Genomic DNA, 57,671 nt, shown 5'->3' on the forward strand with positions numbered 1-57,671 from the left:
TCCGCTTCGTGGAGGAGACCGGTGTCGACAGCCTCGCCATCGCCATCGGCACATCCCACGGTCTCTACCCGAGCGACAAGAACCCTGAGCTGCGGCACGATCTGCTCGAGGAGATCAAGGCGGCGGTCGGAATCCCGCTCGTGCTGCACGGCGGATCCTCGAACCCGGACTCGGAGCTGAGCCGCGCGGTCGAACTCGGCATCAACAAGATCAACATCTCCAGCGACATCAAGGTCTCGTATCACAACCGGATGCGTGAGATCCTCGGCACAGACGAGCGTCTGCGAGAGCCGAACGCGATCCAGCCGGAGCCGATCGCGGCGCTCAAGGCGACCGCGGAGGAGAAGATCCGGCTGTTCGGAGCGGACGGCAAGGCGTCGTTGTACTGAACCCGCCCCGGACACAGGAGAACCTCGAAGGATGATCGGCGACGTGGACAGACGGCTTGTGCTCGGACTCGGCGGCACAGTCGACTACGAGCTGACGTGGGATTCCGCAGTGCTCGAGAGACTTGCTCTCGAGCATCGCCTGCGACGGCATGAGCTGACGACCACGGCGCCGATCACCGACGAGCGCTCTCTCCTGGTGGCGATCCTCGCGTTCGTCGCGTCGGGAGTCGGAGCGGAGCGCCTCGTCTCGTCATCCGAGGCCGTCACCGGGTTCGCCTCGCATTTCGACTTCACCGTCACCCTCGGCGGCACCGGCGTCCGGGCCGGGCTCGTGCTGGATCGGCTCGGCATCCCGAGCACCCAGCACCTGGTGAGCATCGACGACAACGTGCGGCGGCTCCTTCCCGCCTCCATGTCGTACGTGTCGTCCGCCACGCACGACACCTTGGATCCGCATCTGATCGTGCAGTACCCCGCCGGAGCCCGCATCCGTCTGGTCGATGGCGAGGTGATCTCGCCATCGCCGAACCGGCTCATCTTCGCGAATGATCCGCCCAATCGAGAGATGAAGCTGTCGGACGATCTGCCTGACGCCCTCGCCTCGGCCCCCGTCTTCCTCGTCTCCGGATTCAACACGATGACGGATCGGGAGCTCCTCGACACGCGGTTGACGGAACTGCTCGATGCGATGCGCTCGCTGCCGGACGATGCCCTCGTCTACTACGAGGACGCAGGCTTCTACGACCGCACGTTCGCGGCGACCGTGCGCGAGCGTCTGCTCGCGCGCATCGATGTGTACGGCATGAACGAGGACGAGCTGCAGGAGTACCTGGGCAGGACGATCAGCCTCCTCGACGCCTCCGAGGTCGTTCGGGCGCTGGACGACATCCGCACGATCATCCCGGCACCGGTCATCGTGGTGCATACGCGGTACTGGGCGATCGCGATCGGCGCGGATGCCGGTCGCCACAGGGCCGCGCTCGAGAGCGCCGTGCGGGCGGCCGCCACACGGTATCGGCTCGGCGACGACTTCACGGCCGATGATGCGGAGCGGACCTCAGGCATGGCCCGGCACCGCGGGGGAGAGGCCGTGGTGCGTGCTGTCGAATCGGCTGTGACAGGCGCCGTCGGAGTCGCAGCGCACGCCCTGGACGTGCTTCATCCCACCACAGTGGGCCTCGGCGACACCTTCGTCGGCGGCTTCCTCGCGGCATCCTTCTCGCGTGCCGAAGAGGCCGCCGAGGCGTCACCGAGCGGAGCCGCTCGGTGAACCCGATCAGGCTCGCCTCGAACCGGCCTCAGGAGCGCTTCTATCGGGGCGGAAGCCGGATCAGCGCCTTCCGAGGCGAGCCGAACCCCGCGCAGAGCGAGCCGGAGGACTGGATCGGCTCGATCACCACCGTCTACGGTGAGGCTGATCGCGGGCTCAGCGCGCTGCCGGACGGGGCGATTCTGAGAGACGCGATCGGCGCTGATCCGGAAGCCTGGCTCGGCACGGCGCATGCCGAGCGCTGGGGTGCGGACTCGCGTCTGCTGGTGAAGCTGCTCGACGCCGGGCAGAGGCTGCCCGTGCACGCGCACCCGCACGACGAGTTCGCGGCGCGCCATCTCGGGAGGGCGCATGGCAAGGCAGAGGCCTGGTACATCCTCGAGGGCGGAGTCGTCCACATCGGTCTGCGTGAGGACAACGACAAGAGCACGCTCGCGGGTCTCGTCGCCGAACAGAACGTGGATGCTCTGCTCGGGCTGCTTCACGATGTCGAGGTCGCCGCAGGCGACGTCGTGTGGGTGCCGCCGGGCGTGCTGCACGCGATCGGGGCCGGCGTGCTCCTGCTCGAGCTGCAGCAGCCGGAGGATCTCTCGATCCTTCTGGAATGGAAGGGGTTCGACATCGACGGCGCGAGCGCCGGTCACCTCGGCCTCGGCTTCGATCTCGCGCTCGCCGCGGTCGAGACCAGAGCGCGAAGCGCTGCGGAGATCGAGCGGATGGTGCATGCGGCGCCGGCATCGGGGGCGGTGCTCCCCGCTGCCGCCGACCCGTACTTCCGGCTGGAGCGGATGCCGGTCGCCGGCAGCGCGACGATCGACGAGGGATTCTCCATCATCGTCGTGAGCGACGGGGTCGTCGAGATCGCGGGGGAGGAGGAGGCAGCGCGCGGCGTCACGCTCCTGGTTCCCGCGTCAGCGGGAAAGCTGACCGTGCGAGGCGAGGGCGAGCTGCTGATCGCACGCCCGCCCGCTCCGTGACCGCCCGGATCGGGCACCAGTCCCGCCCGTCTAGAATGGAGGCATGCCCGAACCGAAAGTCGCCAGTTTTCCGGCGATCCGCGGTGCGTTGAAGTTCTACCAGATCGCCTCGATCATCACAGGAGTCATGCTGCTCCTGCTGGTCGCCGAGATGGTGCTCAAGTACACGCCGATCCACCTCGAGCTCTTCCTCGGAGGGTCGGGAGGCTTCCTCTGGTTCGCGCAGGTCGTCGAAGGCCCTGAGAGCCTCGTGTCGACCGGCGACGGAGTCAACCTCTCGCTCGGCATCCTCGTCGCGCACGGCTGGTTCTACGTCGTCTATCTGTTCGCGTGCTTCCGCGTGTGGAGCCTGATGCGCTGGCCGTTCCTGCGATTCATCATGCTCGCCCTCGGCGGAGTCGTGCCCCTGCTGTCTTTCTTCATGGAGGCGATCGTCGCCCGTGAGGTGAAGTCCTACCTGGCCACCAGGGAGGCCGCCGACGCTTCGACAAGCTCAGCGACCCAGAACTCAACGGAAGGTGTCCGGTGACCGAACAGTCCGAGACTCAGCAGCGCCCCGCGCTCGTCGTCGATTTCGGCGCGCAGTACGCGCAGCTGATCGCGCGTCGCGTCCGCGAAGCGGGTGTGTACAGCGAGATCGTGCCGCATACCGCCACGGCCGAGGAGATCGCCGCGAAGAACCCGGTCGCGATCATCCTCTCGGGCGGTCCGTCTTCGGTGTACGAGGAGGGCGCTCCGCGCCTCGACCCTGCGGTGTTCGATCTCGGCGTGCCGACGCTCGGCATCTGCTACGGCTTCCAGTACATGGCCCAGACGCTCGGCGGCGAGGTCGCGAACACCGGACTGCGCGAGTACGGTGCGACGGATGCCGTCATCACCGGTGACGGCGGAACACTGCTCGCCGGCCAGCCGGCTGAGCAGAACGTGTGGATGAGCCACGGCGACCAGGTCGCGAAGGCCCCCGAGGGCTTCGAGGTCCTCGCCACCACCGAGGCGACGAAGGTCGCGGCGTTCGCGAACGAGGAGCGCGGCTTCTACGGCGTGCAGTGGCACCCCGAGGTGAAGCACTCCGACCACGGCCAGCGCGTGCTCGAGAACTTCCTGCACAAGGGCGCCGGTCTCGCCTCCGACTGGAACAGCGGCAACGTGATCGCCGAGCAGATCGAGCGCATCCGCGAGCAGGTCGGTGACGCGCGCGTCATCTCCGCTCTCTCGGGCGGCGTCGACTCTGCTGTGTCGACCGCCCTCGTGCACAAGGCCATCGGCGACCAGCTCACCGCGGTCTTCGTCGACCACGGACTCCTCCGCAAGGGCGAGCGCGAGCAGGTCGAGAAGGACTACGTCGAGTCCACCGGCGTGCGCCTCATCACGGTCGACGCGGCCGACACCTTCCTGGGTCATCTCAAGGGCGTCACCGACCCCGAGGACAAGCGCAAGATCATCGGGCGCGAGTTCATCCGCGCCTTCGAGAAGGTGCAGCTCGACCTCGTGGCCGAGGCCAAGGCCTCGGGCGGCGCCCCCGTGAAGTTCCTCGTGCAGGGCACGCTGTACCCCGACGTCGTCGAGTCCGGCGGCGGCGCGGGAACCGCGAACATCAAGTCGCACCACAACGTCGGGGGCCTGCCCGACGACCTCGACTTCGAGCTGATCGAGCCCCTGCGCGCCCTGTTCAAGGACGAGGTCCGCGCGATCGGGCGCGAGCTCGGCATCCCCGAGGCGATCGTGGGGCGTCAGCCGTTTCCGGGGCCCGGTCTCGGCATCCGGATCATCGGTGAGGTCACCGCTGACCGTCTCGAGATTCTGCGTGAGGCCGACGCCATCGCCCGCGAAGAGCTGACGAAGGCCGGCCTCGACCAGGAGATCTGGCAGTGCCCCGTCGTGCTGCTCGCCGACGTCCGCTCGGTGGGCGTGCAGGGCGACGGCCGCACCTACGGTCACCCGATCGTGCTGCGCCCGGTCTCCAGCGAAGACGCGATGACGGCTGATTGGACCCGTCTTCCCTACGACGTGCTGTCGAAGATCTCGAACCGCATCACCAACGGCGTCCGCGACGTCAACCGCGTCGTGCTCGACGTGACCTCCAAGCCGCCGGGGACGATCGAATGGGAGTGACGTCTCCCTGAGGTGTCGCAGAAGGGCGCGGACTTCGGTCCGCGCCCTTCTGCGTGCGCGCCACGAGAGGATCTCGCCCGTCTGGGGCGGATGCTAGAAGCGGCGGCCTCCGGAGCGTCCGGACGAGCGGCTCCCGCCGCCGAACGAGCGCCCGCCGGAGCGGCTGCTGGAGCGGCTTCCGCCCGAAGACCAGCCGCCGGACGAGCGGGACCCGCCCCAGCCCGAGGAGCTGCCGCCGCCGCTGCTGCTCCCGTTGCCGAACGCGCCCGAGAGCGCACCGAGCGCCGCACCGCCGAGGACGAACAGCACGATGAGGCCCGGCTCTTCGCTCGCGACGCCCAGGCCGCCGAAGAATCCGACGGCGCCGCCGCTGAGGCCGCCGATCACGGCTTTGCCACCACGGCCCTCCTCGTCGGCATCCGCATACGACGTCGTCCGTCGCCACGACGAGTCCTCGTCGGAGGGGGAGTCGTACATGAGGGCATCGCTGCTCGCGGAGCGTGCCGGCCTGACGAACCGTGCGCGCTCTGGGGCAGCCGGAGCCGTGACCAGCGCCAGCACCTGCTGCGCCGCCGTGAGAGCGGCTTTCGCGTGGAGATCGCCGTTCTCGGTGCCCGCGGCCTCAACAGCCATGGCGAGCTGCCGCTGGGCGGAACTCAGACGCATCAGGGGGAACGACCCGACCTCGCCCGGACGCGCCTGCATCGACCTCTCCGCTGCCCGCATCGCCGCGGTCGCCTGCTCCAGGATCGATCCCGTGCCGGCGAGGGCAGGATCGACCGGCGGCGAAGCCGGGGCAGCATCCGTCTGCACCGCACTCGCCTCGGCGGCCTGCGGCGGACGTGCCGCGAGCGCATCGGCCTGTGCGTCGACGGCGTCATGCAGTTCCCTCGCCTCGGCGAGGAGCCGCTCGATCTCGTGCACGGCACGGGCCACAGCTCTGGGTCTGCGACCGCCGGCGGCCTTCGCCAGCGCGTCGAGCTGCTGGTCGGCCGCTCGCAGTCGCGCTTCGATCTCCTGCGCATTGTCCGCGACGCCGACGAGGTCGGCGGGCGGGAACGCGGCGGCGAGCGAGGCGAGACGATCGGCGGCTCCGCTCTGGAGAACCGCGGCCTGTGCTCGTGCCGATCTCAGTCGCGCGAGGTTCTCGGCCGCGCCGTCGGCGAGTGCGCGTAGAGAGGCGATCTCCTTCGTGCGCGCATCGAGTGCGGCGTCGATCTCCGTGCACAGCCGAAGGATGTCGTCGGTCCACGACCGCGTCTCCTGCGGCGTGTCCTCGTCGGCATCCTGCAGCTTCTCCAGAAGCTGAAAGCCCTGCTGCAGGCGGGTGCGGTTGTCCGTCAGCACGGCGGAGAACTCGGCTGTCGCCTCCTCACCGAACTCGGCGGTCACGAACCCGAGCTCCTGCTCGCTCGTGCGAACCGCCTCGTCGACCTGGACGAGCCGTTGGGCGGCGCGCTTCTTCTGGCCTTCGAGCGTCCGCAGCTCGGCGGCCAGCGCGGCACGACGACGAAGGTGCAGAACCAGTTGCGTGATCCCGAACACGATCAGCGCGAGGACCACCGCGCCGAGGACCCATACCCACCACGGCCACGGAACGGTCGAGAACTCGTCGGCGACGTAGTCGATGCCACCCGCCCAGTCGTCGTCCGCCAGGTAGTCCGACCCGAGGTGATCCTCGATCTCGAGGATCCTGGACTCGGAGAGCGGACCCGCCGCGACGCCGTCCCCGCCGTACTCGGCCGAGATGGCGAGGGCGCGCCCCTCGGTGGCGATCGCGAGCAGGTACTGATCGGGCGCGAGGTTGTTGCGAAGTGCCGTGGCATCCGCCCATGAGAGCGCGTTGTCAGGGCTGTCGAAGTCGGGCACCAGCACGACGAAGAGCTCCGGGAGGTCGGCGGCGGATGCCAGCTCGTCGAGTCGCTGCTCGAGCCGAGACTCATCCGCCTCGCTGAGCACGTCGGAGCGATCGCTGATGTGCCCCGCGTCGAGAGATGAGGGAGTCTCCGCGTTCGCCGCCGACCCCCAGGTGAGCCCGGCGAGGACAGCCATCATCCAGGCCGCCGTCGCAGCTCGCAGCATCCGGTTCCCCATCGCGCCCCCTCGCTCGGAATGCGGTTCCTGATCATCATGACACGGGTGGCTCTTCAGCCGAGGTGCTTCAGCGCCTCGCGTCTCGACAACCCGCTGAGCTCCGCCTCGTGCGCGCGCACGAAGGCGCGCACCCAGTCCGGGTCCGTCTTGGCGTACTCCCGCAGCGCCCAGCCGATCGCCTTGCGGATGAAGAAGTCGGTGTCCCGGATATTCGACTCGATCGCGATCGTGAGCAGCTCGCGGTCGGTCGCCTCCTTCCGGCGCAGCTGCGAGATGATGCTGACGCGCCTGATCCAGACGTCGTCGTCGGCGGTCCACCGCAGCATCAGCTGGGTGACTTCGAGCGGGTGCGCCTCGAGCACCTCGGTCACGCGCCCGGCCACCTCGTCGACGTGATCCCACCAGGCGCCGGTGCGGATCATCTCCTCGTGCAGATCGAGCATGTCCAGACGCGCTCTCAGGGGGCGCAGGCCGATCAAGGTCGTGGCGGCGTAGCGCTCCTCGCGATGCGTCGCCTCGCGCCACAGCAGCGTCGCGGCGAGCCGCAGCTCATCGGCGTCGTCGACCGCTCGCGCGCTCTGCGTCGTGAGACGCCGCGTGGTCGGCAGCGTCACCCCGAGGTACGGCATCGCGGACTTCATGTACGCCTGCTGACCGGGGGCGAGAGACGGATCGGCGGCATCGCGCAGGGCGAGGCGGATGCTGTCGACGAGTTCGGCCGCGGTCACGAAGCGAGTCTAGGGCGGGGTGCAGAAAGAATCTGAGAAGTTTTCCGTGCGGATGTCGATCGGCGGCATTCCCGTTCGACGTCTTCAATGAGAGGGTCGAATCACGGCCCACCGATCAAGGAGAACATCATGAAGTACATGCTCATCATGCGCGCGACCGACGAGGCTGTGGAGGCCTACAAGGAGACGCCGTTCGAGCAGGTCATCGAGGCCATGGGCAAGTACAACGAGTCCATGATCAAGGCGGGCGTACTCGCTGCAGGTGAGGGACTCACGGACGCCGCAGAGGGCTTCGTCGTCGACTTCAGCGCGGAGACGCCTCTCATCACCGACGGCCCCTACGGCGAGACCAAGGAGCTGTTCAACGGCTTCTGGATCATCGAGGTGTCCTCGCGTGAAGAGGCCGCCGAATGGGCGAGCCGTGCACCGCTCGGAAAGGGTTCGTTCCTCGAAGTGCGTCGGGTGACCGATGCGTCGGACTTCCCGGCCGACAACGAGTGGATCGAGAAGGAAGCCGGCTGGCGCGAGGAGCAGGCGCAGCGCGCCCAGCAGTGAGATGACCGACTCACCTCTCAGCGAGACGGCACGCTCCGCCCCCGACACGGGAGCTGCGGAGCGCGCCGTCGCCGCAGTCTGGCGCATCGAGTCGGCGAAGATCGTAGCGACGCTGACGCGGCTGGTCGGCGACTTCGGCCTCGCCGAGGACCTCGCTCAGGAGGCCCTGATCGATGCGCTGGCCCAGTGGCCCGTCGACGGTGTGCCGCGCAACGGCGCGGCCTGGCTCACAGCTGTCGCGAAGCGCAAGGCGATCGACGGCTGGCGTCGGAGAGAGCGCCTCGACGAGCGGATGGCGCTGCTCGCACATGATCTCGAGCGGGAGCAGGACGAGGCGGCCGATGCGCTGCCCTGGGATCCGGATGCCGTCGACGACGACGTGCTGCAGCTCATCTTCATCTCGTGCCACCCCGTGCTCTCGCGGGAGGCACAGGTGGCGCTCACCCTCCGTGTGGTCGGCGGCCTGTCAAGCGAGGAGATCGCGCGGGCTTTCCTCGTGCCCTCGGCGACCGTGCAGCAGCGGATCGTACGCGCCAAGAAGACACTGACCGCGGCGAACGTTCCGTTCGAGATGCCCGCGAAGCAAGAGCACGCAGCCCGCCTCGGCGCGGTTCTCGGGGTTCTGTACCTGATCTTCAACGAGGGGCACTCGGCGTCCAGCGGCACCGACTGGATGCGGCCGGAGCTCAGTCTCGAGGCCATCCGGCTGTGCCGCGTGCTCGCCGCGCTCATGCCACGCGAACGAGACGTGCACAGTCTGCTGGCGCTCATGGAGCTGACCGCGGCACGCTTCCCCGCACGAGTCGATGCGCACGGCGATCCGGTGCTGCTCGCCGACCAGGATCGCAGCCGCTGGGATCGCAGCCGCATCGCGCGCGGGCGCGCCGCCCTGGAGCGCGCGGATGAACTCGGGGGCGGCCGCAGCGCTTACGGCCTGCAGGCGGCGATCGCGGAGTGCCACGCGGTCGCGCCGTCGGTGGAGCAGACCGACTGGGAGCGCATCGTCGTGCTCTACGAGGCCCTGGGCCGCATCGCGCCCTCACCCGTCGTGGAACTCAATCGGGCGGCGGCGGTCGCGATGGCGACGGGTCCGGCATCCGCTCTGCTGATCATCGACGGGCTGCAGGCCTCTGGAGGCCTCCGCGGATATCACCTGCTGCCGGCGACCCGGGCAGAGCTGCTGCTGCGGCTGGGGCGCGAAGACGAGGCGCGCAGCGAATTCGCGGCTGCCGCCGCGCTGGCGGGCAACGAGCGCGAGCGGAAGCTGCTCGAGGCGAAAGCCGCCGGGAACTGAAAGACCCGCCCCCTTCGCACGCCGTGGCGTTCGAAGGGGACGGGCGTGATCGCGGCGTCGGTCAGTTGCGGACGCGGTCTCCGCGGCCGACGATCAGACCGTAGATCAGCAGCACGATGATCGAACCCACGATGGCGAGGAGCCACGTGCCGATGTCCCAGAACTCGGTGAGGGGACGGTTGAGGATCAGGCTGCCGAGCCATCCACCGAGCAGCGCGCCCACGACGCCGAGCAGAAGTGTGACGAACCACCCTCCGCCCTGACGGCCGGGAAGGATCAACTTCGCGATGGCCCCTGCGATGAGGCCAAGAAGAAGAAAGCCGAGAAAGCTCATGGTCAGCTCCTTAATGTCGGGAGCCCCGGGAATACCAGGGCGTCGTGGGAACCACTTTCCCGCATTCCGACGTTTCTTGCACACCCCCTTGCATCTGTCGCCCGGGTATGCCAAGAGGCCCGCCTCCTTCCGGAGGCGGGCCCCTTCGAGCGCGAAGCGCGGGCGTCAGTTGCTGCGGGCGATCGCGATCATGCGCAGGATCTCGACGTAGAGCCACACGACGGTGACCATGATGCCGAAGGCGCCGAGCCAACCGTACTTGCGCGGTGCGCCGTTGCGCACGCCCTGCTGGATCTGGTCGAAGTCCATCACGAGCGAGTACGCGGCCATGATCACGACGAGCACGCCGATGATGAGACCCCACGGGATTCCGAGCGGGCCGGGAGCGCCGTGCAGGCCAAATGCATCCTTGACCACGCCGGTCCACATGAGCACGACGTTCAGAAGGGAGAAGACGAGGTAGCCGCCCATGGCGATCAGGAACACCTTGGTGGCTCGCTTCGACACACGGACGAGGCCAGTGGCGAACAATGCCAGCGTCACGCCGACAACGGCGACAGTGGCGACAGTGGCCTGCATCACGATGCCGGGCCACAGCACCTCGAAGAACGCCGAGATGCCTCCGATGAACAGACCCTCGAACACGGCGTACGTGAAGATCAGCGCGGGGCGCACCTTCTTGCGCGAGGTGAACGAGACGACCATCGCGAGGACGAAGGCGCCGAGCCCGCCGACGATCCACGGCAGCATGTTCGGCGCGAATTGGTTGTAGGGATCGCGCTCAGGAGCGGCGACGCCGCCGAGCGTGAACACCCAGGCGATCGCGGCCGTGACGAGCATGATGCCGAAGAGCCCTGCCGTCTTCCACACGGTGTCTTCGACCGACATGCGGTCGGTCTCGATGGCGCCGGCCGGGGGAGCGGCGTACATGCCCTCCAGCTGCGCGTTGACGGTCGCGTCGATGCCGGCCTGCTGGAACGAGGCGGCCTGTGCACCCTGAGCCGCCTGCGGTGCGCCAGGGTAGGTCGCGACATTCCGCGGATCCTGCTGCTGGAACGCCGGATTGTTGAATGCGAAGTTGCTCATGGTGGGCCTCACTCCAAAGTGGTTGTAGGTCGCTTTCCTCCACGATACCCGGGAGGGGGACGGCCGGGGGTGTTCTACGCTGAGAGCGTGCCCAGGAAATCGCCGCTCGTGATCGGGCACCGGGGTGCGCCCGGTTACCGACCGGAGCACAGCCGCTCCTCCTATGAACTGGCGTTCGCCATGGGCGTTGACGCGGTCGAGCCCGACGTCGTCGCCACGAGAGACGGCGTCCTCGTGGTGCGCCACGAGAACGAGATCTCCGGCACGACCGACGTCGCCCGGCATCCGGAGTTCGCCGACCGCAAGACCACGAAGCGGGTCGACGGCCAGGCGCTGACCGGATGGTTCACCGAGGACTTCACCTGGGCCGAGCTCTCGACGCTCCGCTGCCGCGAGCGGCTTCCCGAGGTTCGCACCTCGAGCGCGACCTTCGACGACACTCAGCCGATCCTGCGCCTCACCGACCTGCTCGACCTCGTTCGCAAGAGCTCCGTCGAGCACGGGCGGGAGATCGGAGTCGTCCTCGAGGTCAAGCACGCCACGTACTTCGCATCGATCGGGCTCGAACTCGCTCCGCTCATCGCACGCGACCTCCGCGCCACAGGCTGGGCCGACGGCGAGCTGCCGCTGATCATCGAGAGCTTCGAGTCGACGGTCCTCGGCCGGCTCCGTGAGCAGCGGATCGCCGCGTCCTACGTGTACCTGATCGAGGCCGCGGGCCGGCCGTACGATCTGCTCGTGGCGCAGGGCAAGCAGGCTCTGTCGTACAAGGCGACCGTGAAGCCCGCGGGCCTGGACAGCCTGATCGGGCGCGTCGACGGCATCAGCGTGAGCAAGAAGATGCTGCTGGTGCCGGGCAACACGATCGTCGACGATGCGCACGCCCGGGGGCTCAAGGTGTTCACCTGGACGTGCCGTCCGGAGAACGGCTTCCTCTCGCCCGAGTTCCGGGCCGGAGGAGGCAAGGCCGCATACGGAGACTACGAATCGGAGTGGCGCGTGATCGCGGCGACCGGTGTCGACGGCGTCTTCGTCGACCAGCCCGATCTCGGGGTCGGCTTCTTCCGAGGCTGAGGCTCAGAGCGGGCCGAGCACCTCGTGCACATCCGCGTGGAGCGTGAGCGTGCGCAGCGGCTGCAGGATCTCGCGCTCCTCGAAGCGGAAATGCGACTCCATGATCGCGTTCACTCCGTCGAGATGCCCCTCGACGACCTCGGCATCCGCGCCGCTCTCCACGGCGCTGCGCAGCGCGCCCAGCAGATGCGAGAGCATCGAGTGGTCCTGCATGAGCTTGTCGATCTTGTCGCCCAGTTCGGGATGCTCGGCGCGCAGCGCCGGAAACAGGCTCTGGTCTTCGCTGCGATGGTGGCCGTCGAGCGCGGTGCAGAAGCCGATGCAGAACAGCGCCAGATCGGATGCCGCATTCGGCGCGTCGACGCCGGATTCCAGCGCTTGACGAGTCGCGGCCAGTGCGGCGCGGAGCCGGGTGTGCGCAGAGCGGAGTTCAGCGTCCCAGGCGATCAGGCGGTCGGCATTCATCCGGGCCAGTCTATTCGGTCGCCGATCGGCGCCCGAGGGTCAGGCGCTGCGGCCGAACACTCCGTCGCGGCTCGAGACGATCTCCTTGCCGAGTGGCATCAGCGACACCGGGATCAGCTTGAAGTCGGCGATGCCCATCGGGATGCCGATGATCGTGACGCACAGTGCGAGGCCCGAGACGATGTGCCCGATCGCCAGCCACCAGCCGGCGAGGATCACCCAGATCACGTTGCCGACGGCCGATCCGACGCCGGAGGTGGGCTTCTCGACCACCTCGCGGCCGAACGGCCAGATCGCGTAGCCGGCGATGCGGAACGAGGCGATCGCCCAGGGGATGGTGACGATGGGGATGCACAGCAGGATTCCTGCGAGGACGTAGCCGAACCAGAGCCCGAGGCCGGCGAAGATGAGCCAGATGATGTTGAGGATCGTGCGCACGATCAGATTCTCGCATCGGATGCCTGAGCGCGCGCCGTTCGAGCGCCCCAACGCGCTGTCCGCGGTGTCTGTGGCGACGCCTAGACTCGTAAGGCCATGACCGAAGCCCCCCTCATCGTCCCCGGATCCGTCGGCCCCCGCTCCACTGCAGAGCAGGGGCAGGACGACCTCCTCGCCGGCCTCAATCCGCAGCAGCTCGAGGCGGTGACCTATCGCGGTCCGGCTCTGCTCATCGTCGCGGGCGCGGGCTCGGGCAAGACCAGCGTGCTGACCAGGCGCATCGCCTCGCTGCTGCGCGCTCGGGAGGCCTGGCCCAGCCAGATCCTCGCCATCACCTTCACCAACAAGGCCGCGGGTGAGATGCGCGAGCGCGTCGAGCAGCTCGTCGGCGAGGCGGCCCGCGGCATGTGGATCTCGACCTTCCACTCGGCGTGCGTGCGGATCCTCCGGCGAGAGGCGGAGCAGTTCGGCTTCACGAAGTCCTTCACGATCTACGACTCGGGCGACTCCCGAGCCCTCATCAAGCGTCTGGTCAAGGAGCACGAGGCCGACGCCTACGGCCTCACTCCGGCATCGGTCCAGGGCCGCATCTCGAAGCTCAAGAACGAACTGTCCGACGCCGAGGCGTACGCGCGCCAGGCCAACATGTCCGACCCGGCGGAGCGGATCTTCGTCGAGCTGTTCGCCGACTACCAGCGCCAGCTGCAGAAGGCCAACGCCTTCGACTTCGACGATCTGATCGGTCAGACGGTCTACCTGTTCCGCGCGTTCCCCGAGGTCGCGAACACATATCGTCGTCGCTTCCGGCACATCCTGGTCGACGAGTATCAGGACACGAATCACGCGCAGTACGCGCTGATCCACGAGCTCACGCGACCGGCGTCCGGCGACGCGCCCGATCCGTATGCCTCGAACGGCATGATGATCTTCGAACCCGAGACCACTCCCGAGCTCGCGGGCGCCTCGCTCACAGTCGTCGGCGATTCGGATCAGTCGATCTACGCCTTCCGCGGCGCCGACATCCGCAACATCAGCGAATTCGAACGCGACTTCCCCGGGGCTCGCGTCGTGCTGCTCGAGCAGAACTACCGTTCGACCCAGAACATCCTGTCGGCCGCCAACGCCGTGATCGGCAACAACTTCGACCGCAAGGACAAGAAGCTCTGGAGCGACAAGGGCGACGGCGACAAGATCATCGGGTTCACCGGCTACTCGCAGCACGACGAGGCCCAGTTCGTGGCCGACGAGATCGAGTCGCTCCGTCGCGCCGGATACCCCTATTCCGAGATGGCCGTGTTCTACCGCACCAACTCGCAGTCGCGCGCGCTGGAGGAGATCTTCATCCGCTCGGCGGTGCCCTACAAGATCATGGGCGGCACCAAGTTCTACGAGCGCGCCGAGATCAAAGACGCGCTGGCGTATCTCGTGGCCGTGGCGAACCCGGCCGACGAGATGGCCGTTCGACGCATCCTCAACAAGCCGCGCCGCGGCATCGGCGACGTCAGCGAGACGGCGATCGCCCGCTTCGCGGAAGAGCACGGCATCACGTTCCGGCAGGCGCTGTCGGTGCCCGGTGAGCTCGGCTTCGGTCCCAAGATCCAGGCGGCGATCGCACAGCTCGACGCGGTGCTCGCGGAGGCCACGGAGATCATGCTGCCGGCATCCGGCGAGCTGCCGCCGCCGAGCTCGGTCGCCGACGGGCTCGTCGTGCTGCTCTCGAAGAGCGGCTACCTCGACGCGCTTCGCGCCAGCCGCGATCCGCAGGACGAAGCCCGCGTCGAGAACCTCGACGAGTTCGTCGCGGTCGCCCGCGACTTCGCACGCAACAACCCCGAGGGCACGATCGTCGACTTCCTCACCGAGGTCGCGCTGGTCTCCGACGCCGACGACCTCGACGACGAGTCGGGTTCGGTGTCGCTCATGACGATGCACACCGCGAAGGGCCTCGAGTACGACGCGGTGTTCGTCACCGGCGTCGAGGAAGACCTGATCCCGCACCGCATCTCCGCGGGGGAGCCCGGGGGCCCGCAGGAGGAGCGACGGCTCTTCTACGTCGGAATCACCCGCGCGCGCAAGCGCCTGCACCTGTCGCTCGCGATGACGCGCGCGCAGTTCGGCGAGGTGACGGTCGCGATGCCCAGCCGCTTCCTGCAGGAGATCCCGGCCGGGCTGATCGACTGGCGTCAGTCGCCGGGAGACGTGAACTCGCGCGGCGGCATGCAGTCGCGCGCGCTCAACGCACGACGAGCCGGGGGGTTCGGAGGCAGCGCGAGCTCGGGCGATCGCTTCGCGGTCAAGCCGCTGCCCGGACGCGACCAGCTGAAGCCTCTCTCGACAGCCATGGACAAGTTCCCGAACCGGGTCACGGCGAAGATGCGCGACAACGGAGACCTCGAGCTCGCCCCGGGCGATCGCATCCGCCACACCGACTTCGGCGACGGGCGAGTGGATGCCGTGACGGGCGAGGGCGCGAAGCGCATCGCGCACGTGCGGTTCGACTCTGCGGGGCAGAAGAAGCTGCTGATCAAGGTCGCGCCGATCGAGAAGATCTGAGTCCGGCGCGACGGCACGCCGCACGCTCCCGCATCATGCGGCGCTGACGTTCACCGCCGCCGGTTAGGCTGGCACATTATGGCTCTGTTCTCCCGCCGCAAGAAGTCCGCAGACACCGCTGTCCCGGCATCCGACGTCGCCGAATCCGAGGTCGCCGACTCCGACGTCGAGGTGCCGGAGTCGGATTCCGCCGTCGAGGTCGAACAGGCGCCGACCATCGGCATCTCGGTGCAGGCGTTCCGCGGCGTCGGCGCTCAGGCCGGGCCCGAGGTCTCGCTCGACCAGCCTGAGCAGGCGAGCGCTCCCGCAGCATCCGCCCCCGCACCGGCTGCGCCCGCACAGGCCGCGCCTGTCCAGAGCGCGGCCGCCGAGCAGCGCCGGCTTCCGCTGGCGCCGCCCATGCCGCCCGAGCAGACCGAGACCGTGCCCGGCATGAAGGACAACGTCCTGCTGCGCGAAGCTCTCACGCAGATCGAGGCCGGCGCCTCGAACGACCAGCTGCTCGGCGTCATGCGCCAGGCACTGCAGGGGCACCTGTACATCCGCGTCAACGGCGATGCCCGTGCGCAGATCGCCGAGGGAAAGCCCCTGTCAGTCGCGGTGGTGCGTGACGGAGACCGCCAGTTCATGCTCGCGTTCAGCTCGGCAGCCGCCGTGCGCGACTCGGTGCAGCTCGAGAAGGACCCTTCCGCGACGTCCGCCGTCGCGCAGCCGGTCACTTCCGTCATGCAGCAGGTCGTCGCCGGAGACTTCGCGGGACTCATCGTCGACAACGCCTCGGCTCCGCACCGCGTCGTCTTCCCGACTGAGCTCCTGCAGAAGGCGCTCGAGCAGGGCGACGCCGAGATGAAGGTCAAGTCGCTTCTGGCCGCGCCCCGCGAGCAGGACACGGCAGTCAAGGTGGGCGAGGCGCTCGCCGCCAAGCGGATGTGGGTCGCGGTGAACGACGGCGCCGAGGGGGCCCCTGTCGGCATCGCCGAGGCGCAGACCCCCGACGGCAAGAGGTTCCTGCAGCTGTTCTCGCATCCGCTCGAGGTCATCGCCCTGGGACGCGGCGACCGGCCGCTCCCGTTCGAGCCTGCACAGCTGGCCAGCGTGCTCGCAGGTCACGCCGAGATGGCCGGTGTGATCATCGACCCGGCGGGTCCGACCCTGGTCGTGGAGCGCGACGCGCTCGCGCCCGTGCTCGAGCTGGCTGTCGACTCCGCGGAGTGAGCGCGGGGGTTCCGTGCGTCGGATGCTGCCTCTAGGGTCGAGTCATGGCCTCAGAGCGCATCACCCTGACCATCGCCGATCCTGACGGAGAGCGCGAGGTCGCGCTCTCGAGCCCGAACAAGGTCATCTGGCCGAAGCTCGGCATCACCAAGGCCGAGCTCGTCGAGTACTTCCAGGCGGTGAGCGGGCCGTTCCTCGAGGCGAACGGCAACAGGCCGGTGTCGCTGGAGAGATTCCGCAACGGCGTCGGTCCTGCGAAGGGACAGGGAGCCCAGGGGTTCTTCTCGAAGAACCCGCCCGCCGGCACACCGGACTTCGTCGACGCGGTGATGGTGACGTACAACAGCGGGCGACAGCATCCGCAGATCGTGCTCAACCGCCCGAGCGCTCTGGTCTGGGCGGCGCAGATGAACACGATCGTCTTCCACCCGTGGGCGTCGCTCGCGACCGATCCCGACAACCCCGTCGAGCTGCGCATCGACCTCGATCCGCAGCCGGGCACCGACTTCTCCGACGCGGTGCCCGCAGCGCACGCCCTGCGAGACGTGCTGCACGAGGCCGGGCTCGAGGCGTTCGTGAAGACCAGCGGCAACAGGGGCCTGCACGTGTTCGCTCCGATCGTGCCGGCGCACGAATTCCTCGACGTCCGCCACGCGGTGATCGCCGCCGGCCGTGAACTCGAACGGCGGATGCCGGATCGGGTCACGACCAACTGGTGGAAGGAGGAGCGCGGCGAGCGCATCTTCGTCGATTTCAACCAGGCGAACCGCGACCGCACGATGGCGGGCGCCTACAGCCCCCGCGCTCTGCCGGGGGCGACGGTCGCGACGCCCGTGCACTGGGAAGAGCTCGATGGGCTCGACCCGGCGCAGTTCACGGTGCGCAGCGTTCCGAAGCGGCTCGGCGAGGTCGGCGACCCATGGGCGGGCAAGCAGGATGCCCCCGGCCGCATCGACACGCTGCTGGAGTGGTGGGAGCGCGACAAGGCGAACGGCCTGGGCGAGCTTCCCTTCCCGCCGGAGTTCCCGAAGATGCCCGGTGAGCCGCCTCGCGTGCAGCCCAGCAAGAAGGTCGCCGCCAATTGGGACGAGAACGGCGACCCTGTCGGGGACTGAGCGTCAGCTGAGCACGTCGGCGAGGTCGTAGCCCGTGACAGTGTCGAGCTGCTCGTAGGTGCACGATCGCGCGTCACGGTCGGGCCGCCATCTCTCGAACTGCACGGTGTGCCGGAAGCGTGCGCCCTCGAGCTGGTCGTAGCGCACCTCGAGCACGCGCTCGGGGTGCAGTCGAACGAACGAGACATCCTTCGAGCCGCTGAACCGAGAGCGCTCGCCCTCGCCGGTCACAGCCTCTCCGGAAGCATCCCGCTCGACGAGCGGTGCGAGCTCCTCGACGAGCTCCTGGCGGCGCGCATCGCTCCAGGCCGCGACCCCGCCGACCTGACGCAGCGCGCCGTCGGAGTCGTACAGCCCGACCAGCAGCGATCCGACGCCCGAACCCGACTTGTGGATCCGATATCCGAGGGCGACGACGTCGGCCGTTCGGGCGTGCTTGATCTTGATGAGCGTGCGCTTGTTGGGAGCGTACGGCTGGTCGAGCGGCTTCGCGACGACGCCGTCGAGACCCGCCCCTTCGAACTCGGCGAGCCAGCGGACGGCGGCATCGCGGTCGCGTGTGGTGCGGGTGATGTGCAGCGGATGCCCGACACCCGCCATCAGGCGCTCAAGGCGCTCGCGACGCTCGGCGAACGGCGCGGCCTGCAGATCGTCGTCGCCCTGGGCGAGCAGATCGAAAGCGACGAACATGGCGGGGGTCTCGACGGCTAGTTTCGCGACGCGAGTCGCCGCCGGGTGGATGCGCTGGCTGAGGGCCTCCCAGTCGAGACGCTGAGCGCCCTCCGGCCCTGTCGCGACGACGATCTCGCCGTCGAGCAGGCACGGGCCGGGCAGCAGGCGGGGGATGGCTTCCACGAGCTCGGGGAAGTAGCGCGTGAGCGGTTTGGCCCCTCGCGACCCGATCTCGACGTTCTCGCCGTCCCAGGCTATGAGCCCGCGGAAGCCGTCCCATTTGGGTTCGAACAGCAGTCCACCGCTCGTCTTCGCCGGGTCGGGGACGGATGCTGCGGCCTTCGCGAGCATCGGAGCGGGGATGTCGTAGTGCATGACGTCCATCTTGGCGACATCTGGGCGCTCACGACAGCAGAATCGTGCGGGGCCGTGTTCATAACTCAGGAACTCCGGTGGCCGCGCCACGCTGGTGGGCCGAGATCACGGGGGAGTCGGCGTCAGGAGGGGGCGGTCTTCCTGAATTGTGAACAGCGCCGAGGATCGAGACCCGGGTGGCGGCTCAGAACAGGTCGCCGAGAGTCGCCGGACGCCCGGCGTCGGCGAGAGCCGTACGCGCCGCGTGCCATCCGGCCATGCCGTTCACACCGGGCCCCGGCGGAGTCGACGCCGAAGCGAGGTACACCCCGCGCATGGGGGTCCGCCACGGCTTCGTCCCCAGCACGGGGCGTCGCAGCGCCTGGGGAATGGTGAACGCGCCTCCGAGGATGTCGCCGCCGATCTCGGAGGGGTTGATCGCCTCACGAGAGGACGCAGGCACCGCATGCGTCGCGAGGATCCTGTCGCGGAAGCCGGGGGCGAAGCGCTCGACCTGCTGCGTGATGAGCTCGGTCGCGTCGAGGTCGGAGCCCTGAGGCACGTGGATGTACGCCCACAGCACGGCCTTGCCCTCGGGCGCGCGGGTGGGATCGAAGACCGATGGCTGCACCGTCAGGACATACGGGCGCTCGCTCACGCGGCCTGCGGCGACGGCGTTCTCGCTCTCCCAGATCTCGGCCTGCGTGCCGCCGACATGCACGGTCGGGGACTGCGCGACGTCGTGGTTCGTCCACGGGATGGGTCCGTCGAGCGCGAAGTCGACCTTCGCCGCTGCCGGTCCGTACCGGTATGCGCGCAGCGCCCGCGCGTACCGGGCGGGGATGTCGGGGTGCGTGAGCGCGAGACGGGGAGACGTGTTCAGCAGCAGCACGTCACCACGCGCGGCGTCGCCCCAGTCGAGGGAGCCGAGGTCCGTGATGTGCGCGCCGGTCTCGACCGAACCGCCGTGAGCCTCGAGATCGGCGACCATCGTGTCCGCGATGCGCTGCGCGCCGCCGCGGGGGTACATCCATCCTCCTGCGTGCGCCTGCGCCGCCAGGAGGAGGCCGGCGGCGGCGCCCGCGAGCGAGGGCAGCGGCGTATTGGCGTGTGCGAGCACCCCGGAGATCAGACTCGACGCCTCCTCGGTGCGGAAGGTCGTCTTGGCGAGCGGCGTGCCCTCCTGCAGCATCCGCATCGCGAATCGGATCGCGGTGACGGGCTCGTGGGGGATGCGCAGCATCTGGTTGCCGGTGAAGTCGACGACGCCGTCTATGTGGCGGCTCAGCGGGCGCAGCAGCGACAGCCATGCCTTCCCGTCTTCGCCCATGCCGGATGCCGCGCGCTCGATGTCGCGCCAGGCGATGCCGGCGCGACCGCCGTCGAGCGGGTGCGCGTAGGAGATCTCGGGCACGATCCAGTCGATGCGCTCGGCGAGGCCGAAGGCTTGGAAGAACGGCGAGGCGAGGGCCGCGGGATGCGCCGCCGAGCAGACGTCGTGCAGGAACCCGGGGAGCGTCGATTCGGCCGTGCGCACGCCGCCGCCGATCGTCTCGGCAGCCTCGAGCACCCGCACCTCGTAGCCGGCGCGTGCGAGTGACACGGCGGCGGCGAGCCCGTTCGGACCGGAGCCGATGATCGTCGCGCGCGTCATGCCCCCAGTCTTCCACGACGGAGGCGGTGTTCGCGCTGCCCCCGAGGTGAGATCATTGAGGTGATGAATGAAGTACAGGGACCCACACCGACCGGCACCTCCCGTCCGTATCGATCGCTCACGGAGGCGCTTCGCGCCCACCGCATCGCCCTGGAGAACTACGAGTTCATCACCGCGGTCACGGATGCCGTCGGCATCTCGAGCTACATCGATCGCGGACGCTACATCGAAGCGATCCGCCGAGGTGAGGGTGCAGCCTTGCACATCGGGCGCACCTACACCAACGGCTTCGCGGAAGACGAGGTCATCTCGATCGGCTCGACGCCGCTGCGGCTGCAGCCGAGCGAGGGGCGCGCGCCGTACTTCTACGTCACGCACCCGAGCGAGTACCCGCCCGTGGCGACCACCGCCCGTTCGCGACGGCCGAGCACGCCTCGGGCGCCCAAGGTGCCGGGGTCGAGCGCCTCACAGGCCACCGCCTCGGCGCGCAACGCCAAGCCGATCGAGCGCGATTACGGCGTGTGCGACGTGTGCTTCATGGTGAAGACGGCAGCGGGCGGCTGCGGCTGCGACTGACGCTCAGGCGAACGCGCTCATCCCGGTGATGTCACGGCCGAGCAGCAGCGCCTGCACGCTCTCGGTGCCTTCGTAGGTGTGGATCGCCTCGATGTCGGCCAGGTGCTGCATCACCCCGTTCTCGAGCAGGATGCCGTTGCCGCCGAGCAGATCCCGTGCGGTCGACGCGATACGGCGGGCCGCGCGCGTGTTGTGGAACTTCGCCAGAGACGCCTGCGTCGGACGCAGCTCGCCGGCCGCCTCGAGGTCGGCGAGGCGACGGCAGTACAGTTGCATCGCGGTGAGATCCTCGAGCATGTGCGTCAGACGCTCCTGAACCATCTGGAACTTCGCCAGCGGCTTGCCGAACTGCACGCGCTTCGTGGCATAGGCGAGCGCCGCCTCGTAGCAGGCGGTCGCGTGGCCGAGCGCCGACCACGCGACGCCCGAGCGCGTCGCGTAGAGCACCGTCGAGGCATCCTTGAAGCTGTGCGTGCCGGGGAGGACGGCGTCCAGCGGCACCCGCACGTCGTCGAGGACGATGTGCGCCTGATGGATGGCGCGCAGCGAGGCCTTGCCGCGGATCGGAGTGCCCGTATAGCCGGGAGCGCTCTGCTCCACGAGGAAGCATCGCACCGCCCCGTTCTCGGGTGCGCTCTCGTCGTCGACACGCGCCCACACGAACGTGATGCCCCCGGAGGCGCCGTTGCCGATCCACTTCTTCGCGCCGCGGATGACCCACTGCTCGCCGTCGCGGCGGGCCACGGTCTCGAGTGAGACCGAGTCGGATCCGTGGTCGGGCTCGGTGAGCGCGAAGGAGCCGAAGACCGAGCCGTCGGCGAGGGCGGTGAGCCACTTCTCCTGCTGAGCATCCGATCCGAAGAGGGCGAGCGTGCGCAGAGCGAGCCCGCCCTGCACAGCGAGCACGGTGCCGAGCGAGCCGTCGCCGCGCGAGATCTCCATGTTCACCAGGCCGGCGGCCAGAGGCGAGAGCCGGGTGAGCGACGGGTGCTGGATGCCGTCGACCACGAGGTCCATCTCGCCCATGCGCCGTGCGATGTCGAGCGGGTACTCGCCGCGGTCCCAGGCATCCGCCATCCGCGGGCCGACCTCGTCGATGTACGCCTTGGCGCGGTCCCAGGCCTCTCGGTCCGCGGCGGAGATGTCGGCGAAGACCGCGTAGTAATCGCTGTCCTGCCGGCCGGTGACGTCGTACGACGAGACGCGCTCGCCGGGGAAGGGGGTGGCAGCAGTGCTCATGGGGGCTCCTTCGTGGCACTAAGTATCGTACAGCTCGGTACTCGGTTTCACGATCCCGGGTGCGCGGTATCCTCTCGTCGCCGCGGAAGGGCCGGGCGTCGCGGAGGACCGTCGGCTCCTCGGGGGCGGAGCGTCCCCTGCTCGGTGCGAAAAGTCGGAGGTCGGGGGCGACGCGCCGACGCGCGCACCGATCGCTCGGCGTGTCGCGGTGAGACTCCGACTTTTCGTGACAGCGGAGGCCGCGGCACCCGGGAACGGGGCCGGGGGTGCAGCGAGGCGGGCGGGGCCGCGCGTGCGACGGCGGATGCCGGGCGGAGGTGCCGGAAGGCGTTGAGCTCAGTCGAGCTGGGTGCGCAGACGGCGAGTGATCTCGGCGATCGGCATCGACCGCGGGAAGACCGCGACGACGACGTCGTCGGGAGCCTCTGCCGGTGTCTCGGCAAGCACGCCGTATCGGCGGCGCACATCGGTCAGCGCCGACTGCAGCGTGGACAGCGGGATCTTCTTCTTGCCCCGCAGCAGCTGGCGCAGAACATGATTGTGCACCGCGGTCACGAGCGCGGCGAAGCCGACGGCGTCCAATGGATCGATGCCGGGCAGCGAGGCGCGCAGGTACTCGTCGAACAGCCGCTCGTAGCGGAACACCGTGATGATCTCACGCTCGCGCAGCACGGGCACCTGCCGCACGATCTGATAGCGGCGGCGAGCGAGCTCGGGGTCGTGCGCGAAATAGGAGTAGACGGACTCGGATGCCGCGCACACGGCTCCCCAGGGATCGTCGTGCCCTTCCGCGAGGAACTCGCGCAGCTGCTCGATCAGCACCTCGTGATCCGCGAAGACCACATCCTCCTTGCCGCCGAACTGCCGGAAGAAGGTCGATCGCGAGACACCGGCCGCCTTGGCGATCTGTTCCACCGATGTCTGATCGAAGCCCTGGCTCTGGAACAGTTCGAGCGCTGCGGCGACGACGGCGGAGCGCGGCGATGCGGATTCGTGCATGAGAAGAGCCTAGAACGTCGGTGCCGCGAGATGACGGCGAGTGTCGTCACTGCCGTGCCGTCGGCGCCTGCTCTCCTCAAGGGGCGGTCACCAGGGGGTAGTAAGCTGGGGGACTGGTCGATGTCTCGACATCGAGAGAATTACCAGGCCGCATCCCAGTGAAGGAAACACAGTGGATCTGTACGAGTACCAGGCACGAGACGTTTTCGAGAAGTACGGAGTGCCGGTCCTCGCCGGCATCGTCGCCGACACCCCTGAGGAGGTGAAGGCAGCCGCTGAGAAGATCGGCGGCGTCGTGGTCGTCAAGGCTCAGGTCAAGACCGGTGGTCGCGGCAAGGCCGGCGGCGTGAAGGTCGCGAAGACCCCCGACGAGGCTTACGAGGCTGCCAAGGCCATCCTCGGTCTCGACATCAAGGGCCACGTCGTCAAGCGCGTCATGGTCGCGCAGGGTGCGGCGATCGCCGAGGAGTTCTACTTCTCCGTGCTGCTCGACCGCGCCAACCGTTCGTACCTGTCGCTGTGCAGCGTCGAGGGCGGCATGGAGATCGAGCAGCTCGCCGTCGAGAAGCCCGAAGCCCTCGCCCGCGTCGAGGTGAACCCGCTGACCGGTATCGACAAGGCCAAGGCCGTCGAGATCGCGCGCGCCGCGAACTTCCCGGAGGACCTCGTCGAGAAGGTCTCCGACGTCTTCGTCAAGCTGTACGACGTCTACAAGGGCGAGGACGCCACGCTCGTCGAGGTGAACCCGCTGGTTCGCACCGACTCCGGCGACATCATCGCTCTCGACGGCAAGGTCACGCTCGACGACAACGCGAGCGAGATCCGTCACCCCGAGCACGAGGCGCTTGAGGACAAGGATGCCGCCGACCCGCTCGAGGCCAAGGCCAAGCAGAGCGGCCTGAACTACGTCAAGCTCGACGGCGAGGTCGGCATCATCGGCAACGGCGCGGGTCTGGTCATGTCGACGCTCGACGTCGTCGCCTACGCCGGTGAGAACCACAACGGCGTGAAGCCCGCGAACTTCCTCGACATCGGCGGTGGCGCCTCGGCCGAGGTCATGGCCGCAGGACTCGACGTCATCCTCGGCGACCCGCAGGTCAAGAGCGTCTTCGTCAACGTCTTCGGCGGCATCACGGCGTGCGACGCCGTCGCCAACGGCATCAAGGGCGCCCTCGAGACGCTCGGCTCCGCGGCATCCAAGCCGCTCGTCGTGCGCCTCGACGGCAACCGCGTCGAGGAGGGACGCGCGATCCTCGCGGAGTACGCGCACCCGCTCGTCACACTGGCCGCCACGATGGACGAGGGCGCCGACAAGGCCGCCGAGCTCGCCAACGCCTGAGACTGAAGGACTAGAAGAAATGTCGATCTACCTCAACAAGGACTCCAAGGTCATCGTCCAGGGCATCACCGGCGGCGAGGGCACCAAGCACACCGCGCTCATGCTGAAGGCAGGCACTCAGGTCGTCGGTGGCGTGAACGCCCGCAAGGCCGGCACCACGGTCTCGCACACCGACAAGGACGGCAACGCCGTCGAGCTCCCGGTCTTCGCCTCGGTCGCCGAGGCCATGAAGGAGACCGGCGCCGACGTGTCGATCGCCTTCGTTCCCGGTGCCTTCACGAAGGACGCGATGATCGAGGCCATCGACGCGGAGATCCCGCTGCTCGTGGTCATCACCGAGGGCGTGCCCGTCGGAGACTCGGCCGAGGCGTGGGCGTACGCGCAGAGCAAGGGCAACAAGACCCGCATCATCGGTCCGAACTGCCCGGGCATCATCACCCCCGGTGAGGCGCTCGTCGGCATCACGCCGGCCAACATCACGGGCAAGGGCCCGATCGGCCTCGTGTCGAAGTCGGGCACCCTGACCTACCAGATGATGTTCGAGCTGCGCGACCTGGGCTTCTCGACCGCCATCGGCATCGGCGGCGACCCGGTGATCGGCACCACGCACATCGACGCGCTCGCGGCGTTCGAGGCCGACCCCGAGACCAAGGCCATCGTCATGATCGGCGAGATCGGCGGCGACGCCGAGGAGCGCGCGGCCGACTACATCAAGGCTCACGTCACCAAGCCGGTCGTCGGCTACGTCGCGGGCTTCACCGCGCCCGAGGGCAAGACCATGGGCCACGCCGGCGCCATCGTGTCGGGCTCCGCCGGCACTGCTCAGGCGAAGAAGGAGGCCCTCGAGGCCGCAGGCGTCAAGGTCGGCAAGACGCCGTCCGAGACCGCCGACCTGATGCGCGCCATCGTCGAGGCGCTCTGAGCTGAGTTAGACTCGTAGAGAAGGCCCCGGGCTCCACCCCGGGGCCTTCTTCATGCCCGCTGCAGGGACGGAACGGGGCCAGCGACGTGAGGGGACCGCACATCCGTCGGCCCTGAATACGGATGTCGGTGCGGAGCCGACATCTTTCGTCAGCGTCGCGGCACGTCGGCCGTCGTGCCCCGCGGAGGATCTTCACATCGGCGCCGCGGCGAACTACCGTGGACGGATGCCGGAGACCCTTTCGACAGCCGAGCGCCGGAGACGATGGCGGGAGGCGGCGCTGCCGTCACTCCGCGGAGTCGTGCTCGACCTCGGCGCCGGGTCGGGCGTCGCCGCAGACCACCTTGCACCCGAGGTGGAATGGCTGGCGCTGGAGCCGCGCCGTCGGACCGATCCGGCCCTGAGCGAACGCCTGGGACGGCGCACGACGGCGCGACTGCTCATCGCGCCCGCCGAGTTGATCCCGCTCGAGAGCGAGGCGGTCGATGCCGTCATCGCGTCGACGGTGCTCTGCTCCGTGCGCAAACCGGCCCGAGCGCTCGCGGAGATCCGTCGAGTGCTGCGTCCCGGCGGAAAGCTGGTGTTCTTCGAGCACGTGGCCGCAGACCGCCGCACGTGGACCTCAGCGCTGCAGGCCGTCTACTCGCCCCTGTCACGGCTCATCGACCACGGCTGCGATCCGCATCGTCGCACGGGGGAGTTGATCACCGCGGCGGGCTTCGCCGACGTGGTCATGCAGCGCTCCGAGGCTCCTGGCGTGCTGGGGACGGTCGAACCGCTCATCGACGGGACCGCCATACGATGACGGGGGCGGATGCCGCAGCATCCGCCCCCGTCATCCTGCGCAGAACCGCGCTCAGGCGCCCAGCAGCGCCTCGATCGGTCCGCGGGCGAAGAAGAGCACGAAGCCCACGCCGACGACCCACAGCAGCGGGTGGATCGTCTTGGCCCGACCCGAGAACGCGTTCACGACGATCCAGCTGACGAAGCCCGCGCCGATGCCGTTCGCGATCGAGTAGGTCATCGGCATCACGGTGACGGTGAGGAACACCGGCAGCAGCACGCGGAAGTCGCTGAGGTCGATGTTCTTGATCTGCGAGAGCATCATCGCGCCGACCAGCACGAGGGCCGCGGCGGCGACAGCGCTCGGCACCAGCGAGGTCAGCGGAGTGAAGAACATCGCGAGCAGGAACAGCACGCCCGTGATGGTGGTCGCGAACCCGGTGCGTGCGCCCTCGCCGATACCCGAGCCCGATTCGACGAACACGGTGGCCGAGGACGAGGAGGTGCCGCCCCCGACGATCGCTCCGACGCCCTCGACGACCAGGGCCGACTTGATGCGGGGGAAGTCGCCCTTCTCATCGGCGAGGTCGGCCTCCTTGGCGAGGCCGGTCATGGTGCCCATCGCGTCGAAGAAGTTGGAGAAGAGCAGGGTGAAGACGAACATCACGAGCGTCACTCCGCCGACCTTCGCGAAGTCGAAGCCGAAGTCGACCTGACCGATCAGGCTGAGGTCGGGGACGCTCACGATGCTGCCCGAGAAGGCGAAGCCGAGACCCTCGGTCGGCCAGATCAGGTTCGCGATCGCGGCGAGCACGGTGCCGCCGACGAGCGCGATGAGGATCGCCCCCTTCACCCGCAGCGCGATGAGCACGCCGCCGATCATGAGCGTGACGACGAACATCAGGGTGGCGAGCGACGCGACGGATCCGCCGATGCCGAGGTCGACCGGCGGCGAGGCGTTCTTGGTGGACGTCACGAAGCCCGCGTTCACGAAGCCGATGAAGGCGATGAACAGGCCGATGCCCACGGTGATCGCGAGCTTCAGCTGCACCGGGACCGCGTCGAAGATGAGCTTGCGCAGACCGGTCGCGGCGAGCAGCACGATGATGACGCCGTTGATCATGACGAGCGCCATGGCCTCGGGCCAGGTGACGGTTCCGACGACGGTGAAGGCGAGGAACGCGTTGATTCCCAGACCCGCGGCGAACGCGAACGGCAGTCGGGTCGTCAGGCCGAACAGGATCGTCATGACACCGGCGGTGAGAGCGGTCGCCGCGGCGACGGCCCCGCCGGGCAGCGTGTTGCCGGCGACATCCGGGGTGGCGAGGATGATCGGATTCAAGATCACGATGTAGGCCATCGTGACGAAGGTCACGAGCCCTCCGCGGATCTCTGTGCCGATCGTGGATCCGCGTCGGCTGATCTCGAAGAAGCGGTCGAGTGCGTTCGCGGGCTCGTCGGTCGGTGCGGGAGCGGGGGACGGGGCAGTTGTCATCGGGGGAACCTCCGCAGGAGACGATATCGTGTCGCGCGTGCCGCGCGCGTCCCCAGGAAAGCCGTCGCCGCACGTCGTAGTCTCGATTCGATATGCAACGCCTCCTCGTCGCGCTCCTCGCGGCCTTCGACGCAGCCATCGCGGCCGCGGTCGGACTCGCCGTGCTGCTGGCGCCTCTCACCCTGCTGTGGACGCTCGCCTTCGGCGTCACGGCCGACTGGGGCGCCCTCTGGCCGCTGACGGGCACACTCTGGCAGTTCGGGCACGGAGTCGCCATCGACATCTCGCTGCCGACGGAGGTGCTGACCTCCGTCGGCATCGCACCGGATGCCGCGACGTTCACGCTCTCCGTGACTCCGCTCGCCTTCCTGGTGTTCACGCTGCTCTTCGCGGCGCGCTCGGGAGCCCGCGCCGCCCGATCGGGTGCCTGGCTGCTCGGGCCGCTCGTAGGCTCGAGCGCCTTCGCGGTGATCGCGGTGGGGATAGCGCTCACGTCCCGCATCGATGCGGCGCAGACCTCGCTCCTGCTCTCGATCGTGCTTCCGACCGCGGTCTATCTCGCCGGATCGCTCTGCGGCGCCGTGCGCGTGGCCTGGGAGGACGGCGACGGCGGACTCCTCGACCGCGTGCACGACGAGGTCGACGCCTGGGGCGACTGGGGCCCGGTCCCCGCGTCCGCCGTGCGGGGCGCGGCGGTCGCGGTCGTGGGTGTGACGGCGGCATCCGCCCTCGGCGTCGCCATCATCGTGGCGCTGCGCGCGGGGGAGGTCGTCGCCCTCTTCGAGGCGGCGCGCGTCGACGTGCTCGGCGGCACCGTGATCACGCTGGGCCACCTGGCGTACCTTCCGACCCTGATCGTGTGGGCGGCGGCCTGGATCGCCGGCCCCGGCTTCGCAGTCGGCACCGGCACCGCGGTGTCACCGGCCGGAACGCAGCTCGGTGTCGTGCCCGGCATCCCCGTCTTCGGGCTGCTGCCTGAGAACTCCTCGATGTGGATGCTGATCGTCGTGCTGCTGCCGATCGCGGCAGGCGCGTTCGCGGGCTGGGCGGTCCGCTCGCGCCTGGTCTGGGAGGGCACCCCGCTCGCTCTCGCGCCGCGAGCCGTCATCGCGCTCGGCATCGGGGTTCTCACGGCCGCGGTGGCGGCGATCGCCGCCACGCTCGCGAGCGGATCGATCGGCCCCGGCCGGCTGGCGGATGCCGGGCCCGCCGTGCTGCCGTTCTCCCTCGTGCTCGGAGCCGAGGTGCTCCTGGGCGCGGCGATCCTGCTGCTGTCCCCGCGGCATCGCGACGAAGTCGCGGAGGAGCGCACCGATCGCTGGATCGCCGAGATGGCGGCATCCGATCTCCCGCTGCTCGACGCCGGCGCCGGCTTCGTCCAGGGCGGCGACGCGAACGACACCGCGCCGCTTGACGATCTTCCTCCGCGCGGCTCCGGGCTCTGACATGCGGGTCGGGCGCGTCGTGCCGCCCCGGTAGACTGGGCGCGTGCTCACGGTCGCCGTTCTCATCTCGGGCACCGGCTCGAATCTTCGTGCCCTCCTCGAGGCAGCTCGCCATCCCGATTTCCCTGCGAGGGTCGTCGTGGTCGGCGCCGACCGCGATGCGGACGGTCTCGCGCATGCGGAGGAGTTCGGCATTCCCAGCTTCACGGTGCCGTGGCATCTGCACGAGAGCCGCGAGACCTGGGGCGAAGAGGTGAGCGCTCAGCTCGCGGTCTGGAAGCCCGACCTGGTCGTGCTCAGCGGTTTGATGCGTCTGCTTCCGCCCGCGCTCGTCGCGGAGTATTCGCCACGGCTCATCAACACCCACCCGGCGTACCTGCCGGAGTTCCCCGGCGCGCACGGCGTGCGCGATGCGCTCGCCGCCGGCGCATCGCAGACCGGCGCCAGCGTGATCGTGGTCGACGACGGCGTCGACACCGGCCCGATTCTCGCGCAGGAGCGCGTGCCGATCGTCGAAGGCGACACCGAGCACAGCCTGCACGAGCGCATCAAGCCCGTCGAACGCCGCCTGCTCATCGACGTGGTGCGCCGCATCGCGACCGGTGAGCTCGAGCTGTCCGCAGCGTCCTGAACCACACCCTCGCCACGAAGGAGCCCACCATGGCCGGCCCCCGCCACGACCCCTCCCTGTACCGCGATCGCGATTCGGTGCCCGTCCGCCGGGCGCTCGTCTCGGTGAGTGACAAGACCGGCCTGGTCGATCTCGCCGCTGCCCTCGCCGAAGCCGGCGCGGAGATCGTGTCGACCGGATCGACCGCGGCAACCATCCGCGACGCCGGCTTCGACGTCACCGACGTCGCGGCCGTGACCGGCGTCGCCGAGATGCTCGACGGTCGCGTGAAGACGCTGCACCCGAACATCCACGGCGGCCTGCTCGCCGACCTCCGCCTCGAGGACCACGAGGGTCAGCTCGAGCACCTGGGCATCGAGCCGTTCGAGCTGGTCGTGGTGAACCTGTATCCCTTCGTCGAGACCGTCGCCTCCGGCGCCATCGGCGACGATGTCGTCGAGCAGATCGACATCGGCGGTCCGGCCATGGTGCGCGCGGCGGCCAAGAACCACGCGAACGTCGCGATCGTGGTGTCTCCGGAGTCGTACCCCGCGATCATCAGCGCGGTGCGCGAGGGGGGCACCTCTCTGTCGCAGCGCCGCGAGCTCGCCGCGCGGGCGTTCGCGCACACGGCGGCGTACGATGCGGCCGTCGCCTCATGGTTCGCCGAGGGCACGCTGATCGACGAGGGCGACCTCCCGGAGCACCTGACGATCCAGGCGGAGCGCCTGGCCACGCTGCGCTACGGCGAGAACTCGCACCAGCGCGGCGCGATCTACACCCGCGCCGGCGGGCACGGCATCGCCCAGGCCACGCAGCTGCAGGGCAAGGAGATGTCGTACAACAACTACGTCGATGCCGATGCCGCGCTGCGCGCCGCCTACGACATGGTGCTGCCGGCTGTCGCGATCATCAAGCACGCCAACCCGTGCGGCATCGCGACGACCGCGCCCAACGCGCTCGACCCGATCGCCAGCGCCCACCTGCGCGCCCACGAGTGCGACCCGGTGTCGGCGTACGGCGGCGTGATCGCCGCGAACGGCACGGTCACGCTCAAGATGGCGGAGAACCTGAAGGACATCTTCACCGAGGTCATCGTGGCCCCCTCGTTCGAGCCGGCCGCCCTCGAGGTCTTCAAGGCCAAGAAGAACCTGCGTCTGCTGCAGCTGCCGGAGGACTGGCAGCAGGAGCGGATGGACGTGCGGCTGGTCTCGGGCGGCCTGCTGCTGCAGGATGCCGATCGCTTCCCCGACGACATCGAATCGGTCGCCAAGAACTGGGAGCTCGTCTCCGGTGAGCGGCCCAGCGACGAGGAGATGACGAACCTCATCTTCGCGTGGAAGGCATGCCGTGCCGTGAAGTCGAACGCGATCGTCCTCGCGAAGGACAACGCGACGGTCGGAGTCGGCATGGGCCAGGTCAACCGCGTCGACTCGTGCCGTCTGGCGGTCGAGCGGGCGGGCGATCGTGCGACCGGGTCGGTCGCCGCATCCGATGCGTTCTTCCCGTTCGCCGATGGAGCTCAGGTGCTCATCGACGCCGGCATCAAGGCGATCGTGCAGCCCGGCGGTTCGGTTCGCGATGAGGAAGTGGTGGATGCTGCGCGCAAGGCGGGCGTGACCATGTTCTTCACCGGAGAGCGCCACTTCTTCCACTGATCCCGGGCCCTCGCGCCCCAGCGCCGAGACCCCCGCTTCTCGCCGAGACCCCTCCTGCGGACATCTGCAGGAGGGGTCTCGACGGTTTCCCGCGGTCTCGGCGGGCACGTGCCTCGCGTCGGACAGTCGTGTCCGATTTCCGCTAGTCGATGTCGGTGACGGGTGGCAGAGTGGAGGCATGAGCCTCCCCGTGACCGACTTCGACGAGCGGTATCGCGCGATCAGCGCCCGCGACGCCCGCTTCGACGGGCAGTTCGTCACGGCTGTGCGCTCGACCAGGATCTACTGCCGGCCCAGCTGTCCCGCCCGCACTCCGAAGCCCGAGAACGTCACGTTCTTCCCGACCAGCGCGGCCGCGCATGAGGCCGGGTACCGCGCGTGCAAGCGGTGCATTCCTGAGGCGGCACCAGGGTCGCCCGCGTGGAATCTGCGCGGCGACACGGCGGCCAGGGCGATGCGACTCATCGCGAACGGAGTGGTCGAGCGCGAGGGAGTGCCGGGGCTGGCGGCGCGGCTCGGCTATTCGAGCCGGCACCTGACGCGGCTGCTCGCGGCCGAGCTCGGAGCCGGACCCCTCGCGCTCGCTCGCGCCCACCGCGCGCACACGGCGCGGATGCTGCTGGTCGGCACGGACATGCCGATCTCCGATGTCGCATTCTCGGCCGGCTTCGCCAGCATCCGCCAGTGCAACGACACGATCCGAGAGGTGTTCGGGATGACACCGGGGGATCTGCGGCTGCGGCGTCCTTCGCTCCCCACGCCCGCCTCCGGGGCGCGTGGGCCCGGCTCAGGGTCCCAGGACTCCTCGACCGTCGTGCCGGGGATGATCGATCTGGTGCTGCCGTACCGCGGGCCGCTGGATGCCGCCGGCATCTTCGCGTGGATGGCTGCGAGGGCGGTTCCAGGGGTCGAGCATGCCACGGCGACGTCGTTCGCGCGACACCTGCGGATGCCGGGAGGACCTGTCTGGTTCGAGGTGACCCAAGACACGGCGTCGCGCCTGCATCTGCGAGCGACGGTCACGGCGCTGGGCGATCTGGCGCCTCTCGTCTCCACCGTGCGTCGCATCTTCGACCTCGATGCCGACCCGCTCGCGATCGACGCTGCGCTGAGTGCGCATCCCGAGCTCGCGCCGCTCGTGGCCAAGACCCCCGGCATCCGTGTGCCTGGCTCCGCCGACCCCCACGAGATGCTGATCCGCGCCATGATCGGCCAGCAGATCACGGTCGTCGCCGCGCGGACGGCGCTGACGGCATTGACCGAGGCGCTGGGTGAGCGGGTCGCCGGGCACGACGGAGGTGGCGGGCTGCTGTTCCCGACCATGGCGGCGATCGCAGAGCATGGCGCGGAGGTGCTCCGCGGTCCCGCGGCGCGCATCCGCGCGATCACGGGCGCGGCCGCCGCCCTGGCCGACCGTTCGCTCACCCTCACAGTGGGCGATGACGGAGGCGAGCAGCGCGAGGCGCTGCTCGCAATGCCGGGCATCGGGCCGTGGACCGCCGACTACGTGCGCATGCGCGTGCTCGGCGACCCCGACATCCTGCTTCCCGGAGACGTGGCCCTGCGCGCGGGCGCGGCGGCCGCCGGCCTTCCAGGGGAGGCGAGGCCCCTCACCGAATGGGCAGCGCGAACTGCGCCGTGGCGCAGCTACCTCAGCGCGCATCTGTGGCGCGCAGCTCCCGTTCGGCCCGCCCGAAAGACGAAGGAGAACTCATGAACGCCATCATCCAGACCATCGACACCGCCGACGGCGCCTTCACGATCCTGGCGGACGACCGGCAGCGCGTGCTGTCATCCGGGTGGACCGAAGACCAGGAGGCGATCCTGAATCGTCTCGCCGCAGGGGCACGCCCCGAGTCGATCGTCGAGGGGGAGACGGAGGCCGCGGCATCCGCTCTGGCCTACTACGCCGGCGACCTCGAGGCCATCGACGCGGTCACCGTGGCTCAGAGCGGGACGCCGCTGCAGCTCTCGGGCTGGGCGGCGCTGCGCAGCATCGCTCCTGGTGAGCCGCTGACGTACACGTCTTTCGCCGCTCGGCTCGGCAACCCGCGTGCGGTGCGCGCGGCAGCGTCGATCTGCGCGCGCAACGCGCCGGCCCTGTTCGTGCCGTGCCATCGCGTGCTGCGCACCGACGGAACGCTCGGCGGCTTCGCGTGGGGCCTCGGCGTCAAGGAGCGCCTGCTGGCGCGGGAGGCCGTCGCCGCCTGAGTCCACCAGAAGACGGAGAAGCGGATGCCCCGGCATCCGCTTCTTCGCGTTCGGGAATGTCTCTTGCCCTCAGCCGGTTCACAGGAATAGGCTGGAGGGCTGTCGCGCCGACCGGCCGATGCCACCGAGCCCCTGAGGAGGACACCATGACCACGATCGCCACCGCGCGGATCGCAGCTCTCGGCTCGACCCCGGCGCGTCCGCTCTCCCTCTAGAGCCAGCCGACTCATCCGCATCGGATGCCGGGCTCTCCGAGCCCTCTTCAGGCGTCCGCCCTATTCAGCAACCGCTTTCCATACGAAACTCGTCTGAGAGACATGTCTTCCTCGCCCTCATCGCAGAACTCTTCCCCTCCTTCCTCCTCCCTTTCCACGCCCGCTGCACTGTGGCGGCTCAAGCCGTTCGTGAAGCCCGTCATCTGGCGTCTGGTCGGCGGCGCCGCCAGTGCTCTCGTCGCCGCGATCATCGCGCTGATGATCCCGCTCGTGCTCGAGCAGATCATCAGCGGCCCGGTGCGCTCGGGCGAGTTCGGTGCGATCGCCTGGGGCGCTCTGGCCGTGTTCGGTCTCGCGATCGGCGAGGCCGTGATGGTGTGGCTGCGCCGTCAGTTCGTGCTGAACCCGGCCACAGAGGTCGAGTACCAGATGCGCACGCAGCTCTACGCGCGCCTGCAGACGCTTCCGGTCGCGTTCCACGACCGCTGGCAGTCGGGCCAGCTTCTGAGCCGCATGATGCAGGACATCGGCCTGATCCGGCGCTGGCTCGCCTTCGGCCTCGTGCTGCTCGTCGTGAACATCCTCACGATCATCATCGGGTCGGTGCTGCTGTTCCGCTGGCACTGGCTGCTCGGTGCGATCTTCCTCGTCACGGCGGTTCCGCTCTGGATCCGCGGCTACCTGTTCGAGAAGCGCTACGGCGCGCTCACGCGACGCAGCCAGGATCAGGCCGGCGATCTCGCCACGAGCGTCGAGGAGAGCGTGCACGGCATCCGCGTGCTCAAGGCCTTCGGTCGCGGCAAGCACGCGCTGAGTCGCTTCAGCCGCCAGGCCGAGACGCTGCGGGAAACGGAGATGAGCAAGGCCGGCGCGATCGCGTCGATCTGGTTCTGGCTCGACCTGATGCCCCAGATCGCGTTCGGGCTGAGCCTGATCTCGGGAATCTGGCTGATCTCCCAGGGCGCCATCGAGGTCCCGGAGCTCTTCGCGTTCTTCGCGATGGCCGTCGTGCTGCGCTGGCCGATCGAGTCCATCGGCTTCCTGTTCTCCTTCATGCTCGACGCGCGCACCGCCACCGACCGCGTGTTCGAGATCTTCTCGGAGACCAACTCGATCACAGATCCGCAGAACCCGGTTCGCATCATCGAGCCGCGCGGCGAACTCGCGTTCGAGGGCGCGCACTTCCGCTACCAGGACGCGGGTGCCTCCGAACGTGATCTGCTCGACGGCATCGACCTGGTCCTGCGGCCGGGGGAGACCATGGCGCTCGTGGGCCTCACCGGCAGCGGCAAGACCACGCTCACCACACTGCCCGCGCGCCTGTACGACGTCACAGGCGGGCGAGTCACGCTCGACGGCGTCGACGTGCGCGACCTCGCCCTCTCCGAGCTGCGACAGCACATCGCGATGGCGTTCGAGGATGCGACGCTGTTCTCGGCATCCGTCCGGGAGAACGTCCTGCTGGGCCGCGCCGATCTCGACGTGCACAGCGAGGAGGCCGAGCGGGTGCTGCGCGAGGCGCTCGACGTCGCCCAGGCGGCGTTCGTGGACTCTCTGCCCGACGGGGTGGAGACCATCATCGGGGAGGAGGGGCTGAGCCTCTCGGGCGGCCAGCGTCAGCGGCTCGCTCTGGCCCGCGCCGTGGCGGCGAAGCCCAAGGTTCTTGTGCTCGACGACCCGCTGTCGGCCCTCGACGTCGACACCGAGGCGCTGGTCGAAGAGGCGCTGCGGCACGTGCTCGCCGACACGACCGCGCTGATCGTCGCCCATCGTCCCTCGACAGTGGCGCTCGCCGATCGCGTCGCACTGCTCGAAGCCGGGCGGGTCACCGCCGTCGGCACGCACGCCGAGCTGCTGAAGACGAGCAGGCACTACCGGCACGTGATCTCGAGTCTTGAAGCCGAGGAGGCCGCGCGCACCGGGGCGATCCCGGTGATCCGGGAGGACCCGGATGACGATGCCGAGTGGAGCGCGGAATCCGTCGAGAGAGCGGGCGCTTCGACAGGCTCAGCGAACCAGCAGGAAGAGGAGGTGCAGGCATGAGCTCGGCCGTCACCGGAACACAGAACGAGGACCGCTCGAACTACACCCGCGAGGAGAGCCAGGAGATCCGCCGTCGCTCTCTGCGCCTTCTCGGTTCGCTCGTGGGTCCCCTGAAGCGACAGGTCATCCTCGCGGCCGTCGTCCTCGTCGTCTCCACGGCGCTGCAGGTTGCGGGGCCCATCCTCATCAGCATCGGCCTCGACCGGGCGCTGCCCGAGGTGCTCGAGCACGCGAACTGGATGCCGACGCTGATGGTCGGATTCGTCTACCTCCTCGCGGGCGCCGCGGCGGCCGCGCTCATCGCGTGGTATGTCATGATCGCGGCTCGGATCACCCAGGCCGTGCTGCTCGACCTGCGCAAGCGGATCTTCCTGCACACGCAGCGGCTGAGCCTCGAGTTCCACGAGTCGTACACGTCCGGCCGCATCATCTCGCGCCAGACCAGCGATCTCGACTCGATCCGCGAGCTGCTCGACGGCGGACTGAACAACCTGGTCTCGGGGGTCCTGTTCGGCGCGTTCACGTTCCTCGCGCTGCTCGTGTGGGACTGGCAGTCCGGAGTCATCCTGGCGCTCGCCGGCATCCCGCTGTTCCTCCTGATGCGCTGGTTCTATTTGCGCTCGCAGCTCGTGTATCGCGAGTCGCGCGTGATCAGCGCCAAGGTGATCGTGCAGTTCGTCGAGACGATGACCGGCATCCGCGCGGTGAAGGCCTTCCGCAAGGAGCCGCGCAACGACGGCTCCTTCCAGAAGGTGGCCGGCGACTACCGCGACATCAACCGCCGCTCCATGCTGCTTTTCGGGACCTTCGAACCCGGTCTCATGGGCGTGGCGGCCCTCACGCTGGGCCTCGTCGTCCTGTGGGGCGGCATCCGGGTCTCGGCAGGGGCGCTGAGCGTCGGCGTGCTGCTGTCGGCCGTGCTGTACGTGCGCAACTTCTTCGCGCCCATGCAGGAGATCGCGATGTTCCTGAACTCCTATCAGTCGGCCACGGCCGCGCTCGAGAAGGTGTCGGGCGTGCTCGAGGAGGTGCCGACGGTTCCCGATCCCGAGAAGCCGGTCGACCTCTGGGAGTCCCGCGGTCACGTCAACTTCGATGAGGTGACCTTCGGGTACAACGGCGAGAAGACGATCCTGCCGAACTTCTCACTCGACATCCCGGCCGGGCAGACGATCGCGCTGGTCGGCACGACGGGTGCAGGCAAGTCGACGCTCGCGAAGCTCATCTCGCGCTTCTACGACCCCTCGAAGGGCCGCGTGACGCTCGACGGCGTCGACCTGCGGACACTGCACCCGAAGGATCTGCGTCGCGCGATCGTGATGGTCACACAGGAGGCGTACCTGTTCAGCGGCACTGTCGCCGACAACATCGCACTCGGCAAGCCCGACGCCACGCTCGACGAGATCAAGGCCGCTGCACGTGCAGTGGGCGCGGACGGGTTCATCGAGTCGCTGCCGGACGGCTACAGCACGGACGTCAACAAGCGCGGCGGCCGGGTGTCGGCAGGGCAGCGGCAGCTGATCTCCTTCGCCCGGGCGTTCCTCGCCGACCCGTCGGTTCTGATCCTCGACGAGGCGACGGCGTCGCTCGACATCCCCTCGGAGCGGCTGATCCAGGATGCTCTGCAGACGCTGCTCAAGGGCCGCACCGCGATCATCATCGCGCACCGCCTGTCCACGGTCGCGATCGCGGACCGGGTGCTGGTCATGGAGCACGGACGGATCATCGAGGACGACGCGCCTGACGCTCTGATCGGCGGCAGCGGCAAGTTCGCGCAGCTGCACGCGGCGTGGCAGGACACGCTGGTCTGAGTCGTGTGCCGGTGCGGAGCCCTCGGGGTTCCGCACCGGTGCGCGGTCGGCGCGCGGCGCGGGGGAGCGGCGGCTGCGGGAGCGCGCGAAGCACCGGCAGGCGGCGTCAGCGGCGCTTGCGGTTGTTCCACGAAGACAGAGCGGACGCGGCGGCCTCGGCGGCCTTGTCGAGGACTTCTGCTGACCGGCTCAGCACGTCCTGCGCAGCATCCTGCCAGCCAGGCGCGGATGCGCGCTCGCCTGACTGGACCCGTGCATGGTGCTCCGCGGCGACGAGAGAGCGCTCGAGTGCGGCGACCGCATCGCGGTAGGCCGAGTACGTGGCGGGCGTCGCGCGGTACTCGGTCTCGCGCCGTGCCTCGACGGCCTGTCCCGCGGCGCGGAGATACGCGGCTGTGGCCGGCTGCCGGACGTCGGTCATGGCGGGGTACGCGATCTGCATCGCGGGGTCGGTCTCGTAGCTCATCCAGCGCGCGGTGATCGCGTCGTGCTCGGCGCGCAACCGGTCGAGGGGACGTGGAGCGGATGCCGACGGCAGAGCTGCGCGAGCGGCGCTGAGCCGCACGCGCTTGGCATGCAGGTCTGCCTGCGCGGCCCTCAGATCACGCTCCCGCTCACGGAGAATCTGCCTCGCGGCGGCGACGTCATCACCGGTGAGCCGGCGCGCGGAGCGTTCGGCGGCGGCGTGCGCGGCATCCGCCCTGGCCATCTTGAGGGCGTGACGGCGATCTGATGCGATCTGCCGCGCCACCTTCACATCGTGCCGCGCTGCGTCGAGGGCGAGACGGCGCCCACCCCTGGAACCGCGCCAGCGGACCGTCGCGAATCCGACCGTACCCGCAGCCAGCGCACCGGGCGCGATCCACCACAGCTGCGTGATCAGCACCGGGTCCATACCGTCGATGCTACCCAGCGTTTGCCGCGTGATCGCGGTGAGTTCCCACTTCTGCGGCCGCAACGCGGGGCGACGGCCGCAGAAGTGGGAATCGGCTGCAGCAGTTCGAGGTCACTCCGTCGTCGCGGCGAGATCAGCCGTGTACGTCTGCGCGACGCCGTCGGGCGACGTGACGACGACGGATGCGTCGCCGCTGCCACCGGGAAACACCCGCAGCGTGAGCCCCTCGTGGTAGTCGTAGTCGGGTCGGTCGGTCTGCGCGCCCCAGGGCAGAACCGTGCCGGGCCGTACGTAGAGGGGCAGCGAGTCGAAGCCGTGCGTCTCCCGTCGCCAGACGCCACCCGTCACGGTCTCGCCACTGATCAGCGACGTCCATTCGCCCGCGGGCAGGTAGAACTCCACCTCGCCATCGGCGCTGAAGACCGGGGCGACGAGCAGCGAGGAACCCAGCATGTACTGCCGATCGAGGTAGCCGACCGCCGGGTCTTCGGGGAACTCCAGGACCATCGGCCGCATCAGGGGAATGCCCGTCTCGACCGCGTCCAGCCCCTGCTGGTACAGGTACGGCATCAGCCGCATCTTCAGGTGGGTGAAGCGACGGGTCACCTCCACGGCTTCCTCGTCGAATGCCCACGGCACCCGATACGAGCTCGATCCGTGGAAGCGCGAGTGCGAGCTGAGGAGCCCGAATGCCGTCCAGCGCTTGTACACCCCGGCATCCGGTGTGCCCTCGAATCCGCCGATGTCGTGACTCCAGAAGGCGAAGCCGCTCAGCGCGAGCGAGAGCCCCCCGCGCAGCGTCTCGGCCATCGAGACGTATGTCGATGTCGAGTCGCCGCCCCAGTGCACGGGCATGCTCTGACCGCCGGCCGTCGCCGACCGCGCGAACAGCACGGCCTCACCCTCGCCCCTCGCGTCCACGAGAACCTCGTGGACGGCCCGGTTGTACAGCTGCGTGTAGAGGTTGTGCATGCGCTCGGGGTCGCTGCCGTCGGCCCACTCGACGTCGGTGGGGATGCGCTCGCCGAAGTCGGTCTTGAAGCAGTCGACGCCCTGATCCACCAGCGCGCGAAGCTTCGACTGGTACCACGCCGTGGCGTCGGGGTTGGTGAAGTCGACCAGGCCCATGCCGGACTGCCACTGGTCCCACTGCCACACAGAGCCGTCGGGGCGCGTCACGAGATAGCCGAGGTCGGCCCCCTCACGGAACAGCGCCGAGCGCTGTGCGATGTACGGATTGATCCACACGCACACGCGCAGATCCTTGTCGTGCAGGCGGGCGAGCATGCCGTCGGGATCGGGGAAGACGCGCGAATCCCACTCGAAGTCGCTCCAGTTGAACTCGCGCATCCAGAAGCAGTCGAAGTGGAACACAGACACCGGCAGCTCGCGGGCGGCCATCTCGTCGATGAACGAGTTCACGGTCTGCTCGTCGTAGTCGGTCGTGAAGCTCGTCGACAGCCACAGGCCGTACGACCAGGCCGGCACCACAGGCGGGCGTCCCGTGAGTGCGGTGTAGCGGCGCAGCACGTCCTTCGGCGAGGGGCCGGCGATCACGAAGTACTCGAGGACTTCACCCGTGACCGAGAACTGCACGCGTTCCACGGCCTCCGAGCCGATCTCGTACGACACGTGCCCCGGGTCGTTCACGAGGACGCCGTAGCCGCGGCTCGACACGTGGAAAGGCACGCTCTTGTATGCCTGCTCGCTCGAGGTGCCGCCGTCGGCGTTCCAGATCTCGACGGTCTGGCCGTTCTTCACCAGAGGGCCGAACCGCTCGCCGAGGCCGTAGACGAGCTCGCCGACGGCCAGCTCGAGCTGCTCGTGCACATAGGTGGAGGCGGCGGGGATGCCGGCGTCGTACTGCGTGTTGCCCACGATGCCCGCGTCGACCGCTGCGTCGGATGCGAGGCGCACGTAGCCCTGAGAGCGCGGCCCGCTGCCGGTCACACGCCGCCCGCCGACCTCGAACGACAGGTTCCACGGTGCACCCGGTGCGATCTGGGCGACGAGCGAGCCGGCATCCAGAGTCCCGCCCGCATCCGACAGTGAGACGGATGCCGCGCCCGATCCGGCACCGGGCAGATCGAAGCCGCCGTGCCACGCGCGCCCCTCGTGGTGCGCGATGCGCACGCGGATCACGCCCTCGGCGGGGGAGGAGAGCGTCGTCGTCAGCACCGCCCGGTTGAGAGTGTCTCCGCGCGACGCGATCACCTTGGTCGGGGCGGTGATGACCAGGCCGTCCCCGTCCTGCGTCGTCGTGCGGTCGATGTCGTACGCCTCTTGCGCGTACAGGGCGTCGACTCCGGGGCGGAGCTGCCAGAAACCATCGGTGAACTTCATTACTTGACTGCTCCTGCGGTGATGCCGCGCGTGAGGGTGCGCTGGAAGATGAGGAAGAAGATGAGCGTCGGGATGATGCCCAGCAGAGCCGACGCGCTCGTCGTCGTGACGTCCATCAGACGGTCGCCCTGCAGCACGCTGATGGCGACGGGCACGGTCTGGTTGTCGTTCGACGCGAGGAACGTCAGGGGGATGAGGAACTCGTTCCACGTCCAGATGAAGAAGAAGATGAGCAGCACCGACAGGGTCGGGCGGCTGATCGGGAAGACGACCCGCCAGAGGATCTGCCAGCGGCTCGCCCCGTCGAGGGACGCAGCCTCGAGCACCTCCTTGGGGAAGGTGCCGTACACGCTCGAGAGCAGGTACGTGCCGAACGCGGCCTGGATCACGGTGAAGATGATGATCACCGAGAGCACGTTGTCGTACAGACCCACCGACTTGAACATGTAGTACAGCGGGTACAGCAGCGCCTCCTGCGGCAGCAGGTTCGCGAGCAGGAACAGCAGCACGATCCAGGTGCGCCCGCGCACGCGCCCGATGCCGATCGCGAAGGCGTTGAGCATCGAGATGCCCACGGCGAGCACCGCGACCGCACCGGAGATGAGGATCGAGTTCCACACCTTCTGCGGGAAGTTCACCCGCTCCCAGAACTTGACGATGCCGGTGAAGTCGAGCTCGTGGGGCAGAGCGAGCGGGCCGGAGGTCGCATAGTCGGTCGGCGACTTGAACGAGTTCACGATCACGAGATAGAAGGGCGCGATGACCAGCACGGCGCCGATCACGACGAGGGCGAGCATGAGCCAGTCGATGCCGCGCTTCTTGGTCATGCCGCCGCGGGCCTTCGCCGCCTTGCCGGTGACGATCAGAGTGGTGGCGCTCATCACAGACCAGCCCTTTCCTTGCGTTCGATCGAGTTCTGCACGCGGATGAACACGATCGACACGATGACCACGACGATCGTGAGCACGGTGGCGATGGTGGCGCCGTAGCCGACGTTCCGCTTGGTGAAGAACTCCTGGTACGCGTAGAACGCGGGAACCAGGGTGGAACCTGCGGGGCCGCCGCGGGTGATGATGTAGACCGGGCCGAACACCTTGAGGGCGGCGATCGTGCAGGTGAGGGTGACCACGAAGATCTCCGGGCGGATGATGCTCATCGTGATCGCCGAGAAGCGCTGGAACCAGTTGGCGCCGTCGAGCTCGGCCGCCTCGTAGAGCTCGGGGTCGACGCGCTGCAGAGCGGCCATGAACACCACGACCGGGTAGCCGAGCTGCACCCACACCATGACGACCATCAGCACGACGAGAGCGGAGGGCATCTGGCCCAGCCAGTCGTAGGCCGGCATCCCGAACCAGCTGAGGATCTGGTTGAGCGCGCCGTCCTTGCCGGGCCGCACGATCCAGCCGATCACGATGCCGGCGACGGCGATCGGGAGGATCTGCGGGAGGTAATAGGTGGCGCGCAGGAAGCTGCCGACCTTGCCCCCGAATTTGCGGCCGATCACATCGAAGAGGAGAGCGGCGACGATGAGGCCCACGATGGTGGGCACGACGACCATGGCGATGATCATCCACACGGAGTTCTGGAACGACGTCCAGAAGTCCTCGTCGGTGAACAGCTTCTGCCAGTTCTCCAGGCCGATGAACTCAGGGGTGCGCACGCCCTTCCACTTGGTGAACGTGAGGTACGCGTTCCAGATGAGGGGGACGATCACGACGATCAGCAGCAGGGCGAAACCGGGGAGGAGGTAGAACCAGTAGGCTCCGGTTCCGCCTCGGCGCTGCGGGATGAGCGGCTGTTCGGGCGGCAGCGCGGTGCGGCCCGATCGTGTTGCGGTTGACATTTTCACGCTCCAGGAGGGGGAGGGGCGGCATCCGTGCGGATGCCGCCCCGGTGGGCGGGTCAGCGGAAGTCCGCGGTTCCCTCGTCGTAGGCCTTGCCGAGGTTCTCGTCCGTGGTCTCGACGTCCTGGCTGCCGGTGATGAGACCCTGCAGCTCCTGCACGATCACGTCGTAGAAGCCCGGTGCGGGCCAGTCGGGGTAGAACGACAGGCCGTCCTGGTCGAGGATGCCGTTGAACGTCTCGATCAGCTCGGAGCTCTTGGGATCGGTGATGTCGGCCGGGTCGGCCGCGACAGGGAGGCCGCCGTTGTTGCCGATGATGGCCTGGATCTCGGGGCGCATCGTGATGTCGATGAACTTGTAGGCGAGTTCCTTGTTCGCGGCGTTCTCGGGCACGACCCACAGGTTGCCGGAGGAGCCGAGCGAGAGGTCGGCGCCGGGGAACGCGGTCATGGTCCAGTCGAAGCCGGTGGCCTCGTTCACGAAGCGGCCGTACCACCATGAACCGGAGACGAAGATGGGCGAGGAGCCGTTGATGAACGAGACTCCCGCATCCTCGGCCTTGATCGACGAGACGTCGGAGGCGATGTAGCCCTTGTCGACGTACTCCTTGAGGGTTTCGGAGGCCGCGGTGATCTCGGGGCCCTGCCAGTCGACGGGATCCTTGTACAGCTGGTAGTCGTCGACGAAGCCGCGGTCGCCCTTCATCAGGGCGAGCTGGTACCAGAGCTGGCCGAGCGGGTACTCGGCGCCGGCCTCGGCCAGCGGCGTGATGCCCTTGGCCACGAACGCGTCGAGGACGTCGACGAACTCGTCGTAGGTGGTGGGGATCGCCAGCCCCGCCGCCGCGAACGCGTCCTTGTTGTAGTAGACGCCGACGAACTCGCCGTAGTTCGGGACGCCGTACCAGGCGTCGCCGCCCATCACGCCGTCTTCGGAGTACTTGGCAGTCGTCTGGAGCGAGGGGGCGAGCTTGTCGGCCCATCCGTACTCGTCGACGGCGTCGGAGATGTCGCTGATCAGGCCGGTCGAGGCGAGGAAGCCCGCCGTCGCGTTGCCCTTGTTGAATTCCATGAGGTCGGGAGCGGCATCCGTGTCGAGCACCTGGCTCGCGGTCTTCTGGATCTGCTCGAAGGATTTCTCCTCGAACTCGACCTTGGCGCCGGTCTCCTCTTCGAAGATCTTGATGGCCTCGGCCCAGGCCTTGCCCATCGCGCTGTCTTCGCTCTCGTAGTGCCAGAGCTTGAGGGTCTGGCCGTCGCCGCCCTCGTCGGAGCCGCCGGGCGTGCAGCCGGCCAGGGCGAGCCCTGTCGCGGTGAGCGCGGCCAGCGCGGCGAGCGTCTTCATCCTGCGGGTGTTGCGTGCCATCGTCGGCACTCCTTTCTCGGTGGCCCTTGAGGCCGGACACTGCGTTGTGGTTCGGGTTTTCAGTTGGTCGATATCGTCGAAGCGTTTCGATAACGGGCGACGAAGCAGGCGTGGCGGGCGGCTACCCCGGGGGAGCGATCGAGCCCGCGGAGCGGTATTCGGGTGGCAGGAGGTGGATGCCGGTCGTCGACTCTCCGTCCTCGAGTCGCCGGACGGCGAGCTCGACGGCGAGTTCGCACGACTGCTGCGGGATCAGCGGGATCGTGTCGACCGGTACGGAGAGCGTCGAGGTGTCGAATGACGCGGCCGCCGAGACGACGGACACATCGCGGCCCACCCGCAGTCCCCGGTCGGCGAAGACCGAGAGGAGCGCTTCGTGCACATCGTCGACGGAGTGCACGATGAACGCGCGGTGACCATGGTCGAGAGCGGATGCCGCGGCCTCCCTGACTGCGACGGCATCGGTGGCCGAGGCGCCAGTGGTGACCCAGTCGATCGAGACTCCGCGTTCGAGGGCTCGGTCCTCGACGCCGTGCAGGAGACGACGGGGGAAGTTCGACTTGCGATACGCGACCTCGGTCTGGCCGAGCAGCGTGAGGCGCTCGTGTCCGGCATCGGCGAGACGGTCGACCGCGATGCGCCCTGCCGCGTCGAAGTCGAGGTCGACGCAGGTGAGCCCGTGCGCATCGTCGGGGATCCCGATGAAGATCGTCGGGGTGCGTATCGAGCGCGCGATCGCGGCGCGCTCATCGTCGGGGGCGACGTCGAGTACGAGGATGGCGTCGACGAGGTTGCTTGCGGTGACCCTGTTCATGCCCTCGGAGGTCTGCTCGTCGGTGAGCAGGAGGATGTCGTAGCCGCGCCGGCGAGCAGCGACGGCGGTGGCGAGGACGAAAGCCATGTGGGTCGGCGCATGCGTGTCTGCGCGCAGCGGCTCGGTGAGGGCGAAGATATGTGTGCGGCGGCCCGCCAGCATCCGAGCTCCGGCGTCGGGCTGGTACCCGAGGGTCAGCGCGGCCTCTTCGATGCGGCGGCGGGTCTTCTCGGAGATCGGGCGCTTGCCGCTGAGTGCGTAAGACACGGTGCTGATCGACACGCCCGCGGCCTGCGCCACTTCGTGGATCGTCGTCATCGTGACTCCGTCGTCGCTCGTCTGGTGATCGTCGAAGCGCTTCGCTAACGCTTCCTCAGCGATGATAGGGCGGCGGCACCACCGCGCGCAAGCTTTTTGTGGTTGAAGCCAACAAATCTCGCGGGGTGGGGCTCGAGAGCGCCGGCGAAGGGCGCGCGAAAAGGGGGCGACGAGGTCTCGATGGGGGAGGGGATTCGAGACCCCGCCGCCGGTCTAGGAGGAGACTCGGATCTCGGCGATGACCTCGCCGTACGCGGTCTCGCCGACGGGGGTGAACCCGACGCGACGGAAGAAGTTCTCCGGACCTTCGTCGCCGCCTTCGTAGATGACGTTGACGTGGTCGACGCCGCGCTCGCGTGCCTCGGCGACGAGAGCCTCGACCGCGAAGCGTCCGACGCCGCGACCCTGGTCGTCGGCGTCGACGTTGATGCGCCACAGCACGGAGCGGAAGTGCTCCTCCGGAGCCTCGGGGTCGAAGTTCGCGCTGACGAATCCGACCACCTCGTTGCGATCGAGGATGACGCGCTGCCACGAGGTCTTCGGGTTCACGACCGTGGCCGCGATGCCGTAGGAGACGGGTGCGAGGAACTGCTCCTGTCCGGGCTTGAGCGACAGGTTGTTCACGGCGACGATCGTCGCGGCGGAGAGTTCGACCAAGCGCAGTTCGGACATGATCCCAGGCTAACCCCTCGCAGGCGCCTGCACACGCAGCGGCGACATAATTCGCGCCGCCGCATGTGGCGGGCGCGATAGGGGGCGGGCTCGCCCAGCGGGCGTCGAGCCGCTCAGGTATCTTGGTATCGAGACAAATCACCCCGCGAACGGAGAACCTCCCGGTGACCGACGACGCCATCATCTACACCTACACCGACGAGGCTCCGGCACTTGCCACCGCCTCATTCCTCCCGATCATCCAGGCATACACCGGCCAGGCGGGCATCGAGGTGGAGACGCGCGACATCTCGCTCGCCGGCCGCATCCTCGCCGCATTCCCGCAGAAGCTCACGCCGGAGCAGCAGGTCGGCGACGCGCTCGCCGAGCTCGGCGGTCTCGCGACCCTGCCCGAGGCGAACATCATCAAGCTGCCGAACATCTCGGCATCCATCCCGCAGCTGAAGGGCGCGATCGCCGAGCTGCAGGCAGCGGGGTACGACATCCCGGACTTCCCCGACGAGCCCAGCACGCTCGAGGAGAAGGACGTCCGTGCGCGCTACGACCGCATCAAGGGTTCTGCCGTGAACCCCGTGCTGCGCGAGGGCAACAGCGACCGTCGCGCACCGCTCGCGGTGAAGAACTACGCCCGTAAGCACCCGCACCGCAACAAGGCGTTCGCCGAGGGCTCCAAGACCCGTGTCGCGACCCTCGGTCACGACGACTTCAAGAGCAACGAGCGCTCCTGGGTCGCGGCCCACGACGACGTGCTGAGCTTCCGCCACACGGCGGCAGACGGCACGGTCACGGTTCTCAAGGAGGGGCTGAAGGTTCTGCCGCGCGAGATCATCGACGCGACATTCCTGTCGGCATCCGCTCTCGACGCCTTCCTCGCCGAGACCCTCGAGACCGCCAAGTCCGAGGACGTGCTGTATTCGGTGCACCTCAAGGCGACCATGATGAAGGTGAGCGACCCGATCATCTTCGGTCACGTCGTGAAGGCCTTCTTCAAGGATGTGTTCGACCAGTACGGCACGCAGCTCGCTGAAGCCGGCCTCAGCGCGAACGACGGCCTCGGCTCGATCCTCGCGGGCCTCGCGAACGTCACCGGCGGCGCCGAGATCGCCGCGGCCTTCGACAAGGCCATCGCCGAAGGGCCTCGTCTGTCCTACGTGAACTCCGACAAGGGCATCACGAACCTGCACGTGCCGAGCGACGTGATCGTCGACGCATCGATGCCCGCGCTTGTACGCAACGGCGGCAAGCTCTGGGGCAAGCAGGGCGAGGAGGCCGACACCCTGGCCGTCATCCCCGACTCGTCCTACGCAGGCGTCTACCAGGCCGTGATCGACGATGTGATCGCGAACGGCCCGCTCGACCCTGCCACGATCGGCACCGTGCCGAACGTGGGCCTCATGGCACAGGCCGCCGAAGAGTACGGCAGCCACGACAAGACGTTCGAGATCGCAGCCGACGGCGTCGTGCAGGTGCTCGACAGCGAGGGCACAGTGCTCATCGAGCACGAGGTCGGCAAGGGTGACATCTGGCGCGCGACGCAGACCAAGCACATCCCGGTCATGGACTGGGTCAAGCTCGCGGTCGGGCGTGCTCGCGCCACCGGCGCTCCGGCAGTGTTCTGGCTCGACGCGAATCGCTCGCACGATGCGCAGATCATCGCCAAGGTGCACCAGGGCCTCGCGACGCTGGACACCAAGGGCCTCACGATCACGATCCTCGCTCCCGAGGAGGCCACTCGCTACACGCTCGCGCGCATGCGTCACGGTCTCGACACCATCTCGGTGACCGGCAACGTGCTGCGCGACTACCTGACCGACCTGTTCCCGATCCTCGAGGTCGGCACTTCGGCGAAGATGCTCTCGATCGTCCCGCTCCTCGCGGGCGGCGGTCTGTTCGAGACCGGCGCGGGCGGCTCCGCGCCGAAGCACGTGCAGCAGCTCGTCGAGGAGAACTACCTGCGCTGGGACTCGCTGGGCGAGTTCTTCGCCCTCGCGGCATCCCTCGAGCACTTCGCCGACCGCACGGGCAACGAGAAGGCCAGGGTGCTCGCCGAGACCCTCGACGCCGCGACCGGCACGTTCCTCGAAGAGGACCGCTCGCCGGGCCGCGCGCTCGGCACGATCGACAACCGCGGCAGCCACTTCTACCTGGGCCTGTACTGGGCGCAGGAGCTGGCGAAGCAGACGAAGGATGCAGACCTCGCCGCGGCCTTCGCACCGGTGGCCGCGACTCTCGCCGAGAACGAGGAGAAGATCGTCTCCGAGCTCAACTCGGTGCAGGGACACAAGGTGGAGATCGGCGGCTACTACCGTCCGGACGACGCCCTCGTCACGGCTGTGATGCGGCCCTCGGCCACGTTGAACGGGATCATCGACGCGCTCGCCTGACCTGAATCGAAAGGACCGGATGCTCAGGCATCCGGTCCTTTCGCGTTGGCGGGGGTGCAGCGTGAGCGCACCTGGGACGCGAACGGCTCGGGGGGCCCGACGGTGCGTGAATCCGCGAAACGACAGAGGCGCCCGGCGGCGTAAGCCGGCGGGCGCCTCTGTCGTTGAGGATCAGTAGTGGACCGACACCTCGACGCCGTCTGGCGCCCAGTCGTAGACCCACTTCGCGGCCGAGATCGGCATGTTCACGCAGCCGTGGCTCATGACGTGGCCGAAATTACTGTGCCAGTACGTTCCGTGGAACGCCTGGTCGCCGTTGAAGTACGTCACCCACGGGACATCCTTGGTGACGTAGTCGGCGCCCTTCATGTCCTGGATGCGCACGTGGGCGCGGATCGTGAAGTTGCCGGTCTTCGTGTCGTGACCCGGGGCCCCGGACGAGATCTTCCACGAGTTGACCAGCTGGCCGTTCTCGTAGAAGCTCGCGGTCTGGGTGCTGAGGTTCACATCGGCGGTGCGGACCAGATTGACCGAGGTGAACGGCGTCTCCGTGACCGTGATGTCGTAGATGCCGTCGCCGCTCTCGAGCTGAGCGGCGAATTCCTCGGCGATGTTCGAGGTGTCGCCGATGGCGCGCCCGTTGACGCCTTCGGTCTCGGCGCGCAGGACCTTGCCCGAGGAGTTGACGACGTTGGCGGCGTTCACCGGTGCTCGATCGACCAGTGCGGGCAGCGTGTCGACGGTGGCCTGGATCGCTGCCTGGTCGGCGACGATTCCGAGCTCGCCGTCGGTGTCGACCACGGTGAGCCAGCTGGCGGCGGTGGCCGCGTCGACGGGAACCGTGCGCTCGTCGCCGATGTAGAAGCCGATGCTGCCCAGCATCGTGTTCAGCGAGGTCGCGACGGTCGTGGCGTCGTCGTCGGACACGGATGCGATGGCCGTCGTCGGCTCACCGGAGAACTCGAGGCTGTTGCCGCCGTCGGCGAGGGCTGCGGCGATCGCGTCGGTGAGCTCGGAGACGCTGATCGCGGTTCCGGTCTCCGAGGGGGTGACGACGAACGTGCCGGTCGCCGCGTCGAAGGAGACGGCGGCGTCGACCGGGTCTTGGAAGCTTGTGGGCACGGCGTCGCGCAGTGCCTCTTCGGCCTTCACCGGGTCGAGCGCGATGTCACCAGGCACTGCGGCTCCCCACGACGTGACGTTCCACATCGGGTGGACGGCGAACGCATCGTCGGCCAGAGCGCGCGCGTCGATGGAGGCGCCGAGGTCTGCTCCGGTGAGCACGACGTCGTCGCCGGCTCCCGTGAGAGTGACCCGGGTGTCGGCGAGGTGGTTGCTGAGAGCATCCGCCGCCGCGCCAGGGGTCATCCACCCGACCGAGATCCCCGCGACCGTGGTGCCCGGTGCGATCAGGACCATCGAGGCCGCGCCCGCGCCGAGCGCCAGGACCCCGAGCCCGAGACCGATCCACAGGCCCAGCCGCTTCTTCTTGGGGGCGGGCTCGATGGGAGCCCACGCCAAGGGCTGGTCGCCGTCGGCTGGTGGCAGCGCCGTGGCATCGTTCGTGAGCACAGCAGTCGCGGACGCGTCTGCAGAAGCCGATGCTTCGGCGATCTTCTCGGTCGCTGCGTCCGGCGCAGAAATCAGATCAGTCACGAACTTCACCCCCCGGCGATCAACGTGTTGGTATATCAATGGTACGCGATCGCAGGTAACGAGGAGGCAACGGAGTGACGCGCGCCCTGCGTGGTGTCGCGGCTCAGTCGACGATGGCGATCCCGTCGATCTCGACGAGCATCTCCTCGCGGGGCAGGCCCGTGAACACGGTCGTGCGAGAGGGCAGGATGCCGCTGGGGGTGTGCGCGGTCACGAAGGCGCCGTACGCGTCGTTCATGATCGCGAAGTCCTCGCGCGCGGTGAGGTAGACGCGCAGCATCACGACGTCGTCGAAGGTGGCTCCGGATGCTTCGACGATCGCCTTGACGTTCTCGAGCGTGCGGGTGGTCTGCGCGGCGACGTCACCCGGATGCAGGTACTCGCCGGTGACGGGGTCCACGGGGCCCTGACCGGACACCTGCACGAACGGACCCTTGCGGACGCCCTGCGAGAACGTGTGGGCGGGAGCAGGGGCGGCATCGGTGGAAACGCGGGTCTTCACAGTCATGTCGCCAGCCTAGTAGCGTTGTTAGGTGCCTGTACTAATTGCGGATGCTGCGCAGATCATGGATACCGCCGACGTGTTCGAACCCTCCAGGGCCCGTCCGTGCTGCTGAGCTCGGAGAAGCGGGTCCGCGTCTACCGCGGGGCCACAGTGCTCGACGGCACCGGTGCCGACCGATTCACGGCCGACGTGGCGGTCGAGGGCGCGCGTGTCGTCGCCGTCATCCGGCCGGGAGATCCGACCACACTCGAGCTTCCGGCTGCTGCGGAGGAGATCGACGCTGTCGGGCTCGCGCTGGCTCCGGGCTTCATCGACATGCACGCTCACAGCGAGCTCGCCGTCCTCACGGGGGCGTCTCATGACGCGAAGATCCTGCAGGGCGTCACGACCGAGGTGCTCGGTCAGGACGGCCTCGGCTATGCCCCGCTCGACGACGTGTCGGCATCCGTGATCCCCGCCCAGATCGCGGGCTGGAACGGCATGCCGTCCGAGGCCCCGTGGCGCAGCATGGACGACCTACTCGCAGCGCTGGGAGCGGTGACCGTCGCGAACGCGGCCGTGCTGGTGCCGCAGGGGAATCTGCGGATGATCGCCGTCGGCCATGAGAACCGCGCGGCGACGCCCGCCGAACTCGACGCGATGTGCGAGATGCTCGGCACAGCACTCGATGCCGGAGCCTTCGGGATGTCGAGCGGTCTCACCTACACGCCCGGTATGTACGCCGACACGGCCGAGCTCGAAGCTCTCTGCAGGGTCGTGGCGGAGCGCGGCGGATACTGGGCTCCGCATACGCGCAGCTACGGGGGCGCAGCCCTCGACGCCTATCGCGAGGCGATCGAGATCGGACGCCGAACGGGATGCCCGGTGCATCTCACGCACGCGACCATGAATTTCGCACCCAACCGCGGCCGCGCCGCGGAGCTGCTGGCGCTGATCGACGAGGCGATCGCGGCAGGCGTCGATGTCTCCCTCGACACCTATCCGTATCTTCCCGGCGCCACGACACTCGCAGCTCTCCTGCCGAGCCGGCTCGCAGCGACGGGAGACCTGCTCGGAGCGATCACCGCCCTCGACGCCGATGGGCGGGAGTCTCTGCGTGTCGAGCTCGAGGATCGCGGCTGCGACGGCTTTCACGGCGAGCGAGCCGATTGGAGTGCGATTCAGGTCTCCGGAGTCTCGAATCCGGAGCTCGAGAGTCTGGTCGGCCGGACGATCGCCGAGATCGCGGACGACACCGGCAGGCGCGCAGTCGATGTCGTACTCGACACGATCGTGGCGGACTCGGGGGCGACCGGCATCCTGATGCACATCGGCGACGAGGACAACGTCCGCGCCATCATGACGCATCCTCGCCACAGCGGAGGCAGCGACGGCATCCTCGTCGGCGCCCGCCCGCACCCGAGAGGGAGAGGCGCCTTCGCGCGCTACCTCGGACACTACTCGCGGGATCTCGGCGTCCTGTCCCTGGAGGAGATGGTGCGCCATCTGTCGGCCAATCCGGCCGCGCGTCTGGGACTCGATCGCGGCGACGCGCCCCGCGGAGTCATCGCGGAGGGGGCGACGGCCGACCTCGTGCTGTTCGATCCCGAGACGGTCGCCGCGGGCGCGACGTTCGAGTCGCCGTTCGAGCCGCCCACGGGCATCGTGGAGGTTCTGGTCGCAGGGGTGCCCGTGGTCACGGGCGGGACCGTCACCGGAGCCGAGCCCGGCGCAGCGCTGCGCAAGCCGCCGCCTGCGCACCGCGCCATGATCCCGCATGTGCCGAGCGAGATCGACTCCCGCGCGGAGCCGTTCGTCTGGCGTCGCGAGACTCCGGTCGTCGGGGCGGACTACGTCGACGGACTGCGCCAGGCGTCCTGCCGGCTGAGGTCCGACGGGCCGGTCGACGGCCTGGCAGCGGCGGCGCTGCCGGCGATCCATCTCGCGATCGACGAGATGCTCGCCGCCGAGGCGGAGGCAAGAGGTCGCGTGGGTGAGGAGGCGTTCCGGGTCACGGTCTCGGCGGATGGCGTCGAGCTCAGAGGAGGGGGAGCTGCAGGAGTGTTCCGCGGGGCGGTGGCTCTCACCCAGCTGCGGGAGCCGGGTGCGGAGACGCCGCGCATCCCCGCAGGCACCTGGGCCGGGGCTCCCGCGTACGCATGGCGAGGCGCGATGCTCGACGTCGCCCGTCACTTCCGTCCGGTGGCGGAGCTGCGACGGCTCATCGACCTGCTCGCGGACCATCAGCTGAACGTGCTGCATCTGCACCTCTCCGACGACCAGGGGTGGCGGTTCGATGTTCCCGGCTATCCGCGGCTGAGGGAGGTCGGGTCTCGCCGGTCCGCCACGCAACTCGGCCACGGCCCGCTCGCGACCGTCGAGCCCGGCGTGCACGAGGGCTGCTACACGGCTGACGAGCTGCGCGATCTGATCGCCTATGCGCGCGACCGCTTCGTCACGATCGTTCCCGAAGTCGAGCTGCCCGGGCATGTCCAGGCGGCGCTCGCCGCATACCCCGAGCTGGGAAACGTCGACGTGAGCGATGAGGCGGAAGAGCCGTGGGAGCGTTTCGGGGTCAACCCGCGCACTCTGGCGCCGACCCAGGCGGCACTCGACTTCGGCTTCGCGGCGATCGACGCGCTGGTCGCGATCTTCGATTCGCCGTGGATCGGGATCGGCGGCGATGAGGTGCCCGTGACCGAGTGGGCCGAGAGCGAGGCTGCCGCTGAGCGCATGCGCGAACTCGGCCTTCGGTCGCCCCGCGACGTGCAGCCGTGGTTCACCAGCAGATTCGTCGAACGCGTGCGCAGCCACGGACGCACGGCTCTCGCGTGGGACGAGGTGCTCGAAGGCGAGGTGCCCGACGGCGTCGAGATCCTGGCGTGGAGGGGACCTGTGGCCATGAGCGAGGCGCTGCGGCGCGGCATCCCGGTGATCGCCTGCCCGGATCTCGAGGCCTACCTGGACTACCCCCAGTCCGACTCGGAAGAGGAGCCCATCAGGGTGGGGCCGCCGCTCACACTCGAGCGCGCGTACTCGCTGCGCGTCGAGCCCGGAGCTCTGGGTGGCCAGGCGAACGTCTGGACCGAGCATCTGCCGACGCGCGACCGGGTGGACTTCGCGATGTTCCCCCGGATCTGCGCGATCGCCGAGCGGCTCTGGGATGGGGGAGAACCGGCCGATGTGGCCGACCTGCTGTGTCGACTGCCTACCCACCTGCGACGGCTGGACCGGTCAGGTGTGCGCTATCGTCCTCTCGACGGACCTGCTCCGCATCAGCGTCGCCCCGGCGTCCCCGGCAAACCCCTCACAGTCGAGCAGCGCGAGGAGATCGTGGCCGGACTCGTCGAGCACCTCGTCCGGCGAGCGGATGCCGCCACCGGTGCCGCCCGTTAAGATAACGTTTCGGTAACCCTGAGCTCGCCGCCCGCGAGGAGGGTTGCGAAACTTTTGTTCGTAAGGTCTACTAACAAACATGTCCGTATCGGATGAAACGCGTCCCGCAACGTCGAGCGACTACGTCGGTGCGAACACGCACGCCTTCGGGCCCGGGCGCCATCTGCGGTCCCGCGCCAAGGTGCTCCCGGAGCACGCCCGCGGCCACAACCGGGCGCTCGTGCTGCAAACCCTCTACCACTCGGGGGCGATGAGCCGCGCCGACCTTTCGCGGGAGACGGGCTTGACCCGCGTCACGATCTCCGATCTCGTCGCCGAGTTCATCGCCGACGGCATCGTGGTCGAGATGGGCGTGCGTGAGACCGTCGGACCGGGCAAGCCGCCGATCCTCATCGACATAGACCGCGTCGGCCACCAGATCGTCGGCATCGACCTGTCGGGACCCCGTGCGTTCGTCGGAGCAGTGCTGAGCCTCGACGGAGATGTGCTGGAAAGGCGCGAAGTACCCCGGCCGGACTCCGCAGACGGAGACGCCGCGTACGCGGCGACGCTCGAGCTGGCGCGCGCTCTCGTGGGCGCCGCGACGCAGCCCGTGCTCGGCGTCGGCATCGGAACCCCGGGCGTCGTGCGTCCGGACGGCTATGTGCTGAGCTCGCCGAACCTGGGATGGTCCGGACTGCCGCTCGAGGCGAAGCTCGGCGTCGACCTGGATCTTCCGGTACTGGTGCGCAACGACGCGAACGCGGCGGTGCTCGCCGAGTACACCTTCGGCGAGGCGAAGGCCGACTTCATGCTCATCAAGATCGGACGAGGCGTCGGAGCGGGCCTGATCACCGGCAGCCAGCCGCTGGTCGGCAGCCGCTTCGCGGCCGGTGAGATCGGCCATGTCGTGGTCGGCACCGATGGCGGCCCGCGCTGTGCGTGCGGCAAGGAAGGATGCCTCGAGGCCTGGCTGAGCGTCAGCAGGCTGACCGCTGCGATCGACGCCGCGCCGGAGTCGCGCGATGAGATCCTCCGCGACGCAGGGACGCGCATGGCGGTGGGGATCGCGCCGATCGTCGCTGCGCTCGACCTCTCGGAAGTGGTGCTCTCGGGGCCGGCCGAACTGCTCGACGGCGTCCTCATCGACTCGGCGGTCACCACGCTGCACGCGCGCACCCTGGAAGGGGTCTTCGAAGACGTGCAGATCCGTCTCACGCGTCAGGACGACATCGTGCTCCGCGGCGCTGCGGTCATGGTCCTCTCAAGTCAGCTCGGCGTCTCGTGACCGGTCGGCGCATCCGCGTCGGCCTCGACGTCGGCGGCACCAAGATCGACGCCGTCGCGATCGACGGTGCCGACGAGATCGTCGGCCGTCTGCGTCGCGAGAGCGGCTGGGGAGAGCGAGAGGTCGTCGCGAACATCGTCGCCGCCGTGCGCGCTCTGGCTCACGAAGCCGAGTTCGAGATCGATGATGTGGGCTCCGTCGGAGTCGGCATCCCCGGACTCGTGGACGCCGATGCCGGACGGGTGATCCACGCCGTGAATCTCGGGGTGGAGTCGCTCGATCTCGCCGATCTCGGCCGCGCGCAGCTCGGAATCGCGTTCCGTGTCGAGAACGACGTCAAGGCGGCAGCGCTCGGCGCTGCGGTCCTGCGCGGCATCACAGGATCGATGGCCTATCTGAATCTCGGTACCGGCGTCGCTGCGGGCATCGTCGTCGACGGACGCATCTGGCGCGGGTCGCACGGAACGGCCGGGGAGATCGGGCATCTCTCCGTCGATCCGAACGGTCGTGTCTGCGGCTGCGGTCAGGTCGGGTGCATCGAGACCCTCTGCGGCGGGGGAGCCCTCGCCAGAGCCTGGGGTCGCCCCGGTTCGCTGCCGGTGCGTGACATCCTCGACGCTGCGGAAAGCGGCGACGCGGATGCCGTGGCGCTGCGCGCCGACCTCTTCCGGGGTGCTGCTGCTGCGACGCGCGCGCTCGTGCTGTCGGCCGATGTCGAACGCGTCGTCATCGGGGGCGGTCTCACCGCACTCGGCGACCGCCTCGACTCGGGGATCCGCGAGGCCCTCAGGCGGGACGCCGCGACGTCGGCGTTCATGCGCTCGCTGCGTCTCGATGAGAGAATCGAGACGCTTCCCGCCGGTTCGCCGGCGGCCGCTTTCGGGGCCGCGCTCGTCGGCGCCTCCGAATCATCGAAGGAGATCATGTCACATGGCTGAAGTCGTCATCGTCGAGAACAAGGATGCCGCCGGTGCTCTGGTCGCCGAGGAGATCATCGCACTGATCGAGAGCCGGCCGGACGCTGTTCTGGGGCTCGCCACAGGCTCGACCCCGTTGCCGGTCTACCAGGCGCTGCGCACGCGGATCTCCGGAGTCGACGTCTCCCGCGTGCGCGGATTCGCGCTCGACGAGTACGTGGGAATCGACCCTGCGCATCCCCAGAGCTACCGCTCGGTGATCACGCGCGAGGTCGTCGAGCCGCTGGGACTCGACCCGCAGCGCATCCACGTGCCCAACGGGGCAGAGGCGACGATCCAGCATGCCGGTGAGGACTACGAGGCGGCGATCACCGAGGCCGGGGGAGTCGACCTGCAGATCCTCGGCATCGGCACCGACGGCCACATCGGCTTCAACGAGCCGGGGTCGTCGTTCGCCTCGATCACCCGTGTCAAGACCCTCACCGAGCAGACCCGCGAGGACAACGCGCGCTTCTTCGACTCGATCGACGACGTGCCCATGCACTGCATCACGCAGGGCCTCGGCACGATCCTGCGGGCGCGGCATCTGGTGCTCCTCGCCTTCGGCGAAGGCAAGGCGCAGGCCGTGGCAGATGCTGTGGAAGGGCCCCTGTCGGCGATCCTGCCGGGATCGGCGATCCAGCTGCACCCGCATGCGACCGTCGTCGTCGACGAGGCTGCGGCATCGAAGCTGAAGCTCGCCGACTACTACCGCTACACGTTCACCAACAAGCCGTCGTGGCAGGGCATCTGAGCCCTCAGTTCAGCGGGACCAGGCGATCGGCAGCAGATGCTCCGTGCTCAACGGAGCGAGCGGAAGGTCGACGGCATCCTCGCGAGTGATCCAGCGCAGTTCGGCGAGCTCTGCCTGCACGGTCACCACGGTGGGGACGATCGAGGTCGCGAACGCCTGAGCGACGACGCGATGACCGGGTTCGTTCGCCGCCTCCGAGATGAAGGTGCCGAGCGGCTCGAGATCTGCTTCGTCGAGCAGGACGCCGAGCTCTTCGTGCAGCTCTCGGATCAGCGTCTGCGCGGCCGTCTCCCCGACCTCCGGTTTTCCGCCCGGCTGCATGAACCTGACGGTGTCCTTCTTTCGGACGACGAGAACCCGTCCTTCGTCGTCGACGATCACGGCCGCGCTCACGTGGATGTCAGGCATGTGCAGCGAACACCTTTCCCGGGTTCAGGATGCCGAGCGGGTCGAACACACGGGCGACCTGCCGCTGGATCTCCCATTGATCTGCCCCCAGCTCCTCGGCCAGCCAGCGGCTCTTGAGGGTGCCGATGCCGTGCTCGCCGGTGAGGGTTCCGCCGAGTGCGATGGCTGCACGGAACAGCGCGTCGGCCGCCGCCCACACGTGCGGCGGGGTCTCGGGACCCTCGAAGATGAAGTTCGGATGAAGGTTGCCGTCTCCCGCGTGTGCGACGGTGGGAATCGTCAGCGCGTACTCGCGCTCGATTCGCGCGATCTCATCGAACATGGCGGGCATCGCGCTGCGGGGCACCGACACGTCTTCGATCAGGGTCGTGCCGAGCGCGGCCATCGCG

49 protein-coding genes (2 of these 49 cut by a window edge) are annotated in these 57,671 nt (G+C 68.7%); 27 read left to right on the forward strand and 22 right to left on the reverse strand.

Annotated features, from left to right (window positions below):
• The 5 genes in view from RS84_RS11895 to guaA are tightly spaced (at most 43 nt apart) and all read left to right on the forward strand, a layout consistent with a single transcriptional unit that may run on beyond the window.
• Positions 1-389: the 3' end of a ketose-bisphosphate aldolase gene (locus RS84_RS11895; protein WP_045257969.1), read on the forward strand. The gene continues 475 nt to the left of window position 1, outside the view; the window shows 389 of its 864 coding nt (coding positions 476-864); its start codon lies beyond the left edge, outside the window; the stop codon is at positions 387-389.
• Positions 390-432: 43 nt separating this feature from the next.
• On the forward strand, positions 433-1,659 hold the full coding sequence (locus RS84_RS11900; protein WP_152641810.1) for an ADP-dependent glucokinase/phosphofructokinase: 1,227 nt from the start codon (positions 433-435) through the stop codon (positions 1,657-1,659).
• Positions 1,656-2,636 (forward strand): class I mannose-6-phosphate isomerase, encoded by a 981-nt coding sequence (locus RS84_RS11905; protein WP_045257971.1) that lies wholly within the window; start codon positions 1,656-1,658, stop codon positions 2,634-2,636. The genes RS84_RS11900 and RS84_RS11905 overlap by 4 nt, the downstream gene beginning before the upstream one ends.
• 43 nt (positions 2,637-2,679) lie before the next feature.
• Entirely contained in the window at positions 2,680-3,165 is a 486-nt protein-coding gene (locus RS84_RS11910) for a DUF3817 domain-containing protein (RefSeq protein ID WP_045257972.1), read from the forward strand.
• On the forward strand, positions 3,162-4,748 hold the full coding sequence (gene guaA, locus RS84_RS11915; protein ID WP_045257973.1) for a glutamine-hydrolyzing GMP synthase: 1,587 nt from the start codon (positions 3,162-3,164) through the stop codon (positions 4,746-4,748). The genes RS84_RS11910 and guaA overlap by 4 nt, the downstream gene beginning before the upstream one ends.
• Positions 4,749-4,841: 93 nt before the next feature.
• On the opposite strand, the gene RS84_RS11920 is transcribed toward guaA, so the two are convergent.
• Complete coding sequence (locus RS84_RS11920) at positions 4,842-6,842, reverse strand: TPM domain-containing protein (protein ID WP_045257974.1); 2,001 nt, start codon at positions 6,840-6,842, stop codon at positions 4,842-4,844.
• A gap of 53 nt (positions 6,843-6,895) precedes the next feature.
• The gene (locus tag RS84_RS11925) at positions 6,896-7,570 is read right to left on the reverse strand and encodes a DNA alkylation repair protein (protein WP_045257975.1); all 675 of its coding nucleotides are present in this window, start codon (positions 7,568-7,570) and stop codon (positions 6,896-6,898) included.
• A gap of 129 nt (positions 7,571-7,699) precedes the next feature.
• Here RS84_RS11925 and RS84_RS11930 point away from each other — a divergent pair, with 129 nt between their 5' ends.
• Both RS84_RS11930 and RS84_RS11935 read left to right on the forward strand, forming a co-directional pair.
• Positions 7,700-8,125, forward strand: coding sequence for a YciI family protein (locus RS84_RS11930; RefSeq protein ID WP_045257976.1), 426 nt, complete (start codon positions 7,700-7,702; stop codon positions 8,123-8,125).
• A gap of 1 nt (position 8,126) precedes the next feature.
• Positions 8,127-9,419 (forward strand): RNA polymerase sigma factor, encoded by a 1,293-nt coding sequence (locus RS84_RS11935; RefSeq protein ID WP_045257977.1) that lies wholly within the window; start codon positions 8,127-8,129, stop codon positions 9,417-9,419.
• Positions 9,420-9,480: 61 nt separating this feature from the next.
• On the opposite strand, the gene RS84_RS11940 is transcribed toward RS84_RS11935, so the two are convergent.
• Both RS84_RS11940 and RS84_RS11945 read right to left on the reverse strand, forming a co-directional pair.
• Positions 9,481-9,753, reverse strand: a complete 273-nt coding sequence (locus tag RS84_RS11940) for a GlsB/YeaQ/YmgE family stress response membrane protein (protein ID WP_045257978.1) — start codon at positions 9,751-9,753, stop codon at positions 9,481-9,483.
• 165 nt (positions 9,754-9,918) lie between these two features.
• Positions 9,919-10,839, reverse strand: a complete 921-nt coding sequence (locus RS84_RS11945) for a Bax inhibitor-1/YccA family membrane protein (protein ID WP_045257979.1) — start codon at positions 10,837-10,839, stop codon at positions 9,919-9,921.
• An 87-nt stretch (positions 10,840-10,926) separates the two neighbouring features.
• On the opposite strand from RS84_RS11945, the gene RS84_RS11950 reads away from it, so the two are divergent.
• On the forward strand, positions 10,927-11,913 hold the full coding sequence (locus RS84_RS11950; protein ID WP_045258153.1) for a glycerophosphodiester phosphodiesterase family protein: 987 nt from the start codon (positions 10,927-10,929) through the stop codon (positions 11,911-11,913).
• 3 nt (positions 11,914-11,916) lie between these two features.
• Here the strand turns inward: RS84_RS11950 and RS84_RS11955 are convergent, their stop codons facing one another.
• Both RS84_RS11955 and RS84_RS11960 read right to left on the reverse strand, forming a co-directional pair.
• The gene (locus RS84_RS11955; protein WP_045257980.1) at positions 11,917-12,378 is read right to left on the reverse strand and encodes a hemerythrin domain-containing protein; all 462 of its coding nucleotides are present in this window, start codon (positions 12,376-12,378) and stop codon (positions 11,917-11,919) included.
• 39 nt (positions 12,379-12,417) lie between these two features.
• On the reverse strand, positions 12,418-12,816 hold the full coding sequence (locus RS84_RS11960) for a YccF domain-containing protein (RefSeq protein WP_045258154.1): 399 nt from the start codon (positions 12,814-12,816) through the stop codon (positions 12,418-12,420).
• Between the two features lie 96 nt (positions 12,817-12,912).
• Here RS84_RS11960 and RS84_RS11965 point away from each other — a divergent pair, with 96 nt between their 5' ends.
• The 3 genes from RS84_RS11965 (at position 12,913) to ligD (ending at position 17,699) form a co-directional block, all read left to right on the forward strand.
• A complete protein-coding gene (locus tag RS84_RS11965; RefSeq protein ID WP_045257981.1) occupies positions 12,913-15,369 on the forward strand; it encodes an ATP-dependent helicase in 2,457 nt (818 codons plus the stop codon).
• A 78-nt stretch (positions 15,370-15,447) separates the two neighbouring features.
• Positions 15,448-16,584, forward strand: a complete 1,137-nt coding sequence (locus RS84_RS11970) for an SseB family protein (RefSeq protein WP_045257982.1) — start codon at positions 15,448-15,450, stop codon at positions 16,582-16,584.
• Between the two features lie 44 nt (positions 16,585-16,628).
• Positions 16,629-17,699, forward strand: a complete 1,071-nt coding sequence (gene ligD / locus RS84_RS11975; RefSeq protein ID WP_045257983.1) for a non-homologous end-joining DNA ligase — start codon at positions 16,629-16,631, stop codon at positions 17,697-17,699.
• Between the two features lie 3 nt (positions 17,700-17,702).
• Here ligD and RS84_RS11980 read toward each other — a convergent pair whose 3' ends face one another.
• Both RS84_RS11980 and RS84_RS11985 read right to left on the reverse strand, forming a co-directional pair.
• Positions 17,703-18,746: an ATP-dependent DNA ligase gene (locus RS84_RS11980; RefSeq protein WP_045258155.1), complete on the reverse strand. Its 1,044-nt coding sequence runs from the start codon at positions 18,744-18,746 to the stop codon at positions 17,703-17,705.
• Between the two features lie 184 nt (positions 18,747-18,930).
• The gene (locus tag RS84_RS11985; RefSeq protein WP_045257984.1) at positions 18,931-20,379 is read right to left on the reverse strand and encodes a phytoene desaturase family protein; all 1,449 of its coding nucleotides are present in this window, start codon (positions 20,377-20,379) and stop codon (positions 18,931-18,933) included.
• Positions 20,380-20,442: 63 nt separating this feature from the next.
• Here RS84_RS11985 and RS84_RS11990 point away from each other — a divergent pair, with 63 nt between their 5' ends.
• Positions 20,443-20,955 (forward strand): hypothetical protein, encoded by a 513-nt coding sequence (locus RS84_RS11990; protein WP_045257985.1) that lies wholly within the window; start codon positions 20,443-20,445, stop codon positions 20,953-20,955.
• Between the two features lie 3 nt (positions 20,956-20,958).
• Here RS84_RS11990 and RS84_RS11995 read toward each other — a convergent pair whose 3' ends face one another.
• On the reverse strand, positions 20,959-22,194 hold the full coding sequence (locus RS84_RS11995) for an acyl-CoA dehydrogenase family protein (RefSeq protein WP_045257986.1): 1,236 nt from the start codon (positions 22,192-22,194) through the stop codon (positions 20,959-20,961).
• 336 nt (positions 22,195-22,530) lie between these two features.
• Complete coding sequence (locus RS84_RS12000; protein WP_045257987.1) at positions 22,531-23,193, reverse strand: TetR/AcrR family transcriptional regulator; 663 nt, start codon at positions 23,191-23,193, stop codon at positions 22,531-22,533.
• Positions 23,194-23,365: 172 nt separating this feature from the next.
• Between RS84_RS12000 and sucC the strand changes: the two genes are divergently transcribed.
• The 3 genes from sucC (at position 23,366) to RS84_RS12015 (ending at position 26,259) form a co-directional block, all read left to right on the forward strand.
• A complete protein-coding gene (sucC, locus tag RS84_RS12005; RefSeq protein WP_045257988.1) occupies positions 23,366-24,532 on the forward strand; it encodes an ADP-forming succinate--CoA ligase subunit beta in 1,167 nt (388 codons plus the stop codon).
• 19 nt (positions 24,533-24,551) lie between these two features.
• A complete protein-coding gene (gene sucD, locus RS84_RS12010) occupies positions 24,552-25,454 on the forward strand; it encodes a succinate--CoA ligase subunit alpha (protein ID WP_045257989.1) in 903 nt (300 codons plus the stop codon).
• Between the two features lie 226 nt (positions 25,455-25,680).
• Positions 25,681-26,259, forward strand: a complete 579-nt coding sequence (locus RS84_RS12015; RefSeq protein WP_045257990.1) for a class I SAM-dependent methyltransferase — start codon at positions 25,681-25,683, stop codon at positions 26,257-26,259.
• Positions 26,260-26,310: 51 nt separating this feature from the next.
• Here the strand turns inward: RS84_RS12015 and RS84_RS12020 are convergent, their stop codons facing one another.
• Positions 26,311-27,732: an NCS2 family permease gene (locus tag RS84_RS12020; protein WP_045257991.1), complete on the reverse strand. Its 1,422-nt coding sequence runs from the start codon at positions 27,730-27,732 to the stop codon at positions 26,311-26,313.
• A gap of 92 nt (positions 27,733-27,824) precedes the next feature.
• On the opposite strand from RS84_RS12020, the gene RS84_RS12025 reads away from it, so the two are divergent.
• The 7 genes from RS84_RS12025 (at position 27,825) to RS84_RS12055 (ending at position 37,725) form a co-directional block, all read left to right on the forward strand.
• A complete protein-coding gene (locus tag RS84_RS12025) occupies positions 27,825-29,177 on the forward strand; it encodes a DUF6350 family protein (RefSeq protein ID WP_045257992.1) in 1,353 nt (450 codons plus the stop codon).
• A 43-nt stretch (positions 29,178-29,220) separates the two neighbouring features.
• Positions 29,221-29,808, forward strand: coding sequence for a phosphoribosylglycinamide formyltransferase (gene purN, locus RS84_RS12030; RefSeq protein ID WP_045257993.1), 588 nt, complete (start codon positions 29,221-29,223; stop codon positions 29,806-29,808).
• 29 nt (positions 29,809-29,837) lie between these two features.
• Complete coding sequence (gene purH / locus RS84_RS12035) at positions 29,838-31,445, forward strand: bifunctional phosphoribosylaminoimidazolecarboxamide formyltransferase/IMP cyclohydrolase (RefSeq protein ID WP_045257994.1); 1,608 nt, start codon at positions 29,838-29,840, stop codon at positions 31,443-31,445.
• Positions 31,446-31,623: 178 nt separating this feature from the next.
• Positions 31,624-33,162 (forward strand): AlkA N-terminal domain-containing protein, encoded by a 1,539-nt coding sequence (locus tag RS84_RS12040; RefSeq protein WP_045257995.1) that lies wholly within the window; start codon positions 31,624-31,626, stop codon positions 33,160-33,162.
• Positions 33,159-33,656 (forward strand): methylated-DNA--[protein]-cysteine S-methyltransferase, encoded by a 498-nt coding sequence (locus RS84_RS12045; RefSeq protein ID WP_045257996.1) that lies wholly within the window; start codon positions 33,159-33,161, stop codon positions 33,654-33,656. Before RS84_RS12040 ends, RS84_RS12045 begins: the two co-directional genes overlap by 4 nt.
• Positions 33,657-33,973: 317 nt before the next feature.
• A complete protein-coding gene (locus RS84_RS12050; protein WP_235281481.1) occupies positions 33,974-35,914 on the forward strand; it encodes an ABC transporter ATP-binding protein in 1,941 nt (646 codons plus the stop codon).
• Positions 35,911-37,725 (forward strand): ABC transporter ATP-binding protein, encoded by a 1,815-nt coding sequence (locus tag RS84_RS12055; RefSeq protein WP_045257997.1) that lies wholly within the window; start codon positions 35,911-35,913, stop codon positions 37,723-37,725. Before RS84_RS12050 ends, RS84_RS12055 begins: the two co-directional genes overlap by 4 nt.
• A 106-nt stretch (positions 37,726-37,831) precedes the next feature.
• Here RS84_RS12055 and RS84_RS12060 read toward each other — a convergent pair whose 3' ends face one another.
• From RS84_RS12060 to RS84_RS12090, 7 genes are all read right to left on the reverse strand, one after another.
• Entirely contained in the window at positions 37,832-38,620 is a 789-nt protein-coding gene (locus RS84_RS12060; RefSeq protein WP_045257998.1) for a hypothetical protein, read from the reverse strand.
• Positions 38,621-38,731: 111 nt separating this feature from the next.
• Positions 38,732-40,963, reverse strand: coding sequence for an alpha-xylosidase (gene yicI / locus RS84_RS12065; RefSeq protein ID WP_045257999.1), 2,232 nt, complete (start codon positions 40,961-40,963; stop codon positions 38,732-38,734).
• Positions 40,963-41,844, reverse strand: coding sequence for a carbohydrate ABC transporter permease (locus RS84_RS12070; protein ID WP_082062165.1), 882 nt, complete (start codon positions 41,842-41,844; stop codon positions 40,963-40,965). The genes yicI and RS84_RS12070 overlap by 1 nt, the downstream gene beginning before the upstream one ends.
• The gene (locus tag RS84_RS12075; RefSeq protein ID WP_052676346.1) at positions 41,844-42,806 is read right to left on the reverse strand and encodes a carbohydrate ABC transporter permease; all 963 of its coding nucleotides are present in this window, start codon (positions 42,804-42,806) and stop codon (positions 41,844-41,846) included. The genes RS84_RS12070 and RS84_RS12075 overlap by 1 nt, the downstream gene beginning before the upstream one ends.
• A 59-nt stretch (positions 42,807-42,865) precedes the next feature.
• On the reverse strand, positions 42,866-44,173 hold the full coding sequence (locus RS84_RS12080) for an ABC transporter substrate-binding protein (RefSeq protein WP_045258000.1): 1,308 nt from the start codon (positions 44,171-44,173) through the stop codon (positions 42,866-42,868).
• A 121-nt stretch (positions 44,174-44,294) separates the two neighbouring features.
• Positions 44,295-45,305, reverse strand: coding sequence for a LacI family DNA-binding transcriptional regulator (locus tag RS84_RS12085; RefSeq protein WP_045258001.1), 1,011 nt, complete (start codon positions 45,303-45,305; stop codon positions 44,295-44,297).
• Positions 45,306-45,518: 213 nt separating this feature from the next.
• Complete coding sequence (locus RS84_RS12090) at positions 45,519-45,977, reverse strand: GNAT family N-acetyltransferase (protein ID WP_045258002.1); 459 nt, start codon at positions 45,975-45,977, stop codon at positions 45,519-45,521.
• 164 nt (positions 45,978-46,141) lie between these two features.
• Between RS84_RS12090 and RS84_RS12095 the strand changes: the two genes are divergently transcribed.
• Positions 46,142-48,361, forward strand: coding sequence for an NADP-dependent isocitrate dehydrogenase (locus RS84_RS12095; protein ID WP_045258003.1), 2,220 nt, complete (start codon positions 46,142-46,144; stop codon positions 48,359-48,361).
• Between the two features lie 171 nt (positions 48,362-48,532).
• Here RS84_RS12095 and RS84_RS12100 read toward each other — a convergent pair whose 3' ends face one another.
• Positions 48,533-50,017: a L,D-transpeptidase family protein gene (locus tag RS84_RS12100; RefSeq protein ID WP_235281482.1), complete on the reverse strand. Its 1,485-nt coding sequence runs from the start codon at positions 50,015-50,017 to the stop codon at positions 48,533-48,535.
• Between the two features lie 103 nt (positions 50,018-50,120).
• Positions 50,121-50,525 carry a RidA family protein gene (locus tag RS84_RS12105; RefSeq protein ID WP_045258004.1) on the reverse strand — a complete coding sequence of 135 codons (405 nt, stop codon included), beginning with the start codon at positions 50,523-50,525 and terminating at the stop codon, positions 50,121-50,123.
• A gap of 99 nt (positions 50,526-50,624) precedes the next feature.
• Between RS84_RS12105 and RS84_RS12110 the strand changes: the two genes are divergently transcribed.
• The 4 genes from RS84_RS12110 to nagB all read left to right on the forward strand — a co-directional run bounded on the left by RS84_RS12110 (position 50,625) and on the right by nagB (position 56,874).
• Positions 50,625-53,897: a family 20 glycosylhydrolase gene (locus tag RS84_RS12110; protein WP_045258005.1), complete on the forward strand. Its 3,273-nt coding sequence runs from the start codon at positions 50,625-50,627 to the stop codon at positions 53,895-53,897.
• A 79-nt stretch (positions 53,898-53,976) separates the two neighbouring features.
• Positions 53,977-55,164, forward strand: coding sequence for an ROK family transcriptional regulator (locus RS84_RS12115; protein ID WP_045258006.1), 1,188 nt, complete (start codon positions 53,977-53,979; stop codon positions 55,162-55,164).
• A complete protein-coding gene (locus tag RS84_RS12120; RefSeq protein ID WP_235281484.1) occupies positions 55,161-56,102 on the forward strand; it encodes an ROK family protein in 942 nt (313 codons plus the stop codon). The genes RS84_RS12115 and RS84_RS12120 overlap by 4 nt, the downstream gene beginning before the upstream one ends.
• Positions 56,095-56,874 carry a glucosamine-6-phosphate deaminase gene (nagB, locus tag RS84_RS12125; protein ID WP_045258007.1) on the forward strand — a complete coding sequence of 260 codons (780 nt, stop codon included), beginning with the start codon at positions 56,095-56,097 and terminating at the stop codon, positions 56,872-56,874. The genes RS84_RS12120 and nagB overlap by 8 nt, the downstream gene beginning before the upstream one ends.
• Before the next feature lie 9 nt (positions 56,875-56,883).
• Here nagB and RS84_RS12130 read toward each other — a convergent pair whose 3' ends face one another.
• The gene (locus RS84_RS12130) at positions 56,884-57,282 is read right to left on the reverse strand and encodes an NUDIX hydrolase (protein ID WP_045258008.1); all 399 of its coding nucleotides are present in this window, start codon (positions 57,280-57,282) and stop codon (positions 56,884-56,886) included.
• Positions 57,275-57,671 carry the 3' portion of an FAD-binding oxidoreductase gene (locus RS84_RS12135; RefSeq protein ID WP_045258009.1) on the reverse strand. It continues 968 nt past the right edge of the window, so only the last 397 of its 1,365 coding nucleotides appear in the window; its start codon lies off the right edge, out of view; the stop codon is at positions 57,275-57,277. Before RS84_RS12135 ends, RS84_RS12130 begins: the two co-directional genes overlap by 8 nt.

Origin of the sequence: Microbacterium hydrocarbonoxydans, assembly GCF_000956475.1 — a bacterium.
GTDB classification, from domain to species: Bacteria; Actinomycetota; Actinomycetes; order Actinomycetales; family Microbacteriaceae; genus Microbacterium; species Microbacterium hydrocarbonoxydans_A.

What these genes read in the sequence shown, in the direction of transcription:
- sucD (WP_045257989.1), top strand. Translation starts at nt 24,552, where the DNA reads ATGTCGATCTACCTCAACAAGGACTCCAAGGTCATCGTCCAGGGCATC.
- RS84_RS12080 (WP_045258000.1), bottom strand. Translation starts at nt 44,173, where the DNA reads ATGGCACGCAACACCCGCAGGATGAAGACGCTCGCCGCGCTGGCCGCG.
- RS84_RS11945 (WP_045257979.1), bottom strand. Translation starts at nt 10,839, where the DNA reads ATGAGCAACTTCGCATTCAACAATCCGGCGTTCCAGCAGCAGGATCCG.
- RS84_RS12070 (WP_082062165.1), bottom strand. Translation starts at nt 41,844, where the DNA reads ATGAGCGCCACCACTCTGATCGTCACCGGCAAGGCGGCGAAGGCCCGC.
- RS84_RS12130 (WP_045258008.1), bottom strand. Translation starts at nt 57,282, where the DNA reads ATGCCTGACATCCACGTGAGCGCGGCCGTGATCGTCGACGACGAAGGA.
- RS84_RS11985 (WP_045257984.1), bottom strand. Translation starts at nt 20,379, where the DNA reads ATGACGCGCGCGACGATCATCGGCTCCGGTCCGAACGGGCTCGCCGCC.
- ligD (WP_045257983.1), top strand. Translation starts at nt 16,629, where the DNA reads ATGGCCTCAGAGCGCATCACCCTGACCATCGCCGATCCTGACGGAGAG.
- RS84_RS11970 (WP_045257982.1), top strand. Translation starts at nt 15,448, where the DNA reads ATGGCTCTGTTCTCCCGCCGCAAGAAGTCCGCAGACACCGCTGTCCCG.
- RS84_RS11940 (WP_045257978.1), bottom strand. Translation starts at nt 9,753, where the DNA reads ATGAGCTTTCTCGGCTTTCTTCTTCTTGGCCTCATCGCAGGGGCCATC.
- RS84_RS12105 (WP_045258004.1), bottom strand. Translation starts at nt 50,525, where the DNA reads ATGACTGTGAAGACCCGCGTTTCCACCGATGCCGCCCCTGCTCCCGCC.
- RS84_RS11990 (WP_045257985.1), top strand. Translation starts at nt 20,443, where the DNA reads ATGAATGAAGTACAGGGACCCACACCGACCGGCACCTCCCGTCCGTAT.
- RS84_RS11910 (WP_045257972.1), top strand. Translation starts at nt 2,680, where the DNA reads ATGCCCGAACCGAAAGTCGCCAGTTTTCCGGCGATCCGCGGTGCGTTG.
- purH (WP_045257994.1), top strand. Translation starts at nt 29,838, where the DNA reads ATGGCCGGCCCCCGCCACGACCCCTCCCTGTACCGCGATCGCGATTCG.
- RS84_RS12075 (WP_052676346.1), bottom strand. Translation starts at nt 42,806, where the DNA reads ATGTCAACCGCAACACGATCGGGCCGCACCGCGCTGCCGCCCGAACAG.
- RS84_RS12000 (WP_045257987.1), bottom strand. Translation starts at nt 23,193, where the DNA reads ATGCACGAATCCGCATCGCCGCGCTCCGCCGTCGTCGCCGCAGCGCTC.
- RS84_RS11995 (WP_045257986.1), bottom strand. Translation starts at nt 22,194, where the DNA reads ATGAGCACTGCTGCCACCCCCTTCCCCGGCGAGCGCGTCTCGTCGTAC.
- yicI (WP_045257999.1), bottom strand. Translation starts at nt 40,963, where the DNA reads ATGAAGTTCACCGATGGTTTCTGGCAGCTCCGCCCCGGAGTCGACGCC.
- RS84_RS11965 (WP_045257981.1), top strand. Translation starts at nt 12,913, where the DNA reads ATGACCGAAGCCCCCCTCATCGTCCCCGGATCCGTCGGCCCCCGCTCC.
- RS84_RS12090 (WP_045258002.1), bottom strand. Translation starts at nt 45,977, where the DNA reads ATGTCCGAACTGCGCTTGGTCGAACTCTCCGCCGCGACGATCGTCGCC.
- RS84_RS11980 (WP_045258155.1), bottom strand. Translation starts at nt 18,746, where the DNA reads ATGCACTACGACATCCCCGCTCCGATGCTCGCGAAGGCCGCAGCATCC.
- RS84_RS12085 (WP_045258001.1), bottom strand. Translation starts at nt 45,305, where the DNA reads ATGACGACGATCCACGAAGTGGCGCAGGCCGCGGGCGTGTCGATCAGC.
- RS84_RS12045 (WP_045257996.1), top strand. Translation starts at nt 33,159, where the DNA reads ATGAACGCCATCATCCAGACCATCGACACCGCCGACGGCGCCTTCACG.
- RS84_RS11955 (WP_045257980.1), bottom strand. Translation starts at nt 12,378, where the DNA reads ATGAATGCCGACCGCCTGATCGCCTGGGACGCTGAACTCCGCTCTGCG.
- RS84_RS12040 (WP_045257995.1), top strand. Translation starts at nt 31,624, where the DNA reads ATGAGCCTCCCCGTGACCGACTTCGACGAGCGGTATCGCGCGATCAGC.
- RS84_RS12115 (WP_045258006.1), top strand. Translation starts at nt 53,977, where the DNA reads ATGTCCGTATCGGATGAAACGCGTCCCGCAACGTCGAGCGACTACGTC.
- RS84_RS11920 (WP_045257974.1), bottom strand. Translation starts at nt 6,842, where the DNA reads ATGGGGAACCGGATGCTGCGAGCTGCGACGGCGGCCTGGATGATGGCT.
- RS84_RS12025 (WP_045257992.1), top strand. Translation starts at nt 27,825, where the DNA reads ATGCAACGCCTCCTCGTCGCGCTCCTCGCGGCCTTCGACGCAGCCATC.
- nagB (WP_045258007.1), top strand. Translation starts at nt 56,095, where the DNA reads ATGGCTGAAGTCGTCATCGTCGAGAACAAGGATGCCGCCGGTGCTCTG.
- RS84_RS12055 (WP_045257997.1), top strand. Translation starts at nt 35,911, where the DNA reads ATGAGCTCGGCCGTCACCGGAACACAGAACGAGGACCGCTCGAACTAC.
- RS84_RS12060 (WP_045257998.1), bottom strand. Translation starts at nt 38,620, where the DNA reads ATGGACCCGGTGCTGATCACGCAGCTGTGGTGGATCGCGCCCGGTGCG.
- RS84_RS12020 (WP_045257991.1), bottom strand. Translation starts at nt 27,732, where the DNA reads ATGACAACTGCCCCGTCCCCCGCTCCCGCACCGACCGACGAGCCCGCG.
- RS84_RS12015 (WP_045257990.1), top strand. Translation starts at nt 25,681, where the DNA reads ATGCCGGAGACCCTTTCGACAGCCGAGCGCCGGAGACGATGGCGGGAG.
- RS84_RS11930 (WP_045257976.1), top strand. Translation starts at nt 7,700, where the DNA reads ATGAAGTACATGCTCATCATGCGCGCGACCGACGAGGCTGTGGAGGCC.
- RS84_RS12050 (WP_235281481.1), top strand. Translation starts at nt 33,974, where the DNA reads ATGTCTTCCTCGCCCTCATCGCAGAACTCTTCCCCTCCTTCCTCCTCC.
- RS84_RS11935 (WP_045257977.1), top strand. Translation starts at nt 8,127, where the DNA reads ATGACCGACTCACCTCTCAGCGAGACGGCACGCTCCGCCCCCGACACG.